The 55,568-nt window shown below is 63.5% G+C and carries 58 protein-coding genes (2 of these 58 only partly in view); 21 read left to right on the plus strand and 37 right to left on the minus strand.

All coding sequences use genetic code 11. The features are described from left to right. From gyrB to mutM, 7 genes are all read right to left on the minus strand, one after another. Window positions 1-202 carry the beginning of a DNA topoisomerase (ATP-hydrolyzing) subunit B gene (gene gyrB / locus KUH32_RS05975; RefSeq protein ID WP_217777130.1) on the minus strand. The gene continues 2,216 nt to the left of window position 1, outside the view, so 202 of the gene's 2,418 nt are visible here — the first part of the coding sequence; its start codon is at window positions 200-202; the stop codon falls past the left edge of the window. Between the two features lie 79 nt (window positions 203-281). Next, window positions 282-1,391, minus strand: coding sequence for a DNA replication/repair protein RecF (gene recF, locus KUH32_RS05980; protein ID WP_217777131.1), 1,110 nt, complete (start codon window positions 1,389-1,391; stop codon window positions 282-284). A gap of 99 nt (window positions 1,392-1,490) precedes the next feature. After that, window positions 1,491-2,609 (minus strand): DNA polymerase III subunit beta, encoded by a 1,119-nt coding sequence (gene dnaN / locus KUH32_RS05985; RefSeq protein ID WP_217777132.1) that lies wholly within the window; start codon window positions 2,607-2,609, stop codon window positions 1,491-1,493. Between the two features lie 165 nt (window positions 2,610-2,774). After that, entirely contained in the window at window positions 2,775-4,151 is a 1,377-nt protein-coding gene (dnaA, locus tag KUH32_RS05990; RefSeq protein WP_217777133.1) for a chromosomal replication initiator protein DnaA, read from the minus strand. Window positions 4,152-4,625: 474 nt separating this feature from the next. Next, window positions 4,626-4,889 (minus strand): 30S ribosomal protein S20, encoded by a 264-nt coding sequence (gene rpsT, locus KUH32_RS05995; RefSeq protein ID WP_217777134.1) that lies wholly within the window; start codon window positions 4,887-4,889, stop codon window positions 4,626-4,628. A gap of 155 nt (window positions 4,890-5,044) precedes the next feature. Further along, window positions 5,045-5,821 (minus strand): enoyl-CoA hydratase, encoded by a 777-nt coding sequence (locus tag KUH32_RS06000; RefSeq protein ID WP_217777135.1) that lies wholly within the window; start codon window positions 5,819-5,821, stop codon window positions 5,045-5,047. A gap of 65 nt (window positions 5,822-5,886) precedes the next feature. After that, on the minus strand, window positions 5,887-6,738 hold the full coding sequence (gene mutM, locus KUH32_RS06005; RefSeq protein WP_217777136.1) for a bifunctional DNA-formamidopyrimidine glycosylase/DNA-(apurinic or apyrimidinic site) lyase: 852 nt from the start codon (window positions 6,736-6,738) through the stop codon (window positions 5,887-5,889). Between the two features lie 81 nt (window positions 6,739-6,819). On the opposite strand from mutM, the gene ubiE reads away from it, so the two are divergent. Genes ubiE through KUH32_RS06020 form a run of 3 tightly spaced genes read left to right on the plus strand, consistent with a single transcriptional unit; the run spans window position 6,820 to window position 10,144 of the window. Further along, window positions 6,820-7,572 (plus strand): bifunctional demethylmenaquinone methyltransferase/2-methoxy-6-polyprenyl-1,4-benzoquinol methylase UbiE, encoded by a 753-nt coding sequence (ubiE, locus tag KUH32_RS06010; RefSeq protein WP_217777137.1) that lies wholly within the window; start codon window positions 6,820-6,822, stop codon window positions 7,570-7,572. Window position 7,573: 1 nt separating this feature from the next. Next, window positions 7,574-9,106, plus strand: coding sequence for a 2-polyprenylphenol 6-hydroxylase (ubiB, locus tag KUH32_RS06015; RefSeq protein WP_217777138.1), 1,533 nt, complete (start codon window positions 7,574-7,576; stop codon window positions 9,104-9,106). Window positions 9,107-9,112: 6 nt separating this feature from the next. Then, window positions 9,113-10,144 carry an NAD-dependent epimerase/dehydratase family protein gene (locus tag KUH32_RS06020; RefSeq protein WP_217777139.1) on the plus strand — a complete coding sequence of 344 codons (1,032 nt, stop codon included), beginning with the start codon at window positions 9,113-9,115 and terminating at the stop codon, window positions 10,142-10,144. A 48-nt stretch (window positions 10,145-10,192) separates the two neighbouring features. Here the strand turns inward: KUH32_RS06020 and KUH32_RS06025 are convergent, their stop codons facing one another. The 3 genes from KUH32_RS06025 to KUH32_RS06035 form a co-directional block, all read right to left on the minus strand. Beyond that, window positions 10,193-10,384 carry a hypothetical protein gene (locus tag KUH32_RS06025; RefSeq protein WP_217777140.1) on the minus strand — a complete coding sequence of 64 codons (192 nt, stop codon included), beginning with the start codon at window positions 10,382-10,384 and terminating at the stop codon, window positions 10,193-10,195. A gap of 214 nt (window positions 10,385-10,598) precedes the next feature. Continuing rightward, entirely contained in the window at window positions 10,599-11,303 is a 705-nt protein-coding gene (locus KUH32_RS06030; protein WP_217777141.1) for a flagellar hook capping FlgD N-terminal domain-containing protein, read from the minus strand. Window positions 11,304-11,311: 8 nt separating this feature from the next. Continuing rightward, window positions 11,312-13,339 carry a flagellar hook-length control protein FliK gene (locus KUH32_RS06035; protein WP_217777142.1) on the minus strand — a complete coding sequence of 676 codons (2,028 nt, stop codon included), beginning with the start codon at window positions 13,337-13,339 and terminating at the stop codon, window positions 11,312-11,314. 25 nt (window positions 13,340-13,364) lie between these two features. Here KUH32_RS06035 and KUH32_RS06040 point away from each other — a divergent pair, with 25 nt between their 5' ends. The 6 genes from KUH32_RS06040 to KUH32_RS06065 all read left to right on the plus strand — a co-directional run bounded on the left by KUH32_RS06040 (window position 13,365) and on the right by KUH32_RS06065 (window position 17,227). Next, window positions 13,365-13,718 carry a rod-binding protein gene (locus KUH32_RS06040; protein WP_348541088.1) on the plus strand — a complete coding sequence of 118 codons (354 nt, stop codon included), beginning with the start codon at window positions 13,365-13,367 and terminating at the stop codon, window positions 13,716-13,718. Then, window positions 13,711-14,064, plus strand: coding sequence for a flagellar protein FlgN (locus KUH32_RS06045; protein ID WP_217777143.1), 354 nt, complete (start codon window positions 13,711-13,713; stop codon window positions 14,062-14,064). The genes KUH32_RS06040 and KUH32_RS06045 overlap by 8 nt, the downstream gene beginning before the upstream one ends. A gap of 207 nt (window positions 14,065-14,271) precedes the next feature. Beyond that, on the plus strand, window positions 14,272-15,564 hold the full coding sequence (locus KUH32_RS06050; RefSeq protein WP_217777144.1) for a flagellin N-terminal helical domain-containing protein: 1,293 nt from the start codon (window positions 14,272-14,274) through the stop codon (window positions 15,562-15,564). A gap of 69 nt (window positions 15,565-15,633) precedes the next feature. Further along, a complete protein-coding gene (gene flaF, locus KUH32_RS06055; RefSeq protein ID WP_217777145.1) occupies window positions 15,634-16,011 on the plus strand; it encodes a flagellar biosynthesis regulator FlaF in 378 nt (125 codons plus the stop codon). Continuing rightward, window positions 16,008-16,412, plus strand: coding sequence for a flagellar biosynthesis repressor FlbT (gene flbT, locus KUH32_RS06060; RefSeq protein WP_217777146.1), 405 nt, complete (start codon window positions 16,008-16,010; stop codon window positions 16,410-16,412). The genes flaF and flbT overlap by 4 nt, the downstream gene beginning before the upstream one ends. Beyond that, window positions 16,346-17,227, plus strand: a complete 882-nt coding sequence (locus KUH32_RS06065) for a DUF1217 domain-containing protein (RefSeq protein WP_217777147.1) — start codon at window positions 16,346-16,348, stop codon at window positions 17,225-17,227. The genes flbT and KUH32_RS06065 overlap by 67 nt, the downstream gene beginning before the upstream one ends. A gap of 20 nt (window positions 17,228-17,247) precedes the next feature. Here the strand turns inward: KUH32_RS06065 and KUH32_RS06070 are convergent, their stop codons facing one another. After that, on the minus strand, window positions 17,248-18,657 hold the full coding sequence (locus KUH32_RS06070; protein WP_217777148.1) for a FliI/YscN family ATPase: 1,410 nt from the start codon (window positions 18,655-18,657) through the stop codon (window positions 17,248-17,250). Between the two features lie 85 nt (window positions 18,658-18,742). Between KUH32_RS06070 and KUH32_RS06075 the strand changes: the two genes are divergently transcribed. From KUH32_RS06075 to KUH32_RS06115, 9 genes are read left to right on the plus strand one after another with little or no spacing between them, the layout of a single operon-like run. After that, window positions 18,743-19,120 carry a FlgB family protein gene (locus KUH32_RS06075; RefSeq protein ID WP_217777149.1) on the plus strand — a complete coding sequence of 126 codons (378 nt, stop codon included), beginning with the start codon at window positions 18,743-18,745 and terminating at the stop codon, window positions 19,118-19,120. 12 nt (window positions 19,121-19,132) lie between these two features. Further along, entirely contained in the window at window positions 19,133-19,522 is a 390-nt protein-coding gene (gene flgC / locus KUH32_RS06080; protein ID WP_217777150.1) for a flagellar basal body rod protein FlgC, read from the plus strand. 18 nt (window positions 19,523-19,540) lie between these two features. Continuing rightward, the gene (gene fliE / locus KUH32_RS06085; RefSeq protein WP_217777151.1) at window positions 19,541-19,837 is read left to right on the plus strand and encodes a flagellar hook-basal body complex protein FliE; all 297 of its coding nucleotides are present in this window, start codon (window positions 19,541-19,543) and stop codon (window positions 19,835-19,837) included. Further along, entirely contained in the window at window positions 19,837-20,106 is a 270-nt protein-coding gene (locus KUH32_RS06090) for a flagellar biosynthetic protein FliQ (RefSeq protein ID WP_217777152.1), read from the plus strand. The genes fliE and KUH32_RS06090 overlap by 1 nt, the downstream gene beginning before the upstream one ends. 3 nt (window positions 20,107-20,109) lie before the next feature. Continuing rightward, window positions 20,110-20,823 carry a flagellar hook-basal body complex protein gene (locus tag KUH32_RS06095; protein ID WP_217777153.1) on the plus strand — a complete coding sequence of 238 codons (714 nt, stop codon included), beginning with the start codon at window positions 20,110-20,112 and terminating at the stop codon, window positions 20,821-20,823. Window positions 20,824-20,832: 9 nt separating this feature from the next. After that, window positions 20,833-21,618 carry a flagellar basal-body rod protein FlgG gene (gene flgG, locus KUH32_RS06100; protein ID WP_217777154.1) on the plus strand — a complete coding sequence of 262 codons (786 nt, stop codon included), beginning with the start codon at window positions 20,833-20,835 and terminating at the stop codon, window positions 21,616-21,618. Then, entirely contained in the window at window positions 21,618-22,037 is a 420-nt protein-coding gene (flgA, locus tag KUH32_RS06105; protein ID WP_217777155.1) for a flagellar basal body P-ring formation chaperone FlgA, read from the plus strand. Before flgG ends, flgA begins: the two co-directional genes overlap by 1 nt. A 7-nt stretch (window positions 22,038-22,044) precedes the next feature. Continuing rightward, the gene (gene flgH / locus KUH32_RS06110; protein WP_217777156.1) at window positions 22,045-22,773 is read left to right on the plus strand and encodes a flagellar basal body L-ring protein FlgH; all 729 of its coding nucleotides are present in this window, start codon (window positions 22,045-22,047) and stop codon (window positions 22,771-22,773) included. A gap of 11 nt (window positions 22,774-22,784) precedes the next feature. Then, the gene (locus KUH32_RS06115) at window positions 22,785-23,291 is read left to right on the plus strand and encodes a flagellar basal body-associated FliL family protein (protein ID WP_217777157.1); all 507 of its coding nucleotides are present in this window, start codon (window positions 22,785-22,787) and stop codon (window positions 23,289-23,291) included. Between the two features lie 24 nt (window positions 23,292-23,315). Here KUH32_RS06115 and KUH32_RS06120 read toward each other — a convergent pair whose 3' ends face one another. The 12 genes from KUH32_RS06120 to KUH32_RS06175 all read right to left on the minus strand — a co-directional run bounded on the left by KUH32_RS06120 (window position 23,316) and on the right by KUH32_RS06175 (window position 37,424). Continuing rightward, window positions 23,316-23,744, minus strand: a complete 429-nt coding sequence (locus KUH32_RS06120) for a hypothetical protein (protein WP_217777158.1) — start codon at window positions 23,742-23,744, stop codon at window positions 23,316-23,318. Further along, window positions 23,744-24,829 (minus strand): EscU/YscU/HrcU family type III secretion system export apparatus switch protein, encoded by a 1,086-nt coding sequence (locus KUH32_RS06125; RefSeq protein ID WP_217777159.1) that lies wholly within the window; start codon window positions 24,827-24,829, stop codon window positions 23,744-23,746. The genes KUH32_RS06120 and KUH32_RS06125 overlap by 1 nt, the downstream gene beginning before the upstream one ends. A 3-nt stretch (window positions 24,830-24,832) precedes the next feature. Further along, entirely contained in the window at window positions 24,833-25,603 is a 771-nt protein-coding gene (locus tag KUH32_RS06130) for a flagellar biosynthetic protein FliR (RefSeq protein ID WP_217777160.1), read from the minus strand. Continuing rightward, complete coding sequence (flhA, locus tag KUH32_RS06135; RefSeq protein WP_217777161.1) at window positions 25,600-27,684, minus strand: flagellar biosynthesis protein FlhA; 2,085 nt, start codon at window positions 27,682-27,684, stop codon at window positions 25,600-25,602. Before flhA ends, KUH32_RS06130 begins: the two co-directional genes overlap by 4 nt. Window positions 27,685-27,687: 3 nt before the next feature. Further along, window positions 27,688-28,395, minus strand: coding sequence for a transglycosylase SLT domain-containing protein (locus KUH32_RS06140; protein WP_217777162.1), 708 nt, complete (start codon window positions 28,393-28,395; stop codon window positions 27,688-27,690). A 79-nt stretch (window positions 28,396-28,474) separates the two neighbouring features. Beyond that, window positions 28,475-30,631 carry a hypothetical protein gene (locus KUH32_RS06145; RefSeq protein WP_217777163.1) on the minus strand — a complete coding sequence of 719 codons (2,157 nt, stop codon included), beginning with the start codon at window positions 30,629-30,631 and terminating at the stop codon, window positions 28,475-28,477. Then, window positions 30,628-31,497 carry a flagellar motor stator protein MotA gene (gene motA / locus KUH32_RS06150; protein ID WP_217777164.1) on the minus strand — a complete coding sequence of 290 codons (870 nt, stop codon included), beginning with the start codon at window positions 31,495-31,497 and terminating at the stop codon, window positions 30,628-30,630. Before motA ends, KUH32_RS06145 begins: the two co-directional genes overlap by 4 nt. Window positions 31,498-31,575: 78 nt before the next feature. Next, a complete protein-coding gene (locus KUH32_RS06155) occupies window positions 31,576-32,682 on the minus strand; it encodes a flagellar basal body P-ring protein FlgI (protein ID WP_217777165.1) in 1,107 nt (368 codons plus the stop codon). Further along, a complete protein-coding gene (locus tag KUH32_RS06160) occupies window positions 32,679-33,683 on the minus strand; it encodes a flagellin (protein ID WP_217777166.1) in 1,005 nt (334 codons plus the stop codon). The genes KUH32_RS06155 and KUH32_RS06160 overlap by 4 nt, the downstream gene beginning before the upstream one ends. A gap of 12 nt (window positions 33,684-33,695) precedes the next feature. Next, the gene (locus tag KUH32_RS06165; protein ID WP_217777167.1) at window positions 33,696-35,144 is read right to left on the minus strand and encodes a FlgK family flagellar hook-associated protein; all 1,449 of its coding nucleotides are present in this window, start codon (window positions 35,142-35,144) and stop codon (window positions 33,696-33,698) included. Between the two features lie 34 nt (window positions 35,145-35,178). Further along, window positions 35,179-36,480: a flagellar hook protein FlgE gene (locus tag KUH32_RS06170; protein ID WP_217777168.1), complete on the minus strand. Its 1,302-nt coding sequence runs from the start codon at window positions 36,478-36,480 to the stop codon at window positions 35,179-35,181. A gap of 95 nt (window positions 36,481-36,575) precedes the next feature. Continuing rightward, entirely contained in the window at window positions 36,576-37,424 is an 849-nt protein-coding gene (locus KUH32_RS06175) for a flagellar motor protein MotB (protein WP_217777169.1), read from the minus strand. A 202-nt stretch (window positions 37,425-37,626) separates the two neighbouring features. Between KUH32_RS06175 and KUH32_RS06180 the strand changes: the two genes are divergently transcribed. After that, complete coding sequence (locus KUH32_RS06180) at window positions 37,627-39,786, plus strand: YjbH domain-containing protein (protein WP_431358175.1); 2,160 nt, start codon at window positions 37,627-37,629, stop codon at window positions 39,784-39,786. Then, window positions 39,783-40,460: a YjbF family lipoprotein gene (locus tag KUH32_RS06185; RefSeq protein WP_217777170.1), complete on the plus strand. Its 678-nt coding sequence runs from the start codon at window positions 39,783-39,785 to the stop codon at window positions 40,458-40,460. Before KUH32_RS06180 ends, KUH32_RS06185 begins: the two co-directional genes overlap by 4 nt. A gap of 11 nt (window positions 40,461-40,471) precedes the next feature. Here KUH32_RS06185 and KUH32_RS06190 read toward each other — a convergent pair whose 3' ends face one another. Continuing rightward, window positions 40,472-41,080: a sugar transferase gene (locus KUH32_RS06190; protein WP_217777171.1), complete on the minus strand. Its 609-nt coding sequence runs from the start codon at window positions 41,078-41,080 to the stop codon at window positions 40,472-40,474. After that, window positions 41,077-41,913 carry an NAD-dependent epimerase/dehydratase family protein gene (locus KUH32_RS06195; RefSeq protein WP_217777172.1) on the minus strand — a complete coding sequence of 279 codons (837 nt, stop codon included), beginning with the start codon at window positions 41,911-41,913 and terminating at the stop codon, window positions 41,077-41,079. Before KUH32_RS06195 ends, KUH32_RS06190 begins: the two co-directional genes overlap by 4 nt. 182 nt (window positions 41,914-42,095) lie before the next feature. Between KUH32_RS06195 and KUH32_RS06200 the strand changes: the two genes are divergently transcribed. Beyond that, window positions 42,096-43,133: a polysaccharide biosynthesis/export family protein gene (locus KUH32_RS06200; RefSeq protein WP_348541089.1), complete on the plus strand. Its 1,038-nt coding sequence runs from the start codon at window positions 42,096-42,098 to the stop codon at window positions 43,131-43,133. A gap of 57 nt (window positions 43,134-43,190) precedes the next feature. Here KUH32_RS06200 and KUH32_RS06205 read toward each other — a convergent pair whose 3' ends face one another. The 12 genes from KUH32_RS06205 to KUH32_RS06260 all read right to left on the minus strand — a co-directional run. Beyond that, complete coding sequence (locus KUH32_RS06205; RefSeq protein ID WP_217777174.1) at window positions 43,191-43,631, minus strand: c-type cytochrome; 441 nt, start codon at window positions 43,629-43,631, stop codon at window positions 43,191-43,193. 97 nt (window positions 43,632-43,728) lie between these two features. After that, on the minus strand, window positions 43,729-44,943 hold the full coding sequence (hemA, locus tag KUH32_RS06210) for a 5-aminolevulinate synthase (RefSeq protein WP_217777175.1): 1,215 nt from the start codon (window positions 44,941-44,943) through the stop codon (window positions 43,729-43,731). Further along, a complete protein-coding gene (gene puhE, locus KUH32_RS06215; protein ID WP_217777176.1) occupies window positions 44,933-45,745 on the minus strand; it encodes a putative photosynthetic complex assembly protein PuhE in 813 nt (270 codons plus the stop codon). Before puhE ends, hemA begins: the two co-directional genes overlap by 11 nt. Window positions 45,746-45,817: 72 nt before the next feature. Then, window positions 45,818-46,960, minus strand: a complete 1,143-nt coding sequence (gene acsF / locus KUH32_RS06220) for a magnesium-protoporphyrin IX monomethyl ester (oxidative) cyclase (RefSeq protein ID WP_217777177.1) — start codon at window positions 46,958-46,960, stop codon at window positions 45,818-45,820. After that, window positions 46,957-47,253 carry a hypothetical protein gene (locus KUH32_RS06225; protein ID WP_217777178.1) on the minus strand — a complete coding sequence of 99 codons (297 nt, stop codon included), beginning with the start codon at window positions 47,251-47,253 and terminating at the stop codon, window positions 46,957-46,959. The genes acsF and KUH32_RS06225 overlap by 4 nt, the downstream gene beginning before the upstream one ends. 38 nt (window positions 47,254-47,291) lie before the next feature. Further along, window positions 47,292-47,753: a photosynthetic complex assembly protein PuhC gene (puhC, locus tag KUH32_RS06230; RefSeq protein ID WP_217777179.1), complete on the minus strand. Its 462-nt coding sequence runs from the start codon at window positions 47,751-47,753 to the stop codon at window positions 47,292-47,294. Between the two features lie 9 nt (window positions 47,754-47,762). After that, window positions 47,763-48,395 carry a photosynthetic complex putative assembly protein PuhB gene (gene puhB, locus KUH32_RS06235; RefSeq protein WP_217777180.1) on the minus strand — a complete coding sequence of 211 codons (633 nt, stop codon included), beginning with the start codon at window positions 48,393-48,395 and terminating at the stop codon, window positions 47,763-47,765. Window positions 48,396-48,419: 24 nt separating this feature from the next. Then, the gene (puhA, locus tag KUH32_RS06240) at window positions 48,420-49,199 is read right to left on the minus strand and encodes a photosynthetic reaction center subunit H (protein WP_217777181.1); all 780 of its coding nucleotides are present in this window, start codon (window positions 49,197-49,199) and stop codon (window positions 48,420-48,422) included. A gap of 24 nt (window positions 49,200-49,223) precedes the next feature. Continuing rightward, window positions 49,224-50,654, minus strand: coding sequence for a PucC family protein (locus KUH32_RS06245; protein ID WP_431358176.1), 1,431 nt, complete (start codon window positions 50,652-50,654; stop codon window positions 49,224-49,226). Continuing rightward, window positions 50,651-51,322 carry a magnesium protoporphyrin IX methyltransferase gene (gene bchM / locus KUH32_RS06250; protein ID WP_217777182.1) on the minus strand — a complete coding sequence of 224 codons (672 nt, stop codon included), beginning with the start codon at window positions 51,320-51,322 and terminating at the stop codon, window positions 50,651-50,653. Before bchM ends, KUH32_RS06245 begins: the two co-directional genes overlap by 4 nt. Continuing rightward, the gene (gene bchL / locus KUH32_RS06255) at window positions 51,322-52,242 is read right to left on the minus strand and encodes a ferredoxin:protochlorophyllide reductase (ATP-dependent) iron-sulfur ATP-binding protein (protein WP_217778326.1); all 921 of its coding nucleotides are present in this window, start codon (window positions 52,240-52,242) and stop codon (window positions 51,322-51,324) included. Before bchL ends, bchM begins: the two co-directional genes overlap by 1 nt. A gap of 151 nt (window positions 52,243-52,393) precedes the next feature. Continuing rightward, window positions 52,394-55,568, minus strand: partial view of a magnesium chelatase subunit H gene (locus tag KUH32_RS06260; protein ID WP_217777183.1) — the 3' portion only. Its footprint extends 392 nt past the window's final position; 3,175 of the gene's 3,567 nt are visible here — the last part of the coding sequence; its start codon lies beyond the right edge, outside the window; its stop codon occupies window positions 52,394-52,396.

The raw sequence follows: 55,568 nt of genomic DNA on the forward strand, positions 1-55,568 counted from the left end.
TCACGTGGACATAATCGGCATGACCGGCCAGCGCCTCGTCGATGCCGTTATCGACCACCTCGTAGACCATGTGATGCAAGCCGGAGCCGTCGTCGGTGTCTCCGATATACATGCCAGGACGCTTGCGAACCGCCTCCAAGCCCTTGAGAACCTTGATGGAATCCGCGCCGTATTCCTGCGGTGCGCCTGCATTGTCCGACATCGTGCCGCCTTTTGTCATTTTGCCCCGATTTATAGGGGTTTTGCGGGGGATTGTCACGCCGAAGGCACAAGATTTGGTGTCAGGCGGCGCGGTGGCTGACATGCGACTCGCCTTCGCGTTCCGTGACCTCGATCCGCTGCGCGCGGTCGCCCAGTTCGGCGAACAATTCGGGCCCGGTGCCGGTCATCCAAGCCTGCGCGCCCATGGCGCAGATCTCGTCGTAAAGCGCGGCCCGACGGCAGGCGTCCAGATGCGCCGAGACCTCGTCCAGCAGCAGGATGGGCGGCGCACCGATATCGGCGGCAAGCGCGCGACCGTTTGCAAGGATCAATGAGATAAGCAGCGCTTTCTGTTCTCCCGTCGAACAATCGCTGGCGGGTACACCCTTGGCCGCGAAGACCCCGTACAGGTCGGCACGGTGCGGACCCACCAGTGTGCGACCGGCGGCCAAATCGCGAAACCGGCTTTCCGACAGCGCTTCGGCCAGGTCCGTTTCGGTCTCGGGCAGACCACCCTCTGTCGAAACCAGCTCCAGCGTGGCCGAAGGGAACGCGGTTTCGGCGTCGCGCTGAGCCAGGTCGAGTCGCGCGATCGACGCCGCCCGGTTGGCGTGGATCAGCGCGCCGGCCCGGGCCATCTGCGCCTCGAGCGCGCCGTACCAACGACCATCGCGCACCTGGTCCTTGAGCAATCGGTTGCGTTCGCGCATCGCCTTCTCGTAGTCCAGCACGGCCTGAGCGTGGTCCGGGAAAAAGCTCAGCGTCATCCGGTCCAGAAACCGCCTGCGGCCTTCCGGCCCTTCGATCCACAACCGATCCATCGACGGGATCAGCCACAGGACCCGGGCAATCCGTGCAAGCGTGGTCTGCGGCGCCGCCTTGCCGTCGATCTGCACCTGGCGCGCGGCGCCCGCCTCGGACGCAAAGGCGACTTCGTGGGTCCCACTGGGTCCGTGCAACAGACCGCTGACCTTCCAGCCCAGGGCTTCGGGCCGCCGGACCATGTCTTGCGCCGATGCGCGCCGCAGCCCGCGACCCGGCGAAAACAGCGACACCGCTTCGATCAGGTTTGTCTTGCCCGCGCCGTTCGGCCCGAAGATCGCCACCGGTCGGGTATCGACCGACAGGCGCACCAGGCGATGCGACCGGAAATGCGACAGCGTCAAGTCCGAAAGAAACAGCTCAGCCATGAATGCCGCTTCTTCTCTTTGAAAAATACGCAAACCCGGCCCGCCACGGGGTACCGGCCGGGGTGGCGGTCAAGAGTTTTCGGAACAGTCCAGCGCCCGTCACACCCGCATCGGCATGACGACATAGACCGCACTTGTGTCGTTGCCTTCGCGCATCAGGGTGGGATCGCCCGCCGAGTTGAACAGGAAAACCGCGTTCTCCCGATCCACCTGGCTGGCGATTTCCAGCAGGTATTTCGCGTTGAACCCGATCTCGAGTCGGTCATCGCCATAGGCGACGGCAAGCTCTTCCTCTGCCGCGCCGCTGTCCGGGGCGTTGACCGACAGGATGAGGCGGTCTTCGTCCAACTGCAGCTTGACGGCCCGCGAGCGTTCCGAACTGACCGTCGCCACCCGGTCGACGGCCTTGGCGAAATCACTGGCGTCCACCTCGAGGCGGCGGGTGTTGCCGGTCGGGATGACGCGCGTGTAGTCCGGAAAGGTCCCGTCGATCACCTTGGAAGTCAGCGTGATGTCCTTGGTCGCAAAGCGCACCTTTGTTTCCGACACCGACACGGCGATCTCGGCATCGTCCTCGTCCAGAAGCTTGCGCAATTCGCCGACCGTCTTGCGCGGAACGATCACGCCGGGCATGTCCGCGGCGCCTTCCGGCAGAGCGGCGTCGATCCGCGCCAGACGGTGTCCATCCGTGGCCACACAGCGCAACACCTTGCCGTCTTCTCCGTCGGCGACATGCATGTATACGCCGTTGAGGTAATACCGCGTTTCTTCGGTCGAGATGGCGAATTTCGACTTGTCGAACAACCGCCGCAGCACGTCTGCCTTGGCCTTGAAATTCGCCGAATACTCCGACGAGGCCATGACCGGAAAATCCTCTTTGGGCAGTGTCGCCAGCGAGAAATTCGACCGCCCCGCGGATACGGTCAGGCGGCCCGAAGCGCCATCTTCGGCCAGCGTGACCTGGGCACCGTCGGGCAGTTTGCGGACGATTTCGTGCAGGGTCACGGCGCTGACCGTCGTGCCGCCGGCGCGTTCCACCATTGCCGGTGCCCGGTCAAGCACCTCGATATCCAGATCGGTCGCACGAAAGCTGACGGTGTCGCCCTCGGCGTCGATCGACACGTTGGCAAGGATCGGGATGGTGTTGCGCCGTTCGACCACCGATTGCGCCTGGCTGACCGCCTTGAGAAGCGCCGCGCGTTCGATACTGAATTTCATCGCACCATCCCCTTGCATAGCCGGACGGGCACCCTAGCGGGATGCCTGGACCAGTCCAAGCCCGTTTGTTGCGTTTGTGTTTTGGATTTCGGTACCCGTCAAGAGCGAGGGGCCGCCCGACAGCGACCCCATAAGCGACTGTGCCAAACGGGACTCAGGCCCAGCTCAGGCCTCGAGCGCGCGGCGCAGCATTTCGATGTCGTCGTCGATCTGGCTATCCTGCTGGCGCAGCTCGGTGATGCGCTTGACCCCGTGCATCACCGTGGTGTGGTCACGCCCGCCGAACCTGCGCCCGATTTCGGGCAGCGACCGCCGGGTCAGAAGCTTGCACAGATACATCGCGATCTGCCTGGGCCGGGCAAAGTTGCGCACCCGCTTAGGGCCGATCATGTCGCTCAGCCGGATGTTGTAGTGCTCGGCCACCTTGCGCTGGATCTCCTCGATCGAGATCTTGCGTTCGGATGCGCGCAACACGTCGGCCAGGCTGTCATGGACAAGATCCATGTTGATCGGCTTGCCCACCAGCGACGAAAAGGCGAAAAGCCGCGTCAGCGCCCCTTCCAGCACGCGCACGTTGGTGCTGATCCGGTGGGCGAGAAATTCCAGAACGCCGTCGTCCATCTCAAGATCGGGATTCTGCGCACGGAACGCCTCGGTCTTGGTTTGCAGGATACCCAGGCGCAATTCGTAGTCGGTGGGATGCAGATCGACCACCAGACCGGACTGCAGGCGCGACCGGATCCGGTTTTCGAGATCCTTGATTTCGTCCGGAGCACGATCGGCCGAGATGATGATCTGCTTGTTCTGGTCGACCAGCGCGTTGAACGTATGGAAGAATTCCTCCTGCGTGCTGTCCTTGCCCGCGATGAACTGGACATCGTCCACCATCAGAACGTCGACCGAACGGAAGAGCTGCTTGAAGTCCATCATGCGCTTTTCCCGCAGCGCCTGGACAAAGCGATACATGAACTGTTCCGCCGACAGATAGACCACGCGTAGCTCAGGATTTCGTTCGGACAGTTCCCAGGCGATCGCGTGCATCAAATGGGTCTTGCCGAGCCCCACGCCGCCATAAAGAAACAGCGGGTTGAAGGTGACCGGGCCGCCTTCGGCAACGCGTCGCGCGGCGGCGTGGGCCAATTCGTTGGGCTTGCCGACGACGAAGGTGGAAAAGGTAAACCGCTTGTCCAGGGGCGCATCGGGCAACAGATCGCTTGCCGGAAGGTCGCGCATCGCCTTGTCGACCCGTGTCTCGGGCGCGGCGCTGACGGCGGCATGCGACGAAACCGCCGCACTGCGGTTGGCGACATCGAATTGAATCCGCCGGATGGATCTGTCGATCGTCGAGATTTGCGCAAGCAAAACGTCGCCGAAGTTTTGCGAGACATAGGTCCCGAAGAACCCCGTGGGGGCGTGCAAAACGACGACACCCTCATTGGCGGGTCCGCCATATTCAAGCGGGGCAATCCACGTTTTATAGTTGTTTTCGCCCAAAGTCTTGCAAAGTGTGTCCTGCAAGGCGCCCCACTGTTCTTTCGTCATCGTGTCCCCGTCCCAAAACAAATACCTGTCCAGTGTCCGCCTCGATGCGGACAGCGTGCCACGAAACGCAACGGGTGGGTCAGGTCCGCGTGACAGCGGCCCGACTGGCATCGTTCGTTGAACCGCGAACACAGGCGATAGGGCTCCAGGCATCCCCAAAGGAAGCTGGTCCAACGCTGCTCGCGCTTTCATTTTTGAACATGGCTGGGTCCCCCCCGCCATTCTGCAGACCCGCCGAAGCGGCTAACAGAAGCCCAACCGCGACCGTTTGCCGGTCTTGAATCGGTCACCTGTCCCCCTGCGATGTGACTCGCTCGGTGAAATTACATCTTGCGTGCGAAGCCGGGCAACTGTTCTTACTGCTTGACTCTGCGGTTTCCGAAAAAGAATCTGCGGCGCTGGCAAAGCTGCCACGCAAAGCAAAAGGCGCCGCAGATGCGGCGCCTTTTTCATCTCAATACCTTAGCGGTTTTCTCAACCCAAAGACTTCACCCGGGCCGACAGTCGCGACATTTTGCGCGACGCGGTGTTCTTGTGAAACACGCCCTTCGTGACGCCGCGCATCAGCTCGGGCTGGGCCGCTTTCAGAGCGGCGTGTGCGGCATCTTTGTCACCACTTGCGATCGCTTCCTCGACCTTGCGCAGGAAGGTGCGAATCCGCGAACGGCGGGCTTTGTTGATCGCGAACCGCTTTTCGTTCTGGCGGGCGCGCTTTTTCGACTGGGGAGTGTTTGCCATGATGATCGGTCTTTCTGTACGTCTCGGTTACGGGCTGGTCGCGCAATGACCCAGGGACCCGACCGTGTCGGACCGATTCTTGCCAGGCGGGCATCACGCGCATGTATCGGCGGGCGCTATACCGCAGCCCGTCGTCTTTGTTAAGCCCCTTTCGCTCAGCGGTCGCGGAACTGTGCGGTGCGTTTTTCCATGAAGGCGGCCATCCCTTCGGCCTGATCTTCGGTGTTGAACAGCGAATGGAACAAACGCCGTTCGAACAGCAGGCCTTCGTTCAGCGGCACTTCGTAGGCGCGATTGACTGCTTCCTTGACCATCATTGCGGCCAGCTGGCTTTTCTCGGCGATCTTCTGGGCGGCGGCCTGGGCCTCTTCCATCAGTTGCTTGGCCGGAACCACGCGGCTGACCAATCCGGCGCGCTCGGCCTCTTCGGCTTCCATGAAGCGGCCGGTCAGGTGCATGTCCATGCTCTTGGATTTGCCGACGAAGCGGGTCAGCCGCTGCGTGCCGCCGATCCCCGCCAGCACGCCCAGGTTGATCTCGGGCTGACCGAACTTCGCGTTGTCCGCCGCGATGATGAAGTCGCACATCATCGCCAACTCGCAACCACCCCCCAGGGCATAGCCGGCAACGGCCGCGATGATCGGCTTGCGGGTCCGGCAGATGGCGGCGGTTTCCGAGCCGAAGAAATCCGAAAGGAACATCTCGACAAAGGTCTTTTCCGACATCTCCTTGATATCGGCGCCCGCTGCAAAGGCCTTGGCCGAGCCTGTCAGGATGATGCAGCGCACCTTGTCGTTGCCATCCGCATCCGCCAACGCATCGGCCAGTTCCCCCAACAACTGCGTGTTGAGTGCGTTCAAGGCGTCGGGGCGGTTCAGTTTGATTGTGGCGACGTGGTCTTCGATTTCTACGATGAGTGTCTCGTAGGCCATGAGGGATGGCTCCGGTCCGTTTCCGTCAGACGCCAAGGCTTAGCATCTCGGAGCGGCGTTTCAAGCTATCTTTGGCAGGACGGACAATAGAAAGTGGAGCGGCCCGACTGGACGAGCCTGCGGATCGTGTCGCCGCAATCCGGCGTCCGGCAGGGTTCTCCCTCGCGCCCATAGGCATCGAAACTGTGCTGGAAGTAACCCAGTTCACCATCGGCCTGGCGGAAGTCCCGCAGCGACGATCCGCCCGCCTCGATCGCCTCGGACAACACGGCGCGAACGATCGGAACCAGCGCCGCTATGCGGTTCGCCGCCACTCGGCCGGCCTTGCGGGCCGGGTGGATACCGGCGCGGAACAGCGCCTCGCAGACATAGATGTTGCCCAGCCCGGCGACGATCTTCTGATCCAGCAAAGCCGACTTCATCGGCATCCCCCGCCCGCGCAGCGCGGCCACCAGATGCGCCTCGTTGAACGCATTGCCCAGCGGTTCGGGTCCGAGACTGGCCAGCAGCGGATGCATCCCGGCCGAGTCGGTCGGCATCAGATCCATCGCGCCGAAGCGGCGCGGATCGTTGAAGGTGATGCGCGCGCCGTTTTCCATGTCCAGCACGACGTGGTCGTGTTTTTCCGGCGCGGGGTGGTCGTGCACGAATTGCCCCAGCGGGTCACCCGAAACCAGCATCCGCCCGGACATGCCCAGATGAATCAGCAGCGTCTCGCCCCCCGACAGATCGACGAGGATGTATTTCGACCGTCGCCGAAGCCTGTCGACCCGCTGCCCGGTCAGACGTTGAGCCATGCAGTCGGGAAAGGGCCAGCGCAAATCGGGCCTATTCACTTGTGCCCGGGCGATCGCCGCCCCTTCCATCACGGGGGCCAGACCGCGGCGTACGGTTTCGACCTCGGGCAGTTCGGGCATCGGGTCTCCTGTCCAAAGGGGCGCATTGTAACGGGTGCCCCGCGGACTATAAGGAGTGCAAAGCGCTGAACGGCAAGGGCCATGACGGACAACGAAACGAAAAGAACGCATTTCGGGTTCACCGACGTGCCGGAATCGGAAAAGGCCGGGCGCGTGCGGGGCGTGTTCACCTCGGTCGCGTCGAAATACGACGTGATGAACGACGCCATGTCCTTTGGCATCCACCGGATCTGGAAAGACGCCATGATGGATTGGCTGGCACCGCGCCCCGGCCAGCGTTTGCTGGACGTGGCGGGCGGGACCGGTGACATTTCCTTTCGCTTTCTGAAACGCGCGGGGCATGGCCATGCCACTGTTCTGGACCTGACCGAACCGATGCTGGTCGAGGGCCGCAAACGCGCCGAGGCCGAAGCGCTGTCGGACAGCCTGGACTGGGTGGTGGGCGATGCGATGGCGCTGCCTTTCGCCGACAACACCTTTGATGTCTACACAATTTCCTTCGGCATCCGGAACGTCACTCGCCCGCAGGAGGCACTGAACGAAGCCTACCGCGTGCTGAAGCCCGGCGGCCGGCTGATGGTGCTGGAATTCAGCCAGATCCCCAACGATCTGATGCAATGGGCCTATGACCTTTATTCGTTCAACATCATCCCGCGCATGGGCCAGGTGATCGCCGGCGACCGCGACAGCTATCAATACCTGGTGGAATCGATCCGCAAATTCCCGGATCAGGAAACCTTTCTTGGCATGGTGCGCCAGGCCGGGTTCGGCAATGCCAAGTACCGCAACCTGACGATGGGCGTCGCCTGCCTGCATTCCGGCTGGAAGATCTGAGATGCGCGGACCGCACAACATCTGGCGCCTGATCCGCACAGGCGCCACCCTCGAGCGCACGGGCGCGATGGGTGTGGTGCTGGATGCGTTCGACGCTCCGAAACCGCTGCGGATCGCCGCGCGCGTGCTGGCCTGGCCGTTTCGCTGGCTGGGCGAAAGGGGCGATCCGGACATGCCGCCTCCGACACGGGCGCTGACTGCGCTCGGCCCGGCCTACATCAAGTTCGGACAGGTTCTCAGCACGCGACCGGACGTCGTCGGCGAAGACATGGCAACGCAGTTGCGAGTGCTGCAGGACAAGCTGCCGCCATTTTCGGTGGCCGAGGCCAAGGCCGCCATCGAAGCCGAGATCGGCCGCCCCACGGACACGCTGTTTTCGGAATTCAGTGAACCGGTGGCTGCAGCGTCGATCGCCCAGGTCCACAAGGCACGGTTGGCGCACAATGGTGAAACGGTCGCGGTCAAGGTGCTGCGCCCGGGGATCGAAAAGGCGTTTCGCAAGGATGTCGACGCCTTCTATTTCGCCGCCGGCCTGATCGAGCTGCTGTCGCCGGCCTCGCGCCGTCTGCGGCCGCGCGACGTGATCGCGCATTTCGAAGGCGTCGTGAATGGCGAACTGGACCTGCGGCTGGAATCGGCCTCGGCGAGCGAGTTTGCTGCCAACACCACCGGAGATGCCGGGTTTCAGTTGCCCGAGGTCAAGTGGGGGTTTTCCGGCCGCCGCGTGATGACCATGAGCTGGGCCGAAGGTGTTCCGCTGGGCGACAACGCCGCAATCGACGCCGCGGGGCACGATCGTGTGGCGTTGTCGGAACGGGTTCTGCAGCTGTTTCTGAACCACGCACTGCGCGACGGCTTCTTCCATGCCGACATGCATCAGGGCAATCTGAAGGTCGCGGCGAATGGCGACATCATCGCCTATGATTTCGGGATCATGGGGCAGATCGACGAATACACGCGCCGGGTCTACGCCGAAATCCTCTACGGCTTCATCCGCCGCGATTACCGGCGCGTGGCCGAAGTGCATTTCGAGGCCGGATACGTGCCCGCGGACCGCGATGTCGACGCGTTCGCCAGGGCCTTGCGTGCGGTCGGTGAGCCGATCTTCGGGATGGATGCGACGCGGATCTCGATGGGAAAGCTGCTGGCCTATCTCTTCGAAGTCACCGAGCGGTTCGGCATGGAAACCCGCACCGAGCTTATTCTGTTGCAGCGCACAATGGTGGTTGTCGAAGGGGTGGCGCGGTCGCTGAATCCGCGCATGAACATCTGGAGTACCGCCAAACCGATCGTCGAGAACTATATCCGAACCTATATCGGCCCACGCGCCGCGGCGCGCGACCTGGGCAAGACGGTGCAGGTTCTGGCCCGTTTCGGTCCGCGCCTTCCGGCGCTGGTGGAATCGGCCTTGATCCGGCAGTCTCAGGGCGAGCCGCCGGCCTCGCCCCCGCGATGGCGGACCCGGGCAACCTGGGCGGGCCTCGGTGCTTTGGGTGGCGGCGTGTTCACCCTGCTCGCACAGGCTTTTGGCTGAGATGCGATGACGGACAACAGCACGCGCCCCCGAACTGCGCTGGTGACCGGCTCTGCCGGTTTCATCGGGTTCCACCTGTGCCGGCGGCTGTTGGCCGAACACTGGACGGTGATCGGCGTCGACGGATTGACCGAGTACTACGATGTGACGCTCAAAAAGCGGCGCCATGCCATACTCGACAGCCAGGCGGCATTCGAACCGATCGTGGCGCGGATCGAGACCGAGGGACTGCTGAGCGAACTGGTGCAGGCGCACGAACCTTCGGTGATCGTGCATCTCGCCGCGCAGGCCGGTGTGCGGTATTCGCTTGAAGCGCCGCGCAGCTATGTCCAGAGCAACCTGTGCGGAACGACGGAGGTTCTCGAGGCAGCCCGCCTGTGTCCGCCACAACACTTGCTGATGGCGTCGACATCGTCAGTCTACGGTGCGAATTCCGAAATGCCCTATCGCGAGACGGCGCAATCCGATCATCCGCTGTCTTTCTATGCCGCGACAAAGAAGGCCAACGAGGCGATGGCGCACGCCTATGCGCATCTTTACGGCGTACCGATCACCATGTTTCGCTTTTTCACGGTGTACGGACCGTGGGGGCGGCCGGACATGGCTTTGTTCAAGTTCGTCAAGGCGATACTCGAGAACCGGCCGATCGACATCTACAACCACGGGCGGATGCGTCGCGATTTCACCTATGTCGACGACCTGGTCGAAGGGTTGGTCAGACTGGTCGAACGGCCGCCGGTCATGGGAACGTCGATCGCGGGCGACAGTCTGTCACCGGTTGCGCCGTGGCGGATCCTGAATATCGGGCATGGTGCTCCCGAGGTGCTGGAAGACTTCGTCGACGCGGTCGAAGCAGCGCTCGGCATGAAGGCGCAGCGGAACTACATGGACATGCAGCCCGGCGACGTCCCGGCCACTTGGGCGGACACCAGCCTGCTGACCGAACTCGTCGGTCCGTTGCCGAAAACGTCACTGAACGACGGCGTGCGGCGCTTCGTGGATTGGTACAAGACCTATCATTCGCACGGACCGAAATGAAAACGGCGGCACAATGGCCGCCGCTTCCGAATTCCTTGGGTCGACCGATCAGTCGGTGCCGCTCGAAGAACCGGCAACGATAACCGCGATGAAGGCCGCGCCGCCAACGATGGCGAGGGCCGGGACCGCCGAAAGCTGCGTGCTGAGGAACGGGTCGTTGGATTTCTCTTCCGCGCTCACCGGCACGGCAGTCGCTGCTGCCAGAGCTGCGGCGGCTGCGAAGATCGAAAGCTTTTTCATTACTACTCTCCAGACATGTCTGATTTGGATGCGAACATCCTTGCGCGGTGCCACTATGCGAGAGCTTCGAGGAAAACAAAACCGGAAATTTCGCCGATCCGCTGCTAAGCAGCAATTTTGTTGCAGATTTCCCCGAGACCGGCGAAAGCTTGCCGTTTTTTCACTGTGTCGCTCAGGAAATGCGCCGGTAGATCCGCTGGTTGGACCGACGGTTTCAATCGCGGACGGCGCGCAGGCCTTCGACCATCGTTGTCGGCAATTCGGTCCCGTCGGCAAGCCGGATCACCGTGGAAGAGCCGTCGATACGGACCTCGTCGATTCGCGCATAGACGGATGCAAGACGGGTATCGATCGCGGTTCCGTTAGCCTGGCTTTCGATTTCGATCCGGTAGACGCCTTGAGGAACGGCGGTCCCGAACGCATCGGTTCCGTCCCATGTGGCGGACGAACTCAAATCGGGCAGGACTTCGCGGCGCACGATATCACCGGTCGCGTTCCGCACGACGTAAACCGCAGTGTCGGACCCTTCGACCGGATCGGGTTTGAACGTCACGGGTCGACCGTCGAACTGGACGGGCGCGCGGGCCAGCGTTTCCATGCCGATCCAGCCGCTGAATTCCGCCAGTGTTCCGCCACCCAGGGCGGCCGACAGCCCCCGCAGCAAGTCGTTGGTCAGAACCTGTTGTTCCACGGATGAAAACGTCGCCAGCTGGGTTGCGTAGTCGGTCGAATCCACGGGATTCAGTGGATCCTGGTTCTGGACCTGGGCGGTCAGCATGCGCAGAAAAGTTTGGAAATCCGAGCTCAACACGGCCTTGTCCTGGCTTTTCGCAGCGTCGGCAGGTGTCGGTTGACCCGAACCGATGCGGGTCGCCGCATTCGGGGCGTAGAGGGGTGGCAGGGTTGCGTTGCTTTGCATGTATTTCCTCACATCAGAATGTTCAGACCGTCCACTGCAGACGGCAATGGCCCCTTTCGGGCATGTGTTGCCGAGTCCGCGGGATCGGTTGCGATAGGGTCGGACTGTTCGCCGCGTCGCTCTTGCGGTTGGGGCCGTCCGTTGTGGGAAAACTCGAAGCTGGCCTCACCATATCCCGCGGCTGCCAGCGCGCGCGCCAGCTGGTCGATATGGCGGCGCAGAAGGTCGAGCGTTTCGGGCCGGTCAGCGGCGATGGCCATCTGCAGTCCGGTTTCGCCGGCCGTGATCTGCATCCGGACGTGCCCCAGTTCCTCGGGATCGAGACGCAATTCCACGACGCTGTCCCCGAGACGCACCATTTGTTCGATCACCTGGCGCACCGCAACCGGGACGGTTGCGGGTTTCGCAGGCGCCGCGGTCACGGCCGTCGGCGAAGTGGTGGCCTGGTTCGCGGCGGTGAACGTTGTGGTGGATTCGTCGGAAATACTGCCGGCGACAGCTTCTTCGTCCCCCATGCTGCTGGTTGCGAAGATCGCAGATCGCGCATTGGCCGGAAACGACGAGAAGTCGGCTTTCCCAAGGCGGGTCGTGTCCGGATACACAACGCCAGCAAAACCGCCGGCGGGATTGGCCGGGTTGTGTGACGGTATCTGCGCAACCGGGTCCGATAGGCGGTTGGACCATTGCGGCGGAAAGCGTTCGGGCGGGAAGGACGGCAAGTTCAAATCGCCCGTGCGGGAACCGGGCGGAACCTGTGCCATCCGGATTTCAGGCGCGGTCTTCTCGATCTGTGCGGTCGTGTCCGCTGTCGACCATTTGCTGTTCGACTCGGTCGCGGGGCGCATCATCGTTGCGGGCCGTATGTCTTTGGCGGAAATGTCGACATCCCGCCCGCGCATGAATTCATCTGTCTTGCCAGGTACCGAATGGGGCTGGAGCAGCACGCCCTCCTTCACCGGTGCGAAACCGGGTCGTGCCCGGGGCGGGTGTTCCGTGACGTTGGGCGTTGATCGGTCCAGCGTGCCACCCCCCGGCGTTGATTCCCCAACCCGCCCGGGCCCATCGGCGCCCGTGAATGCCGCGGATTGGACAATTGGCGAAGCTGCACGCGCGACAGGCGCCTGTTCGGTATGCCCGGAACTGTCCGCGTCGACGGCCGCCAGCGTTGCGGGATGTACCGTCATGAGGGTCTGAGCGGTTCTCGGCGTCGCTTCGGCCCGTGCACCGGCAGGCGGCGGTGATTGGTTCGGTGTTTTCCGAACAGGTTGCTGCCCTGTCAGCAGCGGCTGCGCCGGAGTTTCGGGTCTCGGACTGTCTAACGGGGCCTTCTGCAACGGGTCGAACCCGGCGGACGGGGTCGTGGCGGGCGCGGCCTGTTCCGTGCTTGAAACCGGCGTCGCTGTCGCCGACAGCACCGCATTACGCGGCCCGGTGACAGATTGCGTGGATACGCCGAAATGATCGCTCGAAAAGGGAACAACCCAAGGCGAAGATCCCCAGTCGTTCGGGTCCTGCGCCTTGGGGTGTTTCCTGACGGTATCCCGTGCTTCGCGGGAACCGGAAACATCGAACCGGTCCTCGCTTCCCGCAACAGGCAGGTTCGGCGAGAATTCGACGGCCTCGGCATTCCAGTCGAACCGCGCGCCCTCAGCCTGCGGGTCTGTGGCGGTGGCTGTATCGGAGGGAACCGCATGGGATACCTCCGGCGCGACCTTGGTGGCCAATGCACCAGTCTTGCGACTGCCCACGTTCGGGGCGTCGTTCCGATCCGCACGGGTGCTCGGGTTTTCAGACGTTTCCGGAATTTCGACCGCTTCGTTGTCCCGTTCGGACGGCGCCGGCATGTGACCAGTATCGCCGTCAACCGTCCGCTCAGTGTGATCGGACGGATGCGCACCCTCTGCCTTGCTCACCTCATCAGCCACAAACCGCGAGAAGTCGCGTTGACCTGCCGCAATCGTTGTGCCGCCAGACGGCGCGGGATTGATGAGCGCCGGGTCGGAGTGGCGCGACAGGCCACTGATGAACGTTTGCATGGCAACCTCAAGGCGTTGTTCCGGAGTGGAACATAAATCGAACATCCTTACCGGTTATTTACCGCATTACCGCCAGAACCGGAAAACCGAGTCGAATTGGAGACACCCGATGGAGATACCCGCTATCGCCCCGGATGCGCGAACCGCCAGGAACACGGCGCTGCAGAACGCGGCGCGGGAGCTTGAAACCACCTTTCTCGCCGAGATGCTCAAGGCCGCCAAGCTGGGTGAACCGCCCGAAGGTTGGGGTGGTGGTGCAGGGGAAGAGCATTTCGCGTCCTTCCTGCGTCAGGAACAGGCCAGGCAACTGGTCGCCGGTGGCGGCATCGGGCTTTCGGAGATCCTGTTCAATGCTTTGAAGGAGGTCGATAATGAGTGACGCGCAAGCCATACTTGCCAAGTTGCAGGCGCTGATCGAAGCCGAACGGGCCGCGCTGCTTTCCGGCGACCTGGATGCCCTCGCTACCTTGGTCGAAAACAAATCCGACTTGCTGATGCAGCTGTCGGACGAAACGTCGCTTTCGGTCGAAGACCTGCAACCGATCCGATCGACGTTGAAGCGAAATCAGGAATTGTTCGACCATGCTCTTGCAGGCGTCCGCAATGTCGTTGATCGGCTGGGGCAGGTACGCCGACTTCGGCAGGACTTGTCGACCTACGATCCGAATGGCCAGCGGCAGGCCTTTGGCAGCCAAGACCAAAAGCGCCTCGAAAAGCGGGCATGACCGGCATTTCGATCAAATCGTCGGAAATCGCTTTGTGGCGTTTAGGACTCCATTAGCACTGCTTGGCGATGTTCCCCCTGCATCCATGAGGGTGGCGCCGCGGGCCGAACGGCAGCGTGGCATTCGTCAGAAAGACGCCGAAACGGCCCAACCGGGCCTCTCGCAACCTGACGCAAAAGCGTCGTGCAACAATAAGGATAACGCCAGATGTCCAGCATTCTGACGAACAATGGCGCGATGGTCGCGCTGCAAACCCTGAAATCGATCAACTCGCGCCTTGCCGACACGCAAAGCGAAATCTCGACCGGCAAATCAGTCGCCAGCGCCCGTGACAACGCTGCCGTCTGGGCGATCTCCAAGGTGATGGAAGCCGACGTCAAAGGGTTCAAGGGCATTTCCGACAGCCTGAACCTCGGTGAATCCACCGTCGCCGTGGCACGCCAGGCAGCGGAAACCGTGACCGACCTGCTGACCGAAATGAAGGGCAAGATCGTCGCCGCCCAGGAAGAAAACGTCGATCGCGCGAAGATTCAGAACGACATCAACGCTCTTCGCGACCAGATCGGCTCGGTGACCGGGGCGGCCCAGTTCAATGGCCTGAACCTGATCTCGAACCTTTCGTCGACCGCCGGAACCGGATCGATCAACATCCTGTCGTCGCTCGACCGTTCGGGAACCGGCGTGAGCTCGAGCGATATCACGGTCGGCAAACAGGATCTGAGCACACAACAGGCCGCGCTGACGGGCACCTGGACGGCGACCGCGGGTGACAGCGGAACGCTGAACGGCACGCAAACCGATACCTTGACCATCGCAGCTCCGACCGCGGCCGGCGCTGTGTACGGTCTGTCGGTTTTCGGCACTGACGCCGACAACAGCACGTTCACGCAAGCCGACTATCGCAGCAGCGCCGCGCTGACCCCCGCAAACGCCGCGGAGTTGGGCCAGATCCTCTACGTCACAAAGGATGGCGACACCGCCGCAGATGTGGCGAAAGGCCTGGCACAAGCCTACGCGATCTATGCGGCCGAGAACAATCTCGACACCGACGTGCTCAACATCACGCAAAACGGTTCGGGTCTGAACATCTCCTCCACGGTGACCGATGCGACGGACAGCATCCAGGTTCAGGTCAACACGGGCGTTGCGGGTGCGGGTGCCTCGGCCACCATCGGTGGTGGCCTTGGTGCAGTTGCGGATATCGACGTGACCACCGATGCCGGTGCGGATTCGGCTCTCGTCGCCATCGAGTTCATGATCCAGAACTCGATCGATGCCGCGGCGGAATTCGGCTCGGTACAGGGCCGGATCGAAACGCAGACCAACTTCATCACCGGTATGACCGACGCCCTCAAGTCCGGCATCGGCACCTTGGTGGATGCGGATATGGAAGAAGCCTCGGCGCGCCTGCAGGCACTTCAGGTTCAGCAGCAGTTGGGCGTGCAGGCATTGTCGATCGCCAACCAGGCGCCGCAGTCGCTGCTGTCTCTCTTCCGGTAAACGGTTCCATTCGGGGGCCTTCGGGCCCCCGATCCCCCTCGTTGACCTGATCAACCGGAAGGCTCTCCAGTGAACGCTCAATTGTTGGCACAACAGGCCTATGCGCAGGCCACCACACCCGTCCGAACGCACCGCAGCGTGGAATACGATCTGCTCGCGCGCGCAACGCATCGTATCAAGGCGGCGGCACAAAAAGGTCCTGCTGCCTTTCCGCAGTTGGTCGAGGCCCTTTCGGACAATCGCAAACTGTGGACGGCACTCGCCGTCGACGTGGCAAACCAGGAAAACGGCCTGCCGCAAGATCTGCGCGCGCGAATCTTCTACCTCGCGGAGTTCGTCCAACATCATACGGGTCGTGTCCTGGCCCGAAAAGCGGGTGTACGACCGCTTCTCGAAATCAACGCCGCCGTCTTGCGGGGCCTGCGTGGCGGGAATGCAAAACAATGAGTGGATTGGTTCTGAAACTCGGCCCGCGCGAAAGGGTTCTTATCAACGGCGCGGTGATCGAAAACGGGGATCGGCGCAGCCGTCTGTCGATCGTCACCCCCAATGCCAATATCCTGCGACTGCGCGATGCTATCCACCCCGAAGACGCCCGCACACCAGTGCGTCGGATCTGCTACCAGGCCCAGTTGCTTTTGACCGGGGATGCCGAGATCGAGGACACCCGCCAACATCTGCTTCGCCGGATCGAAGAGATCAGTCACATCTTCAAGGATCCGGATAGCCGCCGTTTGCTTGCATCCGCGACCGATGCGTTGATCTCCAACCAGTTCTACCCGTGTCTCAAGGCACTTCGTGCATTGATCCCGCGCGAAGACCGCCTGCTTGCAGCCGTGCCGCAATGACGTTTCAGCCCGTCCTCGTCGGCAGCGGGCTGGTCGGTTGGCGATTTCTGCAAGCGACGCTGCAGAACCAGCGACAAGCTTTCGATAACGGCGCACTAGAGTTGCGCGATACGGCGTATTTCGAGAACAAGATCGCAACCATCGACAACGCGGAGAGCCTGGTGACGGATCGGCGCCTGTTGCGCGTGGCGCTGACCGCTTTCGGCCTTCAAGACGACATCAACAACAAGTTTTTCATCCGCAAGGTGCTCGAAGAAGGAGTGACCGACAGGGACGCTTTGGCCAACAAGCTGACCGATGACCGATACAAGGCGCTTGCAAGAACCTTTGCCTTTGATTCCGCCTCAGGGCCGAGCACGAAACGTGCCGGCTTCGCCGAGGAAATTATCGCCCGCTATCGCGCGCAGCAATTCGAACTCGCGGTTGGCGAACAGGACGAAACGCTGCGTCTTGCGATGAACTTCGAACGGGCCTTGCCCGAGGTCGCGGCAGGTGCCGGTTCGAACGACACGAAATGGTTTCGCGTCATGGGCACCCCGCCGTTGCGGACCGTTTTCGAAACGGCGCTTGGCCTGCCATCGGGGTTCGGGCAGCTCGATATCGATCGCCAAGTCGAAACCCTGCGCGAAAAAGCCGGGGCGCGGTTCGGCGCGTCAGAGATCATCGACCTCAGTTCCGAGGAAATCATGAGCAAAATCGTTCGGAGCTATTTGCTGCAGTCGCAGCTTCAACAAAGCAGCGCCAGCCAACCCGGACAGACGGCTTTGGCATTGATCAGTGCGATCCCGCGCCAGTCGCTGTTCAACAAGATCTGACGATCAGGCCTTTCGTGGCACTACGAAGCGGCGTTCTTGGCCGCGTCCGCCACGCCGGGCACCATGGCGCGGTGGCGCGATGGCGTCGCGGTACCGGAATTGTCGAGCTGGACTCCGGCGCGGCGCAAGATCAATCGCAGGCGCGCAAAGGCGTTTTCAGGTCCGGCGGAGGAACGTTCGGCCAGGAAAGCGTCAAGGTCGGGCCACGCGCGGATGGCTTGATCCAGGACCGCGTCCTCGCCATCGCGATAGAGGCCTGCCCGGATCATCGTTTCCGACCGCGCATAGGCGCCCAAGAGGGTGCGGGCTTGCTGAATGAGACGGTTTTCGGCCTCGGTTGCAGCTTCGGGCAAACTGCGCGAGACCGACCGCAGAAGATCGACCGCCGGGAACCGGGCACGTTCCGCAATCTGCCGGTCCAGGACGACATGGCCATCCAGAACCCCGCGCAGCACATCGGCCACCGGTTCGTCCATGTCCGATCCGGCGACCAGCACGCTGAAAATCGCCGTGATATCCCCCATTGCCTCGGTGCCCGGGCCGGCCCGTTCGGCCAAGCACATGATCTGATGCGCGACCGAAGGAGGATAGCCCCTTAGGGCAGGCAATTCGCCGGCAGCGATGGCCACCTCGCGATGCGCTTCGGCAAAACGGGTGATCGAATCAGCGAGATAGAGAACGTGACGTCCCCGGTCACGAAAATGTTCGGCGATCGTCATAGCGGCCAAGGGACAACGGCGGCGTTCCAGCGGCGATCTGTCAGAGGTCGCGGCCACGACGATGGTGCGCGCCATGCCTTCGGGTCCAAGCACCGTCCGGACGAAATCCTGAACCTCGCGTCCGCGTTCGCCGACAAGGGCCAGCACGACGATGTCCGCCTGCAGATCCCGCGTGAGCGAGCCAAGCAGCCGCGACTTGCCCACGCCGGACCCGGCGAACAAGCCGATCCTTTGGCCGCGGACGATGGGCAGCAGCGTGTCGAAAACGGCCAGCCCCGTTGCCAGCCTTGCACCCAAAGGCTTGCGAAAGGCCGCGGCCGGCGGTGCCGCGCGAAACGGGCGCGCCTCCTTGCCAATTGTCAGGGGACGGCCGTCCAGCGGGCGAGCGTAGGGATCGATCACACGACCGACCCAGCTGTCATCGGGCGCCAGCACCGGCGGCCCGACAACCGCGACACGATCACCCTGCGACACACCTTCGGCGCCCTCGTCGGGAAGCATTGCGACCAGGTCGTCGCGGATGCGCAAGACGTCCCCGCCGAGCACCTGCGCGCCGTGAAACAGCCTGAGCCGGTCGCCGATGGCCGCGCGGTGCGCCAGCCCTCGGATCCAGATCACCGTACCGTCGACCGATTGCACCCGCCCCACCGCCTGCACCGGCCGCAAACCGGCGATGCGGTTGGCCAGGTTATCCAGTTCGGTCCGTTCCATCGTACGCTCCATTCATGTGTCGCAAACCGTTTCTAAAGGAATCGCGGTTAAGCCTTGATTGAAGCCAATCGAGGGAGAAGCCCCGATGTTCCAGGATCTGACGGTGTTCCGCACGGCAATGGCCATGGCACGCCATGCCGGACACCAACAGGCGCTCAGCGCGCAGAATATCGCTAACGCCGACACGCCGGGTTACCGCGCGCTCGAAATGCCGGATTTCGCCTCGGTTTCGGCCCGCGATGCGGCCGCGCAGAAAGCCACCCGGACCAAACACCTCAACGGCAGTTCCACCGGTGCCTGGACGGCGACCGAACGGCGCGATGCGCAGGACCCCAACGGCAACACCGTTTCCCTGGAGCGCGAGATGCTTGAGGCGGTCGGCGCCAAGCGCCAGCACGACCGTGCCCTGGCGATCTACCGGTCTTCGCTCAGCGTCTTGCGGGCCAGTCTCGGCCGTCAATAAGGATATCGTCTGATGAGTGCCTTTTCCGATGCGCTGGCGGTTACGTCCAGCGGCCTGAAGGCGCAGGCCACACGCTTGCGTCTGGTTTCCGAAAACATCGCAAATGTCGACACGCCGGGCTACCGGCGCAAGCTGGCAGCGTTCGAACTGACTGGCGACGCCGACACCGTCCGCCATGTCGAAACCGGGCGGATCAGGCTCGATCAGAGCGAACGCCAGGTGATCCACGATCCCGCCCACCCGCTGGCGGGCGATGACGGCACATATGTCGGGTCGAACGTCGACCTGATCCTTGAAATCGCCGATGCGCGAGAAGCGCAGCGCAGCTACGAAGCCAACCTCAAGATGTTCGAGCAGACCCGCCAGATGTCCGGCGCTCTGCTCGACCTGCTGAGACGCTGATCCGGAAAGGAGGCCAGAATGGACGTCCGATCGCTGTTTGCCACCCAGAAATACGCCGCCTCGCGTCCGGCGATGCTGCCCGATCCCGGGTCGGCGCCGAAGCCCGAAACAACAGGCGCCGCAAGCGCCATCGCCGATTTCGCGGCCACCCTGCGCGAGGCCGAAACCACCGCAAAGGCGGCGATGACCGGAGGGGCGGATCCACACGCCCTGGTCGAGGCGCTGGCGCAGTCCGAGCTGGCGGTCGAGACCGTGGTCGCCCTGCGCAACAAGGTGGTCGAAGCCTACCAGGAAATCCTGCGGATGCCGGTGTGATGCTGGATGAAACGCTGTTCTTCGACACGTTGCGGCAGGGCCTTTGGATCGCCACGATCGTATCGGTCCCGATCCTCAGCGCCGCGCTGATCGCCGGCGTCAGCGTCGGCCTGTTCCAGGCGCTGACCTCGATCCAGGAAATGACGCTGACTTTCGTGCCCAAGCTGTTGGCCATCGTCGCCGTATTCTGGATCTCGATGAGCTTCATGACCGAAACCCTGGTTGCCTATTTCCAGGATCATCTGATCCCGATCATCGCCGGAGGCTGAACGATGGAATCCGCAGGATACGCAGCGCTGTCGCGCCAATCGGGCCTGATGCGCGAAATGCAGGTCATCGCCAACAACATCGCCAATGCCCAGACTTCGGGCTTTCGCCAGGAAGGTGTGGTTTTCTCGGAATACCTGCGCGACAGCGACGAAGGTGCGGGGCTGGCGATGGCCGCTGGGCGGGTGCGGAACACGTCATTCGAACAGGGCGCGCTGAAGCATACCGGTGCGGCCTTTGACCTTGCCATCGAAGGCGACGGATTCTTCGTTGTCGAGACGCCAAACGGGCCGCGCCTGACCCGGGCCGGGGCGTTTACGCCGGATTCCGCCGGCCAACTGGTGACACCCGACGGCTACGCGGTGCTCGATCAGGGCGGAGCCCCGGTCGTGCTTCCCGCCGCGACCGGCGATGTCGCCATCGCCGAGGACGGCACGATCAGCAGCGCCGGCACACCGGTCGGCAGGATCGGTGTCGTCTTGCCGGAGAACCCGCTGCGCCTGACCCGCGAAGGCGGTGTTCTCTTTGACGCCGAAGACGGCTTTGTCGAGGTCGACAATCCGCGCATGCGCCAGGGCTATGTCGAGGGATCGAATGTCGATCCCATACTTCAGATCGCACGCATGAGCGAGGTGCAGCGCGCCTACGAGATGGGACAGGCCTTCATGGACCGTGAAGACGAACGCATCCGGTCCGCTCTCAAGGCCTTTGTAAGCTAAGGAACCAGGATGAAAGCCCTCAAGATCGCCGCAAGCGGCATGTCGGCCCAACAGATGCGGGTCGAAGTGATTTCGAACAACCTGTCGAACATGAGCACCACCGGCTACAATGCGCGGCGTGCCGAATTCGCCGATCTGCACTACCAGCAGATCTCTCGCGCGGGGGCGGTCAGTGCTGCCGACGGCACCGTGCTGCCGACCGGCATCCAGCTGGGTCTTGGCGTGCGTCCGGCGGCGGTTTCCGTGCAACTCAGCCAGGGTACCTTGTCGGCCACCGGCGGCGATCTGGATATCGCGATCGAGGGCCAGGGGTATTTCGAAGTGACCTTGCCGTCGGGCAATCCGGCCTATACCCGCGACGGTGCTCTCAAACGCAGCGCCGACGGGCTGATCGTCACCGCAGAAGGCCACGCCGTGGCACCCGAGATCGTCATTCCCGCGGATGCGCGCAGCCTGACGGTCAACGCCGATGGCGAGGTCTACGCCTATTTCGACGTCGGCGCCGAAGCGCAGTTGCTTGGACAATTGACGCTGGCGGGGTTTACCAACCCGAAAGGTCTAGAAGCGCTCGGATCGAACCTGTTCGCGGAAACCGAGGCTTCGGGCCCGCCGTTGCAAAGTACTCCGGGACAGGACGGGCTGGGAACCGTGCGGCAAGGGTATCTCGAGGACAGCTCCGTCGATGCCGTTCGCGAGATCACCGACCTGATCGAGGCGCAACGCGGCTACGAACTGAATTCCAAGGTCATTTCCGCAGCCGACCAGATGCTTGCCGCAACGGCCCAGGTCCGGTGATGCGGTTGATCTTGCCGATCGGTCTTGCCCTTGCGGCCCAGGCAGCGCTTGCCGACACGGTCGTGGCCACACGTACCGTTCGTCCGAACACCGTCATATCGGCACAGGACGTTCGGGTCGATCCGGTCGACACACCGGGTGCGTATTCGGTCGTGCAGGACGTGATCGGTCAAGAGGCGCGGATCGCGCTGTATCCCGGACGGCCGATACAGATGGGCGCGGTCGGAGCGCCTGCCCTGGTCGACCGCAACCAATTGGTCGCCCTGTTCTTCGAACGCGGTGGCTTGCGGATCGTCACCGAAGGCCGTGCGCTTGGACGCGCCGCCGCGGGCGAGCGCATCCGCGTGATGAACCTGTCTTCCAAGGCGGTGCTGTTCGGTATCGTCCTTGCGGATGGCAGCGTCTCCGTGACCCCGTGAGTTGGACATGACCCGAGCAAGTTCTTTCGCCTTATTGATCCTGTTCACCGCTTCCTGCGGACGAATCGACCATATCGGCAGACCACCTTCCTTTTCGGAACCCGACACCAGCATGGAACGCGTGGCGATGCGTGCCGCCGGGCCCGGTGAGCCCGTCCTGCCGATGCGGGTCTCGGAAACTGCGTCGCTCTGGAGCGGCGAACAGGGATCGTTGCTGGGTGATCGCCGCGCGATGAAACAGGGTGATATCCTCACCGTGGTGATCGAGATCGACGAAAGCGCCAAGATATCGAACAGCAGCGAACGCGCCCGGAGCGGTTCGGAAAGTCTCGGCGTGCCACAGCTTTTCGGCGTTCCGCAGCGCATCGACCAGACCATCAGTGAAGGCGCCAGCATGGCCGACGCCGTTTCGATCGACAGCGCCAGCAAGGCCAAGGGGAACGGCTCGGTTCGCCGAAGCGAGCAATTGACGCTTCGGGTGGCGGCCACGGTCACGGGCGTGCTGCCGAACGGCGTTCTCCAGATCGAGGGCATGCAGGAAGTCCGGGTGAATTTCGAGCTTCGCGAATTGCTGGTCTCCGGCTACGTCCGGCCCGAGGACATCTCGCGGCAGAACGAGATCACTTATGACAAGATCGCCTCGGCACGGATCTCTTACGGCGGGCGCGGGCAGATCACCGACGTCCAGCAGCCCCGCATCGGCCAGCAAGTGCTGGACGCGGTCCTGCCCTTCTAGGAGTCCGGTCGATGCGCTTCATCCTGCCGATTGTTCTGGCACTGATCGGAACCGCCGCCGGCGTCGGCGCCGGCGTTTTCCTGACCGCGGACAAACCGGATGCACCGGACCGTTCCGAGACGGAGTCATCAGAATCCGATGACAAGGCGCTCGTCGACGACACGCAGGCATCGGACACGGTAAAACACGACGGGCCGACCGATTTCGTGAAGCTGAACAATCAATTCATCATTCCGGTCCTGCACGACGACCGCGTCGCGTCGCTGGTCATCCTGTCGCTCAGTCTCGAGGTGCCCGAAGGACGAACCGAAGCGGTCTATTCCAAGGAACCGCGTTTGCGCGACGCATTCCTGCGCGTGCTGTTCGATCATGCCAATATCGGCGGGTTCGACGGCGCCTTCACGCGATCGCCCCGGATGGAGGTCTTGCGCGGAGCGCTGACCGACACGGCGCGAAACGTCGTCGGCGACGACTTGCTGGCCGTTCTGGTTACCGAGATTTCCCGACAGGACAACTGACCCGGCCTCGACCTGGCGGCGCGGTCAGTCGAACGCGGCGTTCCAGGCCGACAATACCGTCAGGTCGGACAGGGCCTGGTCCAATCTTGCCGAGCGATCCTGCTTCTGACGACGCCGGGTGTCGTCCTCGATATCCTGGGTCGCTTGTGCTTTTCCGAAGGCGAGCCGAGCCTCGATCAGACTCTGTTCCTGCCTGACGCGATACTGCGCCTGTTCGCGCAACAGTGTCGCGCGGCGCGTCAACAACCATCCGTGCCATAACAAGTCTGCTCCCAGGCGTTCTCTAAGACCGAAATCGCCTTCACGCGACAGCGCCTCGCGCCGAAGCGCGTCGATCCCTTCCACTTCGATGCGCGATTGGCGTTCCTGGGCAAGGTTCCGACGATGGCGGGCAAGGGCCTGATCCAGAAGCAGATTGGAGAGATGGGTCAGAGTTTCGTTTTCGTGCGACATCACCAACCTCTCTTGCGCGCCTTGACCCGCATGGCTTCGGCAAACCGGATCGCCGCAGCCACCGGTTTGTAGTGGTCAAAGGCGATCTGGGCACCGATTTCCGTGGTTGCATAAACCGCGCGCGCCGTCGGTGGGTCGGCATGGATGGGAACGCCGTTTTCCAAAGCGATCTGGCGGATCCTCAGGGCGATTTCATCGACACCCTTGGCGACGCATACCGGAGCCTCGCCGGGCAGGCGGCTCCATTTCAGCGCAACGGCGTAATGCGTCGGGTTGACGATGACGACATCGGCGGTCGGCACGTCCTGCATCATCTGGTTCATCGCGATTTCCTGGGCACGGTTGCGACGCTGTTGCTTGACCATCGGATCGCCTTCGGAATCCTTCATCTCGTCACGCATCTCTTTCAGCGTCATCCGGTTGCGTCGGAGGTGGTCGGCGCGTTGCCAGAAGAAATCGATCGCGCCGATCGTGATGGCGACCAAGGTCACAAGAACCAGCAATCGTATCATCAACGTCGTCATCGCCAGGACTGCCTGGCCCGGTTCGGCACGGGGAAGACCGGTCAGCAGATCGATCTCGCGCGCCAGAAACAGGCCTAGGCACACGCCGAAGATCACCAGCTTGGCGAAGCTCTTGGAGAATTCGAAGAGTCCCCGGCGCCCAAACTTGTTCTTGGCATTGCCGATCGGCGAGATCCTCTGAAGCTTCGGCACGAGCTTGGAAGGCGTCACGGTGATTCCGCGCGTCGCCAGAAGTACGGCGAGGACGCACAGCGCGGGTACGGTCAGCAGAACGGCCACCGGCTGAAGGACCCGCATGATGAGGGTTGCGGCGAACGGACCGGTTTCGGCGAAGACCGCGTCGGCCAGCTGGTCCGGATGCGCCAGAAGCGGCAGGAGCGCTTCGCCGAACTGGTCGGACAAAAGGCCGCCCACTGCCGCAAGGGTCAGCAAAAGGCCAAGATAGGCGGCGCTTGTCAGCAGGTCCGGCGCACGCGCGATTTCACCCTTGCGGCGGGACTCCTCGAGCTTGCGCTGACTGGGTTCGAAGCTCTTTTCCGCGCTGTCATCTGTGTCGGACATCACTCAATTTCCGAACGGATTGGCGAGAAAGGCGTTGAAGGCGGTATGCCACGCCTGGAGGATCACGGGTGCTGCAAGAAACAGCAAGGCGATCGAGCCGAACGTGATCAGAGGCGCTCCGACGAAAGCGACCATCAACTGGGGCATCGCCTTGTTTATCGCCCCAAGCGTCAGGTTGTAGAGAACCGAAAGCAGCACGAAAGGTGCGGCGAGACTGAAGGCCAGCGCAAAGGATCGCGCAACCCGGTCCGCACCAGCCGCCGAGAGCGCCGCAGCGTCGGGAAAGCGCAGTGGCGGCAGGATCTCGTAGGTCAGGATCAGGAAACCGGCGGCCTTGACGTGGAACCCGACGCTCAGCAGAAGGGCCAGCGCGGACACCGTCAGGATATGGCCGATGGCGGGCAATGGATCGGCGCCGGCCGTGCCCATGATCTGCGACAGCGACGTTGATTGCGCCGCGATCGCGCCGGCAGTCTGAATGGCCAAGATGAACAGTCGAAGAGACAGACCGAGAAACAGGCCTGCCACGGTTTCCGTCGCCAGTGCCAGAACCAGGACTGCCGGTGAGAGTCCGGGCCAATCGAAACGGCCGGCCACAGCCGGAAACACGATGGCCGTCAAGGCAAGCGCGGCAACCAACCGGATTCGGACCGACAGGCTTTGTTCGCCCAAGGCCGGCAGCACCGCCATTGCCGCGCCGACGCGCAAAAAAACGAGAACCGCAACGCCGAAACCTGCGAATACCTCTTGCGCAAGGGCATCGGTGCTGGTCATGCAGCGACCGTGCCGACAAGCGCCGGGCGGGCCTCGAGTCCGATTTCCTCGAAAGACAGGACGGGGTTGGTCAGGCCCTTGGCCGACATGATCGTCTGCAAAAGACGGCGGCGGCGCGCCGTCGTGACGATCGCCGGCTGAATTCCGCGGTTCCCGACATCCGCCACCTCGCGCGCCAGACCTGACGTTAGGCGTTCGAACCGATCGGGCGGCAGCGCGACATCGAGACCCCCTCGGGCACCGTCGATTTGATAGGCGGCGAACGTGTCCTCCCATTCCGGCGCCAGTTGGATCAGAGGCACGGTGCCGTCGGGTCGGCGTAGTCCGGCGACGATCTGGAAGCCCAGTTTCTGGCGCACATGTTCGCACAGCACCTCGGGTCCGGCGTTCTGGCCACGCGTCTCTGCGATCGCTTCCAGGATCAGCGGCAGGTTGCGGATCGAAACCTGTTCCTGCAGCAGCAGCCTGAGAACGGCCAGCAGGGTATCGACCTGCACCTTTTCCGGGATCAGTTCGTCAAGCAGGCGCTTGTTGGCTTCGGCCCGCTGCGGATTGCTGAGCGTCACCATCTCGTCCATCACGCGGCGCAGAGCCTTGAGCGTCAGCAAGCGGCCGAAATTGCGCTTGATGATTTCGAGAAGATGCGTCGCCAGCACTTCGGTCGGGGTCACGATCGTCACGCCGGTCAACGCCGCCTTGTCCTGGTCTTCAGGCTGGATCCAGCGTGCCGGCGCACCATAGACTGGTTCGCTGACGTCGCGGCCACGAGGCAGGGCCGACATATCCTGCGGCATCAGGGCCAAAACCAGGTCGGGATGCAGGATGCCGCGCGCCTGTTCGACGCCATGAATGCGGATGAGGTATTCGCCGGTGTCCAGCACGGCGGAATCGGTCAGACGGATTTCCGGCAGGATCAGACCGAAATGCGCTGCGATATGCGTCCGCATGTTGGCGATCCGCACATCCAGTCCGGTTCCAGGGTCAAGCGCCATGTTGACCAGATCCGGTGCGAATTCGACGTGGATATCGTCGAGATCTAGCACGTCGCCGATGGCGCGTTCGCGCGCAGGTTCGGGGTTTTCGCCGGCATCGTCGGTTTCGTCCCCCGGTGACACGTTGCGTCGCGCCAGGTGCCAAGCCGTTCCGCACAAGACGGCGCCCCCCAACATGAACGGCAGGAAAGGCAGGCCCGGGACAAGTGCGAAGAGGGCCATCAGGACACCGACCGTCCCCATCGCGGCCGGGTAGCGGCCGAGTTGCGCAGCAACCGCAAGATCCGTCGCGCCGGTTGTTCCACCGCGCGCGAGCAACAAGCCGGAGGCGATGGAAATGATGACCGCGGGGATCTGAGATACGAGCCCGTCGCCAACAGTCAGGATCGCATAGGTTTCGAACGCGTTTCCGATCGCCATGCCATGCACGGCGACACCCATGATCATGCCCATCACCAGGTTCAGGAGCGTGATCAGCAAGCCCGCGACGGCGTCGCCCTTGACGAATTTGGACGCGCCGTCGAGCGAGCCGAAAAAAGTGGTTTCCTGTTGCTCGCGTTCGCGCCGCGCCTTGGCTTCGGCATGGTCGATCGCACCGGCGGACATGTCGCTGTCTATCGCCAGCTGCTTGCCCGGCATGCCATCAAGGGCGAACCGCGCGCCAACCTCGGCCATGCGGGCGGCGCCTTTCGTGATGACCGCGAAATTGACGATCATCAGGACACCGAAAACCACGAGGCCAAGAAAGACGCTGCCTCCCATGACGAAATTCGCGAAGCCCTGGATCACATCGCCAGCGGCCTGCGTGCCGGTATGGCCCTGGCCGATGATCAGTTTGGTCGAACTCACGTTCAGCGACAGGCGCAGCATCAGTGACGCCAACAGGATCGTCGGAAACGCGGAAAAGTCCAACGGGCGTTCGATGAAAAGAGTGACCGTGAAGATCAGGATCGCCAATCCGAAGGAGGCCGCCAGACCAACGTCCAGAACCCAGGCCGGCACCGGAAGGATCATCATCACGATGACCGCCATCAGGGCCACCGCCAGCAGCACCGTGGGCTTGAAAAAGACAGCGCGTAGTTCTGTCATCGCTCAACCTCCCCACATGATCGATGCGGACGTCCTTCGGTCGGACAACCTGACCAGCGAGCCCCGGGCGGCCGTGCCTTCCGTCGATATCAGGGCTTGTCGCGGTGCGTCGCCTGCTCGATCCGGTGTTGGTGGATCGTCGGCTGCGATCGAAGCGAGGACGGTGTCGTACCGTTGCAGATACCTGTCGGCCAGCGCCGGCGTTGCGCTGTGATACGCGCCGACCGCAGTCCGCCAATCGCCCGTCCGGGCATAGAGGTCGGCCAGAAACGATGCTGCATAGACCGCATTCTTCACGGGGTCGAACATGTCGCGCAGTTCCGGAAAGGCTCTGCCATGCCAGCGGTAGTTGATCTGGAAACACCCGATATCGAGGTTGCGGACACCGATCTCTATCATTTGCGAGGCGTGGTCCAACGCGGATCGTCGATCTGCGAACCAGGTGCCCCGCCCCATGGTGTTGACGGCCCATGGCCAGGGTTCCAGGTCGCCACCCCGAGCGCGGCCCGTTTCGGTTCGCGTCACCGCCAAGAGCACGGCAAGGGGCACGGTACTTTCTTGCGCAGCGACCGCCGCTGCCCTGTCACAGGTTGCTGCGTCTTGCGCTGTTTCGGCCGCGGCGATACCGGCCGATGCGAGGGACATCAGGACGGTCGAACGAAACCATCTCATCGTCGCGGCGATGTAGGATTGCTGAATGACCCGGCGCATGATTCCGGTTTGACCCTGCCACATTCTGTTGCACCACCGGTCGTAGCTGGAAGAAGTTGACAAACCTTTTCGGCAAGACCTAGCCGCCGTCGTCCAGTCGGCTTTCGGAAAGAAGATCGGCGAGCGCGCTGCGCGCGGTTTGGCTTTGCTCGATCAACGTGCCGACGTCCTGCAAGCTGGGTTCCGTGGTTTGCGGGGGCGCAATCGGTTCGGCCGATAGCCGGCTTGCGGCCTCGTACAGGCCGCCGACATCGACCGGCAGATCCTGCAAATCGCCTGCCATCCACGCGGCCCGTGCCGCGGCCTCGTTGTCGCCAAGGCTTTCGTGGGCCGTTTTCGCGAAATCGTAGTCACCCATCATGGCGCGCGCTTCAGCACGCAGGCGCAGCACATCCGGGCCTCGCAAGCCGATCAGGGCGATTTCGGCGTCTTCGGGTTGGCGCAATCTGAGATACGCCGCTGCCCTGAGCAACTGAACCGCTCTCCGGCTTTCAGAACCCGAAACCGTCTGCGTCATCGCCAAAGCGGTTTCCGCCATACCGAGGGACAAAAGCCGCTCGGCCAGCTCTGGCCGAAGGTCGTCGGGTATCTTTGACGACCAGTCGTTTTGCGACGCCAGTATCAGCGACAGGAATGTCGCATCATCCGCATCCTTCGCCAGGCGCGTGAACAATCGAGGCCACAGAACCGCGGCAGACCCACTGTCGGTTTCCTCTTCGGCGTCGATCAGTGCATAGGCCTCTGCGAATGCGCCGGCGTCCATCAACGCGTACACTTGGCTTTGCAGAACCCCCGAGGCCAGATCGGTATCGCGCAACTCGGAGGCAAGCGCCTGCGTAAGCAACGAATCCGTGGGGATCGCTACTTCGGCCCCGTCGGCGATCAGGTCAGCGGCGACAGTCAACGCCTTCGGAGCGATTGCAGGCGATCGGTCGACAGCGTCCTGCAGCCTTGCATTGGCATCGTCAATGGCGCCGGCTTCGGCATCGATCCGCGCTTGCACCAGCAAAGCATCCACCGGTGGCACGGCGCCATCGCGCTTTTGCCGGTTCAGCACATCCTTCGCCAGGTCGGTCCTGCCGCCGATCGTCAGACGCTCGGCAAGTCGGGGCGCCAGATACGACTTGAGATGTGCCGGCAATTCTTCGAATGCCTCAAGAACCGATCGGTCTTCCGGCGCGATCCGACCTGTCGCGGAGGTCTGCGCCAGCGAACCCCATAGCGCCGCACGCCCGGGACATGCCGACTGGCCTTCGAACCCGCTTTCAGACCCGGGCCGGCCATCCAACAAATCGGCCAGACCAAGCAGTGCGGCGGGTGCCTCGCCCTGAATCAGCGACAGGGCTGCACGTGCTTCGGCACCGAACCCGGCGAACAGATAGAGCCTTGCCAGATCGGTCAGCGCCGCGCTGTCCAGCACGTCCAGGTCGCGGGCCAAGGCCAGCCGCGCCGCCGCGAGGTCATCGAAAAGCCGTTCGGCATTGCCCCAGCTCGGCAAATCGAGTTCTGCGTCCGGCGTGCAGCGGCTGCCGATGCGGATCCGGTCATCTGGTTCAAGCCGGACGGCCAGCGGCGCCGACGCAAGCGCCGGAGTGTCGTCGCCGGGCTGTCCGTTTTCAGCTTCGGCTACGGGTGACAAGTCCGGCCCGGCGCTGTCGTCGGCCGTCAGAATCCCCTGTGCGGCAGCTTCGGTCAACCGAACCGCAAGGTTGCGCAAGCCGACAGGCAGGTCTTCATCTGGCGCCTCGAGGGCGGCGTCGCGCATCGGAGGATCGAAGGCCGGTGCCGCACGGACCATTTGCGCGGCCGTGTCCAAGCCGGTGTCATCTGCGTCGAAGAACAGCGGAAGTGGCTCTGCGGATTGCCTGGGTCGATCCACCGGGGGGTCCGCGAAATCGACGACCAGCATTGTTCCCTGCAAGAGTTGCGCCGACACATCGCAGGCACAATTCAATGCGAATTCCACCGAATCCGGAGCGATCTGCACAAGATCCGCGATGCGATCTCGACGGATGCGCAGAAAAGCGTTCGACAAGTCGAAGCCGGAACGGCGATCCAGAGTTATTCGCGCAGTCGACAAATCGGCGTTCCGGGTCAGAGACCATCCGGTACCGGCCGGAACGTCAAGAACCACGCGGGTAAAGCCGGGGTGTTCTCCCGTGCGAATAACCACCGGGTCTGCCGAAAGCGCGGTTGCGCCAAGCGCGAGAAAACCGGCCAGTAGAAGCCGCATCATGCTGCGTCCTGCTTCACATTCTTGAGGGCTTCCTCGAGTTCGACGAAACTGGGCCTGCAATGCGACGGCGTGTTCTGCCGTCCGACCTCTATGCAGATATTGGTGGCATGGTTGTGCAGGTTCGCGACAAGAACCTCGCGGATGAGTTGGTAGAAATGCATGTCCTCCTCGACCACGGCGCGAACTTTGGACGCGAAGGGCGAGGCGAGGCCGTAAGCCAGAAACACGCCGAGAAACGTGCCCACCAGCGCGCCGCCGATCAACTTGCCCAGAACCTCGGGCGGTTGGTCGATCGACGCCATTGTCTTGATGACACCCAGAACCGCGGCAACGATGCCCAGGGCCGGCAGCGCGTCGGCCATGGATTGCAAGGCATGGCTGGAATGCAGGGCGTGGTGCTGCATTCCCTCGATCCGTTTGTCCAGCACGTCCTCGACCTGGTGAGGATCGTCGTAGTTCATCGAAACGGATCGCATCGTGTCGCAAATCAGTTCGACGGCATATTTGTCGGCCAGGATTTTCGGGTATTTGGTGAAAATCGTGGATTCCTTGGGAGACTCGACGTGCTCTTCGATGGCGACCGGGCTTTGCCGGGCAAGGCGGATCAGTTCGAAAAGCAGGCACAACAACTCGCGATAGTCGGACGGGCGCCATTTCGGACCCTTGAAGACCTTGGCCATGTCCTTGGCGGTCTGTTTGACCACACTCGAGTCGTTGCCGATCAGGAACGCGCCGGTTGCGGCGCCACCGATCATCATCAACTCGAAAGGCAAAGCCTTGAGGATGATGCCCATCTTGCCGCCGGCAAGAATGTAGCCACCAAAGACCATCACGAAGATCACGGCGATGCCGATCAATCCGAACATGACGTTGCTCCCGATTCAAGGTCGCGACACTGTTGCGCGCGCCGGGTTAACAAAGCTTCAGCGGTCGCGTGACCGGCTCTACATCACCAGAAACTCGGCATGCAGCGCGCCGGCGGCCTTGATGCTCTTGAGAATGTCGATCATGTCTCGCGGCGAGACGCCCAAGGCATTGAGGCCTCCGATGACTTCCGAAAGCGTTGTGCCGCCCGGAACTTCGGCCAGACCGATCCCCGGCTCTTCGTCGATCGCAGCGCCGGAACGGGGCAGAACGATCGTTTCGCCTTCGGAAAAAGGATTTGGCTGAACGGCGATCGGCGATTCCTCGATCCGCAAAGTCAGGTTTCCTTGCGACACCGCCACACGCGAAATCCGCACGTCGTCGCCCATCACGATTGTTCCCGATCGCTGATCGACGACAACGCGCGCCCGGCGTTCCGGTTCGACCCCGAGGTTTTCGATTTCCACCACGGCGCGTGCCGGCGAAGCCGCGCCGGTGCGGGACAGATCCACGACAACCGTTCCGGCATCCTGCATGAGCGCGGCAGAGCGCCCCATGGTCCGGTTGATCGCGGTCTCGATCCGCGCGGCTGTGGTGAAGTCGGGTTCGCGCAGCGCAAGGCGCAGCGTCGACATCTGGGTGAAATCGAAATCCACCTCGCGCTCCACCCGGGCGCCGGCCGGGATGACGCCCGCCGTGGGTACGCCCTGCACGACACGCGCCGCGTCGCCTTCGGCTTCGACCCCGCCGGCGATCACCGTGCCCTGGGCGACGGCATAGATCTGACCGTCCGCGGCATTGAGCGGGGTCATGACCAGCGTGCCGCCCAACAGGCTTTTTGCATCGCCAATGGCCGACACCGTCACGTCGATCTGGCTACCGGCGCGTGCAAAGGGCGGCAGCCGACCGGTGACGAAAACCGCCGCCACGTTGCGCGGCCGGAATTGTTCGCCAGTGACGTTGACGCCAAGCCGCTCGAGAATGTTGGTCATGATCTCTTCGGTGAACGGGGCGTTGCGCAAACCGTCGCCTGTGCCGTTCAGACCAACGACAAGCCCATAGCCGACAAGGTCGTTGGCCCGCACGCCTTCGACCTCCACAAGGTCCTTGATGCGCACGGTCTGGGCCAGCGAGACCCCTGGCATCGCGGCAACAAAGCAAATCAGGGCAAGGCAGAGACGGATCATCGCAGGAACTCCGCAAGTGACAGGCGCGAAGACCGCGCGGTGATGGCGTACAGGCTTTCGAGTTGGCTGCGCACCTCCTCGTAGCGGGTGGCCGTCTCATAGGGGTCGGTCGAGATCAGCTCATTCCGCGCGATGCTGGCTGCGGTGCGCTCGGCTGCGTTTCGCGTTGCGGTCTCCTCGATCCGGGCTTCCAGAGAACCGAGCCCTGCACGCAGTTCGACCACTGCCTCCTGCGCAAACAGCACGTCGCGGCCGGCTTTCGACAACAGCGACGATTGAAGTTCGACTGACAGGCCCAGCGTGGGATCGGCGGCCAGGGCCGCCGCCGCAAGTGGTTTCAGAAGCGCGCGAAACGCCGCATCGTCGGCGCGGATATCGATTTGGGCGCTTTCGGTCTCACCGAGCCGCATCGGTCCGGACCCGGCCGTCGAACCGACATAGGTACTGGTCTGAAAGCCGCCTGTGGGACCATCGAACCATGCATCGAGTGCAGTTTCGATATCGGGTAGTGTCGTAAGGCCGGTCAACGCGGTGCGCAGATCGGCCAACATCGTATCGGTGTCCTGAAGCGCCGGACCATCCGTTGCCGCCCCCGAAAACAGGAACCGGCCGGCGACGGAGCGGTTCAGTTCCCCCATCGCCTGTTCCAATGCGTCTGCGGCGTCCCCGGACAGGGTCTGCAACAGCGCGGGCGACGGTGTCAGATCGGCACCCAACAGCGATTGCGCAACCTGTTCGCTGCGCGACTGGATCTGCTCCATCGCGATTTGCATCGCGCCGGAAACCAGCTTGGCTTCGGCGGTATTGATGCGGAAGGTTTCAAGCCGGGCTAGGGACCGGTCCAGTGCCAGCAACGGAGTCGTGTCGCCAGCCAGGCGCGCGGGTTTGTCGGTTGCCTCGCCGGTTGCGACCTCGGTCGCGAGACGGTCCATATCCTGCCGCAGCCGGACCTGGTTGGTGCGCAGGACAAGCGCGCGGGCCATGTCACCGATGGAGTTCATCAAAAAAGCTCCTCAGAAAGCGTTGAGCAGGCGTTGCATCAGGTCGTCGACGACCGACATCACCTGAGCGTTGGCCGCATATTGCTGTTCGATCCGCATCAGGGTCTGCAATTCGGCATCGGTGTCGACGCCGTCGGAAAGCTCGATCTCGCGCAGGGCGGTGTTCTGCGCGGCGTCATATCCGCGCGTCTGTTCGATCCGCAGCCGCGCCCCCGAAACGGTGGCCGACAGGTCTGCCGCGCGATCGGCGAAACCGCGCGACACTGCTGCCAGCGCCGTCGAGCCGGGCGGCAGCGGTTCCGTCAATCTCTGACCGAGCGCGTCGAGAAGTTGCGATTGCCCGGCATCCCCAGGCGTGGCAGCGCCAAGCCCGTCGCGCAGTTTCCAGCTTTGTCCGGTGCCGGGTGCAACCAGCGTGTTCAACGCGATTCGCCCGGCCAATCCGGGTTCGTTTGCCGCGTTGAACGCCGTTCCAGCATCGGTGAACAAGCCCGGATCGGTGGCCGTCATGGTCGGATCGGGGCCGCCGGGACCGAACCGTTCGGCCAGATCCCGCGAGAGGCCGTCCAGTTCCGCCTGCCGCGCGATCCCGTCGATATCGCGCAGATGCAGCTGAGCACCGAGCGCACCACCCCCGAAGGGTCCGTCAGGACCGCTGTTCACCGCCATCCCGTTGATCGTCAGCCCCGATAGACCTGCGCCGAGAATTGTGCTGGCATCGATGGCCGACGCCGGCTGAAAGCCGATCCGCGCCGGCGAGCCGTCGAGCAATTGTGCGCCGCCTGTGGAAAACACGGCAATGGCACCGTGATCCCGGGCGACAACGCGCAACGGTACGATTTCAGACAACGTGTCCAATGCGCGCTGTCGGTCGTCCATCAACGCCGCCGTGTCGTCGCTGCGGCTGGAGGCCGCGACGATCTTGGCGTTCAGCTTGTCGATCCGCGCCAGGGTCTCGTTGAGCGTTCCGACCTGGGCGGCGATCGCCTTGTCGGCATCGGCGCGGGCTTGCTGGACATGGTTGGACAACCGGTTCAGCGTCGCGGCAAGATCGGTCGCCGCCGCGGCCACGGCGTCAAGGCGATGTTGCGATGCGGGGTTCGACGCCGCCAGAGTCAGCGAGTTTTCGAACGCTGTGACACGCCCGGGAAGCGATCCTGCATCGCCCGGTTGGCCGATGGCGGTCTCCATTCCCCGAGCGAAGGCCAGGCGCGTTTCGGAATTGCCAAGGGCCGCGTCCGACAACCAGCGGTCGCCCAGCACCAACGGATTGCTGTGCCGGGTGACGCCAGTGATGCGGACGCCCCCCGTCGTGCCGACGGCAGAAGGCGCCAGACCAAGCGTCCTTCGGCCATACCCCTCGGTGGTGGCGTTGGCGATATTCGATGATACCAACCCCGCGGCGCGGGCGTTCGCGGTCAGCCCGCTGAGGGCGTTGTTGAGGGCTCCGGACAGCGACATGGCGCTTCCTTTCGTTGGGCGTCACCGGGCGGGTTCAGCGCTTGATGTTGGTGGTTTCCTGCAGCATCTCGTCGACCGTCTGGATCACCTTGGCGTTCGACGAATAGGCCCGCTGCGTCTGGATCATCTCCGTCAGTTCGGTCGCCACATCGGTCGCGGACTCCTCGCGCGCATAGGCCACGACGTCGCCGGTCGGACCGTCACCGGCATCCCACAGGAAATAGCTGCCGCTTTCGGGCGATGGCATGTAGACCTGCTTGTCCAGCGCCACCATGCCGTTGGGATTCGGCAGGTCGACAAGCGGAACCTGATAGATGGTCCGGGTAATGCCTGTGTCGAAAAAGGCCCGAACAAAGCCGTTTTCATCGACTTCGACCGACGTCATGTTGCCCACGGGCGAACCATCCTTGGAGATGTTCAGCGGTGCGAAGCTGTCGGAGAGTTGCGTGAGACCGGCATTGGTACCCGGCTGGCCGATGCCGACCTCGATCGGACCGCCGGCCACGTCGATGATGAAGGTGCCGTTGACGGGGTCGTAGGCACCGCCCGAAATCGTCGTGACCGATGCGATGGTACCGCCCGAGGCGCGCGACGAATCGAACGTGACTTCGTATTCGCCGATCACCGCGCCGGCCGAGGCGGTATCCGCGATCGTCATGGTCCAGGTGTTCGACGTCCCGGTTGCCGGAACCGTGGGCGTAAAGCTGATCTGCAGGTTCTCGGACCTGCCGAGATTGTCGAAATATTCGACCGACAGGTTCAGCGGATCGCCAGCCGAACCGGCATAGGTTTCGGTAGCCGGCAGGTTCACGCCCAGCGACATCCGTGTCGTCGGTTCGCCGGAGAATTGGTTGACGTTGATCCGCACCGGTTCGAGGCCATCGGATGCATCGCGCGGATAGACCGGGATCGTGCCATCGGGATTGGCGGGCCAGCCCAGCAGCATCAGCCCGGACTCGGTTCGGAAATAGCCATCGGCATCCGTGCGGAAAGACCCTGTCGTGGTCAGATACATCTGCGGGTCGCCGTTGCCGGCCGTTACCTCGGTCGCGCGGGCGACGGGCAGAAAGCCCCGTCCGCGCACCGCCAGATCGGTCGCGTTGGTGGTGGCCACCAGAGCGCCGCTTTCGTCGATCAGGCGGTTGGTCGTCGTGCGGACCCCGCCCGCGGCATAGGTGCCGCCCGAAGACGAGATCACCATCGAGGAAAAATCGGTTTCGACCCTCTTGTAGCCGTAGGTCGCCGAATTGGCGATGTTGTCCGAGATGGTGGCAAGCCGCGTTGCGTTCGCAGACAATCCTGCGACGCCGGCATTGAGGGAAGAGGAAATCGTCATGACACGCCTTTCTGCTGTCTCCGGAGACCGTTCGGAGGCAACAGTTACGCGCGCCGGCTTAATGGCCCGCTAACAGATAAAATTGGTTCTATCCGTCAGGGGCTCCGCAGGAAGATCACCTCGATCCGGTTGTTGCGCCGATCCATGCGGTTCCTGTCATCGGCTTCGCGATCGCCATGTGCAGTCATGCGCTGCACCCGTTCGTCGGCCAGGCCGCTGTCGACCAGCATCGTCCGAAAGGACGCGGCCCGTTCGGACGTGACCTGCCAGGACGGATCGGTCAGACGAACGACGGGATATGTCGCGACATGCGCTTCGATGGCGACCGGGTTGGTTACGACCTCGGCCGCGGCGGCGATCACCTGGGCCAATCTGCCGGTCAGGCCGGTCGGCGCCCCGTCGTCGTTGAACAACGGCGCTTCATCCGTGTCGAAAAGCTCGACGACCAGCCCTTCGTCGGTCAGACGGGTTTCGATGTGATGACGAATATCGTCGGACACAAGGCTTTCGCCGCCCAATCCGACCAGCAAGTCTTCGATCCGACCAAAAGCCGAGTTGTCCCCTTCGTCAGAGGTGCTGTCGCGCTCCGCTTCGGACGAGGTTTCGATGCCTCTGGCCTGGTGCGAGGCGGTGGGGCGAAAGCTGGTCGCGCCCGTGCCGACCTGGGACAACGTGTTTTCGGCGAAGATCGTGTCGCCGCCAAAGCTGCCTTCGCCACCTCCGGACACCCGCGCCACCGCGACGGTCGGGTTGAAGTAATCCGCAAGCCCCTTGCGTTGCTTTTCCGTCGTCGCGTTCAACAGCCACATCAGCATGAAGAAGGCCATCATCGCCGTCACGAAATCCGCATAGGCGACTTTCCAGGCGCCACCATGGTGGCCGCCGGCAACGACGATCTTCTTCTTCCTGATGATGACCGGCGCGACATTGCTGTCGGCACCCATTCTCACCACCTCAATTCTCACCCGACAAAAGGGCTAGCCGACCGTGCGTTACCAAGCTGCTAAACTCGGCATTTTATCGAACGCGAAGATCGGCCAAACCGTGCCGAGAATCCCACAGACGGACAGCTTGGCGCGCGGCTTTGTGGACAGGATCGGCCAAAGCGTCTAGGCGTTGAGAAAACCAACATCCAAGAGGTGGCGCATGCGAGGGCGGGCAGGCATGAACGACGGTCAGGCACGCAATCTGCCGCGGCGGTTCGTTGGCGCCGTGGCCGTTTTCGCTGTGGTCGCAGCCGCTCCGGGCGGCGCGGAACAGTCCGTCGGCTTCAATCTTTACGGCGGGCCAGGCCTGATCGACATGCCGACGGCCGAGATGCCGGAAGACGCGATGCTGTCCAGCACTGTCTCTCGGTTCGGCGACAACACCCGCACAACGCTGACTTTCCAGATCGCGCCGCGGCTTTCCGGAAGCTTTCGTTATTCCGCGATCGACAACTTCATCACGCCGTCCAGCGTCGACGGAGTTTACTACGATCGAAGCTTCGACCTGCGTTACCAGGTACTGACGGAAGGCCAGTACCTTCCTTCCGTTGTGATCGGTTTGCAGGATTTCATCGGCACAGGGCTTTACGGCGGCGAATACGTCGTCGCGACAAAGACGCTGGCACCGGGGCTGAAGATCACCGGCGGCCTGGGTTGGGGTCGCTTGGGCAGCCACGGATCGATCGGAACGCTTGGCACCCGGCCCGAAGAGCTTTTGGGCGAAGGCGGTCTGCCGACCTATGACCGCTGGTTCCGTGGCGACGTCGCGCCGTTCGGCGGCATCAGCTATGCACCCAGCGACAGGCTGCGGTTCAAGCTCGAGTATTCATCGGACGACTACGTTCAGGAAAGCACCACAGGCGCCTTCGACAAGGGATCGCCGTGGAGCTACGGCGTGGACTATACCTTCCGAAACGGCACGCAACTGTCGCTGTACCACGCATATGGAACCGAGATCGGGGCACAGCTGACCTTCAACCTGAACCCCAGGACCATCGGCATCGGCGGTGGCATCGATCAGGCCCCGCTGCCGATCGATCCAAGGGCGCCCGGCGATTCCGCGGATTTGGGCTGGACGGGCGACAGCGTGCGGATCGCCAGCGCCCGGCAGAGCCTTGCGGAACTCATGGACAAGGACGGGCTCAAGCTCGAGGCGTTGCAGCTGGAATCGAACCGGGCGGTCGTTCGGCTGCGCAACCCGACCTACAACGCCACGTCGCAAGCCGTCGGCCGTACTGCCCGCGCAATGAGCCGCGCTTTGCCGGCCTCCGTCGAACAGTTCGAGATCGTGTCGGTGGTCAATGGCGTCGGTGCGTCTTCGGTGATCGTGAACCGCAGCGATCTGGAACGGCTTGAGCATGACGACGCCGACCAGATGCTTGCCCGCACGACGTTTGCCGATGCCTACGGGCGCACACCCGCGGCAGATTCCGGGCTCTACCCACGTCTGACATGGTCTTTGGCACCCTACCTGGCCGTGTCGGTCTTCGATCCCGACAGCCCGGTCCGGGCCGATTTCGGGTTGCGGGCGAAAGCCGATTGGCGCCTGACGCCGAACCTCGTGGCGTCCGGATCGGTGACCAAACGGCTGACGGGCGATCTCGACTCGCTCCGGCTGGACGAATCCAACCTGCCGCGCGTGCGAACCGACTACGCCCGATACAGCGCCGAAGGCGATCCGGCCATCGAATACCTGACGCTGGCCCATTACGGCAGACCGGGCCGCAACCTCTACAGCCGCGTCACGCTTGGATATCTCGAACCGATGTATGCCGGCGCTTCGGCCGAATTGCTGTGGAAACCGGTGAACAGCCGCCTCGCCCTGGGAGCCGAACTGAACTATGTCCGGCGCCGCGATTTCGACCAGCGCTTCGGGCTTCAAAGCAACGAAACGGTCGACCCGGTAAGCGGACGGGTGCGGGCGATTCCCGAGGTCAACGGACATGTCTCGGCCTACTACGATTTCGGAAACGGCTTTCACGGCCAGCTGGATGTCGGCCGCTACCTTGCGGGCGACTATGGCGCGACGGTGTCGCTGGACCGCGAATTCGCCAATGGGTGGCGCATCGGCGCCTATGCCACGGTGACCGACACCCCGTTCGAGGATTTCGGCGAAGGGTCGTTCGACAAGGGGCTGCGGGTCACCATCCCGCTGGCAGCCCTGCTGGGTCAGTCGACCCGCCAATCGAACACGGTCGCCATCAGCTCGCTGACGCGCGATGGCGGTGCGCGCCTGAACGTGAACGGGCGGCTTTACGACGAAGTGCGCGGTGCCCACCAGCCGGATGCGGCAAAGTCCTGGGGGAGGTTCTGGCGATGAAGAAAACCTGGATCGTTCGCCTGACAGCCGGCATTGCCGGGCTTGCCATGCTTGCCGCCTGCGGCAATTCGCCGTCGGCGGAAACCACGGGCCGCATCATCAAGCAGGTGCCGCAGATCCTGGCCGCTCGCCGGGCCGAACCCCGGCCGCTGACGGCAGAGCAGGTCGGGCGGGCCCTGGCGGCGACCGACGCACCCATCATCATGTTGCAGATCGAAAGCCGCAAATCGCAGACGCTTCTGATCGAGATAGAGCGCAACGGACCGTACCGCACCTTCGCAACGTCCGCCCGGCAATCCGTTGTGATCCGGAACGGGTTGGTCACGGCGACGCGCGGTCTGGGCGGCGACCTGATGTCGTCCGAGGAAGACGCGCTGCTGGAAATGGTTCGCGGTCGCAAACACGGCGTTGTCCGGTACACACAACGCTACCTGACGCCCGAGGATGTCACTGAGGCGATCGACTATGACTGCCTGGTCAAGTCCGAAGGCACCACTTCGGTTCCGACGACGGCCGGACCCCGCACAGCGACCGAGATGCAGGCGATTTGCGAAAGCGACGGGCGCGTCCGCACGATGACCTTTCTTGTCGACGGCAATGGAAACATCCTGTCGGCGCGGCAATGGCTGGGCGAGACGACCGGGTTCGTGGGTGTGCAGGTCGTGCGCGGCTGAAGCCTTCTGCGCTAGTGCAGGCCGACGCGACGCACCACCGTTGCCAGCATCAGTCGCAGATCTGAACACAGCGTGCGCTGCGCGGCATAGATCCTGTCAAGCCGGGCCTTTCGAGGCACACAGCGGCGGCTGTATACCGCGTCAGTTTCCTCGGGAGAACGGCATACCGACAGCAGGCGTTCCTCGGTCCGGTGATAGGCCAGGGTCGCCAGGCCCGTGACGCCGGGACGATCCCTCAGAACCTCGGCATAGAGATCGGGAAACCTCTCGACATAGCGGCGCAATGGCGGGCGGGGTCCGACAAAGCCGATGTCGCCGCGCAGGATGTTCCAAAGCTGCGGCAGCTCATCCAGACGGTAGCGGCGCAGAACTCGCCCGGTGGCGGTGATCCGCGCCGCCTTGTCGCCGCCCGACACGCCGCTGTCTTGTTCGACGGTTGCCATCGTGCGGAACTTCCACAACTGGAACGCCCGTTCCGGGCTTTGCATCCGTTCCGAAAGGTACAGCACCGGTTGGCCGTCACGCAGCAGGATCAACAAGGCGATTCCAAGGATCAGCGGCCAAAGAAGCGCGACCAGAAGCAATGCCAAAACGATATCCATAAGCCGTCGCGCCGTCATGACCAGACCGGGTCCTCGGCAAAGCCTGCAAGGTAGGCCGGGTCTGCCGCCTGGGGCGGCAACGGGCAGAATTCCGACAGACGTGCCGTATCCATCGCAACAAGCGGCGCGGCGCCGTCAGGTGCATCGACAAAGCGGATGCGCCGCCCGGCGGCTTGTGCGATTTCGGCCATTGCCGTGGCCCGCGGGGCCGATGCGTTGAACACACCACTGACCGGTTCACGGATCGCGGCTTCGCAGATTTGGGCCAGGTGCGGCGGCGACACATAGCTGCGTGACGGCCCCGATCCGTCGGAAAACCTGTCCATGGCGATCTCGCCGCCGCTGGCGATACTCCGGAACAGGCTGTCGGCACCCGCCACGTTGCCGACCCTCAGGATAACCTGGCGCGCGGCCGCGTCCCGGTGCAGAACGGCGTGTTCCATCGCCCGTTTCGCGCGTCCGTAGTCGGTCTGCGGGTCCGCCGCGTCCTCGGTCAAGGGATTCGGTCCCGGCCGGTAGACCGCCGCGCTCGACAGGTGCACCACGCACTCCGCGCCCAGGGTTTCGCCCAGGGCCACGGCATGCCGCGCAAGATCGACATTGAGCGACAGGTCTTCGCCGCCGACAGGCGTGACACCCCAAAGAGCGACGATTGCCGTGGGCCCCGCAACCTTGGGCGCCGGTGATCCCGAGACCCAAACCAACCCGCGTTCAGCGCGATCTGTTCGATAAACCGGAACAAGTTCGACCCCTTGCGGCGGGGCCTGGTCCCAGTGGCGCAGTATCAGACGCCCGACCTTGCCCGACGCTCCCAAAACCAGAACCCTGGTAATCTGCGATCCGGGCGCCACGGTTTTTGCCTCATTCGTCTTTTCCGGCCTTGAAGGTCTGTCTATCAGCCGCAATCCTGTCTAGAAAGCGAACAATGGCAGCTTGTCTGGGGGGACTGGTTTTGCACAAACGCATCCGCGGGATCGCTCTTGTTTTCGTCTGCCTCGCTGTGGCTGCCTGCAGCCTGCCTCGAGGTGCCGCCGTGCAATCGGAAGTGCTGAAGGAAGCCGACAGCAAGCAACCGACCTTTCAGGTGGTTCAGGTCACCCGGGAAAACACACCCGTTCTGGCAAATTGGCCGGCTACCGGCTGGCATGGTCATTTCCACTGGCCCAAAGCCGGATCGATATCCGACGGCACCGTCATCCGCACCGGCGACAAGGTCACCGTGACGATTTGGGACAGCCAGGAAAACTCGCTGCTGACGAGCCCGGGCGAAAAGTTCACCCGGTTGGCGGACATGGAAGTCAGCGCCGACGGCACGATCTTTCTGCCATATGTCAACGAAGTGAACGTTCGCGGGCTGACACCGGCCAGCGCGCGGTCGCGTATCCAAGCCAATCTCGAGCCCATCGTGCCATCCGCGCAGGTGCAACTGAGCGTGGTGTCGGGTGAAGGCAGCGCCGTGGATGCCGCAGGCGGGCTGGCGCAACCGGGGTCGTATCCGATGCCGTCCCGGAACTACAAGATTCTCGCCCTCATCTCGGATGCCGGCGGCATACCACCAACCCTGCGCAATCCCCGCGTGCGCTTGCTGCGCGGGACCACGACTTATCAGATCTCGGCCGACCAGCTGTTCGAATCCGGCTCGCGGAACATTCTGCTGCAGCCGCGCGACACGGTGGTCGTCGAAGAGGACGACCGGTCGTTCGTGGCCCTGGGTGCGACCGGGAACGAAGACCTGATCTATTTCCCGAAGGACGAGTTGAACGCCCTGCAGGCATTGTCGCTCATGGGTGGCTTGTCGGACTTGCGCGCCGATCCCAAGGGGGTCCTGGTTTTGCGGGAATACCGAAGCAAGGACCTCCGCGCAGACGCGTTCGGACCGAACATGCAGCAAGTCGTGTTCAGCTTTGACCTGACCAGTGCAGACGGCCTGTTCGCTGCACGAAACTTCATGATCAATCCCGATGACATCGTGCTGGCGACCGAATCCCCGGTCACGTCCGCACAGACGATCTTCGGCCTGATCGGCAGCGTACTCGGGCTTTCCGGCCAGGTGGCGGCGACCGCCGGGTAATAAAAGAAAACGGGCGCGCCGGAATGGCACGCCCGTCGATGCATTGGTCCGTCGTGATCAGTTCGTCGGGGCGGGCCCGACCGACACCAGGTAGGCATAGACGTCTTCTGCGCCCTTGCGCAGCTTGAACGACATCTTGGACTTGGCGCCGCTGTCGTCGAGATAGGTCTGCAGAAATCCGCGCGGATCCTGCACATATGCCACGAAGTTGGCTTCGTCCCAGACAAGGCCCGCTTCGCCCGCCGCGACCAGCGAGTCGCCATAGTTGAAGCCTTCGACGACGCCGGCCTGTTGACCCATAACGCCCCAAAGGTTCGGACCGGTCTTCCCGCCCTTGACGATTTCGGTGCCGTCATCGGCCACGATCATGTGGCACGACTTGCACTTGTTGAATTCCTTCTCACCGGCCGCCGCGTCGCCGCTTCCGGCATGGGACTCGGCAAATGCCGACGTGGCCAGAGTGGCGGCGGCAAGCGCCGTGACGATCTTGAGCTTCATAACGCGTTCTCCGTTAGACTCGTTTCCGCCGACAACCTAGCGCAGTGCCCAAAGTGTCAACAACAACAATCCTGTGAAACGATGCGCGACAAATGGTTCAGGCAACCGCATGCGCGATCGCACAACGCTTCCACAGCGTGGTCAGCGCCATGACCAGATGCTCGATATCGGCATCAGAATGCAACGGCCCCGGGGTGAACCGTAGCCGTTCGGTACCCTTGGGCACGGTCGGGTAATTGATCGGCTGCACGTAGATCCCGAAGTCCTGCATCAGGATATCGGCCAATTGCCGGCACTTGACCGGGTCCTTCACCATCACGGGAATGATATGGGACGGGTTGTCCAGATGCGGGATGCCGATCTGGCTCAGCCGGTCGCGCAGCTTGTCAACTTGCGCGCGCTGGCGCTTGCGCTCGACATCGCTGGATTTCAGATGCGCGATCGAGGTGCGCGCCGCGGCGGCCACGGCAGGCGGCAGTGCGGTGGTAAAGATGAACCCGCTGGCAAAGGAGCGGATGAAGTCGCACAGAGCCTCGGATCCGGTGATATAGCCACCCATCACGCCATAGGCCTTGCCCAGCGTGCCTTCGATCAGCGTGATCCGGTCCGCCAGCCCGCGTTCCTCGGACACGCCGCCGCCGCGCGGGCCGTACATGCCGACCGCGTGGACTTCGTCCAGGTAGGTCATCGCGCCGTGTTTCTCGGCCACCTCGACGATTTCTTCCATCGGGCAGATATCGCCATCCATCGAATAGACGCTCTCGAACGCCACGATCTTGGTGGCGTTCGATGGCAGTGCCGCCAGCTTGCGGTCCAGATCCTCCGGGTCGTTGTGCTTCCAGATCACCTTGTTGCAGCGGGCGTGGCGGATGCCTTCGATCATGCTGGCATGGTTCAACGCATCCGACAGGATCACCGCATCCGGCAGCCGTGCGCCCAGTGTCGACAGCGCGGCCCAGTTCGACACGTAGCCGCTGGTGAACAGCAGCGCCGCCTCCTTGCCGTGCAGATCGGCCAGCTCGGCCTCCAGCAGCTTGTGCTGGTGGTTGGTGCCCGAAATGTTGCGCGTGCCCCCTGCCCCGCACCCGCAAGCTGCGACGGCCTCCTGCATGGCGGCGATCACCTCGGGGTGCTGACCCATGCCGAGGTAGTCGTTCGAACACCACACCGTCACTTCGTCCGGGCAATCCTCATCATGGCTGCGCGCCTTGGGAAAGGCCCCTGCCTTGCGCTCGAGCTCGGCGAATATCCGGTAATTGCCTTCTTCTTTCAAAGTATCCAGCTGGGCGTTGAACAGGCTGTCAAAGTCCATGGGCGTCCTCCGTCGTCGTCTTGTCCAGTTTGGTTTTGGGCGCGGGCAGCATCCAGCGCCAGAGTTTCTCGTCAGGCAGCGGCAGCACCATGAACCAGTGCTCCAGCAGCGCCAGCGCCGTCAGCGCGGTCAGCAAGGCGAAACCCACGATTTCCGCCGGATCGGTGACGAAAACCAGCCGTTCGAGCCAGCAGGCGACAGCAAAGCTGAGGCCCGTGATCGACAAGGGGAACAGCCCGTTCATCGGCGCGATGCGGAAATGGCTTGGCAGATGCGCCAGTGCCCGGGGCAGGAATTCCGTATTGATCTTGGGTACACCCAGGAACAGGTTCAGCTTCGCCGACACCCGGGCGAAAAACAGCACGGCGAAGGCCCAGAAGCCAAAGGGATTGGCGGCGTCCGCGAACAGCAGGCCCAGTCCGATCAGGGCCGCCACAAGCGCCACCTCGTGATAGGCGATGGTTCCCCAGGCCCGGATGAACCGTTCCCATTCCGGCACATCGACGCGGCAGACATGGCGGTTCGGCCCGGCGACCGCACCGGTCAGAAAGGCCAGTTCGATCCAACCCCAGACCGCCAGGGCCGAAACAAAGCCGTGATAGACCGCGCCCACTCCGGCAATGCCAGACGACACCCACATCCCCCAGAGCCCGAGCGCGAGCGCCGGCAGGCCCGCCAGCGTCACCCAAAGCCCCGTGCGTCCGCCGCGGCGGTCGGCAAGCTTGACCACGACCAGGATCGCCCCGGTGGAAAACCACCAGAGGAAAAGCGCGACGAACGCGGCGATCCAGGGGTCATTCATCAAGACGGGTCCGTCCTTCTCTGGTTCAAAAATATCCCGGGGGGTGTGGGGGGCTGGCCCCCCACTCCGGTGTCAGTAGACCGGCTCGAGCCGTGTCGAATCAGGCACAAGATGCCGGTTTGCGGGGATCGTGTAGAGCGACACGAAGGCCAGCGCGGCCCGTATCGATCCACCCATCTGCTTGAGCTTGCCAGACAGACCGCCGGCCGCCTTCCCCTCGGCAATCGCCACATTGGCGCGATGCAGCCGTTCCAGGCTGCGCTGCCAGCGCGGATGGTCGATATCCAGCGTGATCGGGAAAATTTGTTCCGACAGCTTCGACGTCTTGGTGAAGACCTCGTGCGCATACCAATCCGGATCCACCCCCAAAGCGGCATGAAAGGCCGGGCGCTGGTGATCGCGGACATACATCGTGGCATAGACCGCGGTCAGGAAGAACTTGATCCACCAGACATTGCCGCCGCTGGTCAGCTTGGGGTCGGTCTTCATCAGCAGGGCGAAGGCCTCGCCATGGCTGAACTCGTCGTTGCACCATTCCTCGAACCACTTGAAGATCGGGTGGAAGCGATGCTCGGGGTTGGCCTCGAGATGACGGAAGATCGTGATGTAGCGCGCATAGCCGATCTTCTCGCTCAGATAGGTGGCGTAGTAGATGAACTTCGGGCGGAAATAGGTGTATTTCTTCGACTGCGTCAGGAAACCCAGGTTCACCCGCAGCCCCGCCTCGCGCAGCGCGTCGTTGATGAACCCGGCATGCCGCGCCTCGTCCCGCGCCATCAGCTGGAACAGCTGGGTGATGTCCTTGTTGGCACCGCGCCGCTTCATTTCCTTGTACAGCACGCAGCCCGAGAACTCGGCGGTGCAGCTGGAGATCAGGAAGTCGATGAACTCCTTCTTCAGCTGCGGCTCCATCCCGTCCCAATCGACATGGTCCCAGTCCTCGTTCTTCTTGAAATGGCCCTTGTTGGGGTCGCTCACCATCTGCGCGATCAGCTTGTCCCAGTCGTCGCGCACGGAACTCACGTCGATGGCGTCCAGCTCGTCGAAATCGGTGGTGTAGAACCGCGGTGTCAGAAGGGTGTTCTGCATCGCGGTCTCGGTGGCGAAATCGTCGTCGAATTTCGCCTGTTTTTCCTGGATGGCAAGGCCTTCCTCGACGGTGGTCGCGTCGGCGGTGTGCTTGCCTGTGTAGCCTTGCGGGTTCTGGGCGTTCATAGCTTCACCTCCTCCGAAAAGGAAAACTCGCACAGCTCCATGACCTCGAAATCACCGGTCATGCGGGTCCAGAGCCGTTCCAGCCGGCTGGCGCGCACGATGACCGCCTCGCGGTCTTCGGTGACGATCTCGCCGAACGGCGCCATGATCTCGGGGCCCTGCACCCGCACCTCGTCGCCCGGATAGACGACTGAGCCGTCGTTGAACCGCACATGCGCGTGCAGGCTTTCGAATTTGTGGCTGATCTCGACGGTGCAGGGCACCTTTTCGATCTCGCGTGTCAGAAGTCCCATTTCCGGTTCCCTTTCGGTTGCGCGCGGGTGTCCCCGCGCTAGTCCAGCAGCAGCTTGGCGAAGGCTGCTGCGTTGTCGTGGCCGAACCCCATCAGGTCGGCGCTCCATCCGGTGCTCGGATCGGCGATGGCCATGCGGCCGTTGTCGTAGGCCGTCACGCGCACCGGCCCGTCCAGCGCCACCCGCGCCTTGGTGCGTTCGCGCTGCAACACGCGCCACACACCCGAAACGAAGCCGCCCTCGTCCGGGGCAAGATCGGCGATCAGCGAACCGTTGGCGTCCAGAACGCGGGCCGATCCGGCCATGTCGCCCTGCAGGAATACGATGCGCTCCCTGTCGACTGCGGCCTGTGGCGCGGTGTATTTCACCGGCTGCCCGGTCCAGACATGGGCACTGACCAGGATCAGGCACAGCAGCACCAACGCGACCATGGCGCGGACCATGACGCGCGGGACCAGTTCCTTGTCGTCGCTGCGAAATCGGGGATGGGTGCGGTCCATGTTCGCCTCCTATTCCGCCGCGACGGCCGCGCGGGACGGCCGGCGTTCCACTTGCGGTGTCGCGACGTGTGTGTCGGCCGCCTCGGCGATCAGTCGTGCCACGCGTTCGGCATCGGGGATGCAGCGCAACGCGGGTTGCGTGCGTCGCATGACCCAGGGCCGGACATGCGGCCAGCAGACCAGATAGCTCAACCGCGTGTCGCCCATGGTTTCCAACGCGATGGTGCCGGTGCCGTTGCCGCGCATCGACAGGGTCGCGTTGGCGACCTGCCGGTAGGGGATGTTCAGCGTCACGGTCAGCGCCGCACCGATACGCATCGCCACCCGCTTGTTGGTCACGGTGTAGAGCGTGCAGACAGATTGCACCCATCCCACCAGCATCAACGCCGCCACCACGACCGCGCCCAGGATCAGGAATGGCACCGACGCGCCGATGGCCTGACCCAGCGGCAACAGGTCATAGACCGCGCCGAACCGCCACAGCGCCAGCAGGACGAAATAACCGATCACCCAGGGCAGGCTCATCGCCTCCCAGCTCAGCTGAACCCAGTTCGGTCGGCCCTGCCAGAGGATATGTTCGCCCTCGGGCGGTTTCTCCGGCAGGCCCGGAACGGGCTCGGTTGCGAAATCGTCATGGCTCATGGCGGCACCCCCTTTTGCGCGCGGTTACAGCTGCGACTCGAGACGGCGCTCTTCGGCATAGAGCTTGCCGCCGCCGTAGTAGGCGCAGATCTTCTCTTCCTCGAGCTTGGTCACCTGCCGCGACGCCTTGACTGTCGGCACCCCGGCGAAATGCTTGCCGAACAGCGAATGGATCGCGACCTGGTTGGACTTGATCCGCGCCAGCGTCATCGGCACCAGGCGGCTGCCCTGGCCATATTCGGCGTCCAGCTCGATCTCGAGATAACGGACGAGCTGTTCCGGCTCATCGATCCACATGTCGCTGATCTTGCCCACGATCGCACCATCGGCGGCCACCACCGGCAGACCGCGCGGATCGCGGCCCGCGGCCACGTGGAAATGCTCGGTGGCAGACATCGGGACGATCTTGGGATGCCCCTTGCCGTCCAGCTCCGGCTCGTCGCGCCGCGGCGCCCACGACGCCGGGCCGACACCATCGGCGAACGGGTCACCTGCAGGTTCATAGGGAAAACCGCCCGACTGTCCGGTCGGCACCAGCTTGGCGTCGATATCGCCGCGTTCGGGCGTCTGGCCCGACGGCACGGTATAGCTGCCGCGTCCATGCGGCAGCAAAAAGGTCTTGTCCTCCGGTAGCGGGAACACCCCCCCGGCATCGGCGGGCGAGCCGTCCTCGTCGACCAGCGGATAACCCTCGCGCTGGTTCTCGCGCTGGATCCAGACCACCAGGCCCACGAAGAAAAAGAAAAACAGCCACAGCGCGATGCTGGCGACGTCGAGATTGCCCAGGATATAGTCTTCGGTCATGTCGTCCTCCTTGATGGGCCTTGGTCAGGTCGGGAAATCCGCAAGGCCCAGCCCTGTCGATTTCTCTTGTGGAATACGGTTGCGGGACAGAAGCGGCCCCAACGCCACCATCGTGACGAAAAGCAGGCCGATTTCGGTGTGGTAGACCACGGAATACCCGGTGGCCGGATCGTTCAGCGCCGCACCCCAGGCGCCGCTTGTGGCGATCTGGTTGACGCCATCGCGCAGCGCCCCGCCGATCAGCGTGCTGAGTCCTGCGGCAGTTGCCTGCGCGGCACCCCAGGCGCCCAGGGCCAGGCCCTTTCCGGCCATGTCGGTCTCGGGCAGGGTCATTGCGGCAGTCAGGGTCGACACGGCGAACAGCCCGCCACCAAATCCGATCAGCGTGGCCCCGGCAAAGAACAAAGCGGGCGATCCCATCGGGCTGGCAAAGATCACCGCGGAAAACGCCACCAGCCCGGCCAACAGACCGCGCCCGGCCATGCGGAACGGGTGCAGACCGCGCCGCAGCCAGCGTGCGGCCATCGCAAAACCCGCCAGGGCACCCGCCGCCCAACCGGCGGTCAGCAGCGTGGTCGACGACACCGACAGGCCCAGGATTTCGCCGCCATAGGGTTCCAGCAGCACGTCCTGCATGTTGAAGGCCATGGTGCCCAGGAAAACCACCGCCAACAACCGCCCGGCGGTGCCGCCGCGCGTCAGGTCGGCCCAGGCGGCGCCAAAGCTGGGCTGCGGCGCCTCGCGCTCGGCCTTGGTCATCGGGCGCACCCGTTCCTGCCGCCACAGCGCCACCAGGTTCAGCAGGATCGTCACGACGGCGCAGCCCTGCACCACCTGGATCAGCCGCACGCCGTTGAAATCGCGCAGCAGCCAGCCGATCACGATGGCCGACAGACCCATGCCGATCAGGAACATCACATACAGCAGCGCCACGACACGGGGGCGGGTCTCGTCCGTCGCCCGGTCGGCGGCCAGCGCCAGACCGGCGGTCTGGGTCATGTGCATACCCAGACCGGTCATGACAAAGGCCAGCCCGGCCAGCGCCTCTCCGGCAAAGGGGATGTCGTGCACCACGTCGCCACCCAGCACCAGCAGGCAGGACGGCATGATCGCCAATCCGCCCATCTGCCACAGCGTGCCGAACCACAGATAGGGGATCCGCTTCCAGCCGATGGCGCTGCGATAATTGTCCGACTTGAAGCCCAGCAGCGCCCGGAACGGTGCGATCAGCACCGGCAGCGCCACCATGATCGCCACCAGCGTCGCCGGCACGGACAGCTCGACGATCATCACCCGGTTCAACGTGCCCAGCAGCATCACCCCGGCCATCCCGACCGAGATCTGGAACAGCGACAGGCGCAGCAACTGGCCCAGCGGCAGGTCGTCCGACGCCGCGTCCGAAAAGGGCAACAGCCGGGCCGACAGACCCGCGATATGGGCGCGGCTCAGGATCACGGCGTGAACTCCAGCGCCTGGCTGATATAGAACCCGCTGGCGACCCGGCCCAGATCGCGCAGCTGTCCGATATCAGACACTGTTTCTGCCAGATCGGCCGATTTGTGGGGGATCATCACAGGCGACCGGTCCGAGCGTGGAAAGACCTTGCCGGCATACCACATCGCCATCAGCAACCGGGTTCGCGGCGCCACGGTGAAGACGACGCTGCCACGCGTGCGGTCGCGCAGCGCGGCCAGCGCGTCGCGGATATCGGACGCGCGGTAATAGATCAGGCTGTCCATCGCAAAGACGTGGTCGAACCGGCCCAGATGCGCCGACAGCATGTCGCCGCTGGCAAAGGTGACCCTGTCGCGCAGGCTGTCCGGCAGGCGCCGTTCGGCGATCTCGACCAGGGAAGGCGAGATGTCGACCGCCACCACCTCGGCGCCGCGCCGCGCCAGCTCCACCGTCGCCGGCCCGGCACCGCAGCCGGCATCCAGCACCCGCATCCCGGTCATGTCGACCGGCAAGGCCGACAGCATGCGCCCGCGCATCGCATCGCGCCCCTTGCGCACGGTTTCGCGGATACGCGACACCGGCGCGTCCGAGGTCAGCCGTTCCCAGACCTGGGTGGCGGTGCGGTCGAAATACGTTTCGACCCGCGCGCGGGTGACCTCGTAGCTCATCAGTCGAATCCCAGCAGTTCAAAGATATCACGATCGGGCAGCGGCTCGGGCGCCAGCGGTTCGGTTCCGGCCCAGAGGGTTTCGGCCAGCCGGATGTATTCTGCGCGCGCCAGCACGATGTCGTCCTCGTCCGGCATTTCGAACAGGGTCTTCTTCTTCAGCCGCGACCGCCGGATCGCGTCGAAATCCGGCATATGCGCGATGCGCTTGAAACCCACCGTGTCGCAGAACCGGTCGACCTCGTCGGTGGCCTTGGACCGGTTGGCAACGCAACCGGCCAACCGCACCTTGTAGTTCGCGCTTTTGGCCTGCACCGCGGCGATGATCCGGTTCATCGCATAGATGCTGTCGAAATCGTTGGCTGTGACGATCACCGCCCGGTCGGCATGCTGCAGCGGCGCTGCGAACCCGCCGCAGACCACGTCGCCCAGCACGTCGAAGATCACCACATCGGTGTCGTCCAGCAGGTGGTGCTGTTTCAACAGCTTCACCGTCTGTCCCACCACGTAACCACCGCACCCCGTACCCGCGGGCGGACCGCCGGCCTCGATGCATTGCACGCCGCCCCAGCCTTCGGTGACGAAATCCTCGGGCCGTAATTCCTCGGCGTGGAAATCGACCTCCTTGAGGATGTCGATCACCGTCGGTTGCAGCTTGCCGGTCAGCGTGAACGTGCTGTCATGCTTGGGGTCGCAGCCGATCTGCAGCACCCGTTTGCCCAGCTTGGCAAAGGCTGCCGACAGGTTGGAACTGGTCGTCGACTTGCCGATCCCGCCCTTGCCGTAGACCGAGAACACCTGCGCCCCCTCGATCTTCATCGTCGCGTCCTGGTGCACCTGCACCGAACCTTCGCCGTCCTGTCCGCGCAACACCGGCGGCGTCTTGACGCCCCGCGCTTCCAGGCCCGCGGCTTCGCGCATCGCGGCTTTCGCCGCTGGCGGGTTCTTTGCATCCAAGGGGCTCATGCCGCCCTCCCATTCCGGGACCAGGGCCCCTTGTTCTCTGGTTCAAAAATATCCCGGGGTCCGGGGCAGCGCCCCGGTCCGACGACGCCATATGTGCATGCGTCCATCATTCCGCCGCGATCCCCTCCAGCCGGTCTTCCAGCGCATCGGCCGCATCCTGCAACGCCGCCAGAGTGTCGGCGTCGGGCTGCCAGTAGTCGCGGTCATGCGCCTCGAGCAGGCGGTTCGCCATCCGGCTCGACGCGGTCGGGTTCAGATCGGCCAGGCGGGCGCGCATTTCGGCATCCAGCACGAAGGTTTCGCTGATCCGCTGATAGACCCAGGGTTCGACCTTGCCGGTGGTGGCCGACCAGCCCATCGTGTTGGTCACCTGGGCCTCGATCTGCCGCACGCCCTCGGCGCCGTGCTTGAGCATGCCCTCGAACCATTTCGGGTTCAGGCTGCGGCTGCGGGTCTCCAGCGCCACCTGTTCGGCCAGGGTGCGCATCCGGCCCTGCCCGCGCGTGGTGTCGCTGATATAGATCGCTGCCTCGTCGCCACCGCGGGCGCGTCTCACCGCGCGGGAAATGCCGCCCAGCGTGTCGAAATAGTGGTCGACCGTGGTCACCCCCAATTCGATCGATTCCAGGTTCTGATAGGCCACTTCCACCCGCTTCAGGGTCGATTGCAGCAACGCCGAGTTGGCGCTGGCCTTGCCGGTCACGCCATAGGCGAAACTCTTGCGCGCCTCGTAGGCATCGGCCAGCTCGTCCTCGTCACCGAACGCGCTGCTGTCGACCAGCGCGTTGACATTCGAGCCGTATGCGCCTTCGGCATTGCTGAAGACGCGCAGCGCGGCGGTTTCGATGTCGCAGCCATGTTCGTCCATATAGGCCAGCGCATGGGCGCGGATGAAATTCTGTTCCGGCGGTTCGTCGGCCTGTGCGGCTTTCAGCGCGGCCTCGGCCAACATCCGGGTCTGCAAGGGCAGCAGATCGCGGAAGATGCCCGACAGGGTCATCACCACGTCGATCCTTGGCCGGCCCAGTTCGGCCAGCGGAACCAGGTCGGCACCCGAGATCCGGCCGAAACTGTCAAAGCGCGGTTTTGCCCCGATCAGCGCCAGGGCCTGCGCCAGCGGCGCTCCGTCCGACTTGATGTTGTCCGATCCCCAAAGCACCAGCGCCACGCTACGCGGCAGACTGTGATGCGTTTCCAGCAGCAGCCGGGCCTGTCTTTCGCCATCGCGGCAGGCGAATTCCGTCGGCATGCGGAACGGATCGAACGCGTGGATGTTGCGTCCCGTGGGCAGGATGTCGGTCGAGCGGATCAGGTCGCCCCCCGGCACCGGCGCGACAAAGCGCGCCGACAAGGCCCGCAGCAGGGCGGGAATCTCGTGGTCCTCCTGCAACAGCGCATCGACACGGGCGCGGATGTCGTCGTCGGCGCCGTCGATCAGCGCAAGATAATCGGCACGGGCAGTGTCCGAGAAACCCTTGCCCAGAACATGCAGACCGTCGGGGATCAATGCGTCTTCGGTTTCCAGCAGCCTCAGCCACAGGGCATCGGGCTGTGTTTCACCCAGATCGACCGCCCGGGCCTGCTCGGCGATCAGCGCCTGAAGTTCGGTGCGCTGACCATCTCCGGGCGCCATCTCGCGCCAACGGGTCAGGCTGTCCTTCAGTTCGGCCAGTCCCTTGTACAGCCCCGACTGCGCCAGTGGCGGGGTCAGGTGCGTCACCGTCACCGCGCCCGACCGGCGCTTGGCCAGCGATGCCTCGGACGGGTTGTTGCATGCATAAAGGTAGATATTCGGCATCTCGCCGATCAACCGGTCGGGCCAGTCGCGCGCTCCAAGACCCGCCTGCTTGCCGGGCATGAATTCCAGCGCACCATGCATGCCGAAATGCAGCACCGCATCGGCCTTCAGCGTGTTGCGCAGCCACAGGTAGAACTGCACGAAGGCATGGGTGGGCGCGAAGCCCCGCTCGAACAGCAGGCGCATCGGGTCGCCTTCGTAGCCGAAAGCGGGTTGCACGCCGACGAACACCTTGCCGAACTGCGCACCTAGCACGAAAACACCGCGGCCGTCCGATTGCACCTTGCCGGGTGCCGGGCCCCAGACCGCCTCGATGGCATCCAGAGGCGGCGTGTTGCGCACGATTTCGTCGGCGCTCACATGGGCCGCCACGTTGGCTTCCTGCCCGTATTGCGCGGCATTTCCGGTCAGAACGGCGGCGCGCAAGGCCTCGACGCTGGCGGGTACATCCAGATCATAGCCATCAGCCTTCATCGCCCGCAGCGTGTTCCACAGGCTTTCGAAAACGCTCAGATAGGCGGCGGTGCCCACGGCGCCGGCATTGGGCGGAAAGCCGAACAGCACCACCGCGACAGTCTTTTCGGCATTGGCCTTGCGCCGCAACGTCGCCAATCTCAGCGTCTTTTCCGCCAGGCTTTCGATACGCTCAAAGCAGGGCGCCATGGCCTTGTCGCTCGCGGCGTTCGGGCAGCGATGCGCGCAGCCGTTGCATCCGTCTTCGCCATGCCGACCACCGAACACGGTGGGGTTGGTGGCCCCGTCCAGTTCCGGCAAGGCCACAAGCATCGTGGTTTCGATCGGCCCCAGGCCCTGCGGGCTTTCGGCCCATTGACCCAGCGTCTGGAATTCAAGCGGATGCGCGGCCAGATACGGCACGTCGAGATCATTCAGCACGCCGATCGCCGCCGCGTTGTCGTTGTAGGCGGGCCCACCGACCAGCGAAAAACCGGTCAGCGAAACCAGAGCGTCGATCCGAACGGCGCCCTGGTCACGGAAATAACCGTCGATCGCGGGTCGCGCATCCAGCCCTCCGGCAAACGCCGGGATGACGCGCAGGCCGCGCGCCTCGAACTTGCGGATCACCGCGTCGTAATGCGCGCAGTCGCCAGACAGCACGTATGACCGCATCATCAGCAACCCGACCGTTCCGACCGGATCTTTCGGTTTCGGCAGATCGGCGATCCGGGTCGTGATGCGTTTGGACAAATCGGGGTGATACAGACCCACATCCGGGTAATCGATGGGCGCCGCACCTTCGGCACCCAGCCAGTCTGGGCGGCTGGTTGCGTAATGGCCCAGCAGGTAGCGCACCATCGCTTCGATATTGTCGTCCGACCCGCCCAGCCAGTATTGCATGACCAGAAACCACGACCGCAGATCCTGTGCCTTGCCGGGGATCAGCCGCAGGATTTTCGGAAGTCGGCGCAGCATGCGCATTTTCTTGGCGCCGTCCTCCGAAGACGGCTTGGACGACCCGCGCAGC

It is taken from the genome of Thalassococcus arenae (genome assembly GCF_019104745.1).
Lineage (GTDB): Bacteria > Pseudomonadota > Alphaproteobacteria > Rhodobacterales > Rhodobacteraceae > Thalassococcus_B > Thalassococcus_B arenae.

Coding starts and splice junctions, on each gene's coding strand:
- recF (WP_217777131.1), bottom strand. CDS start 1,391: ATGGCTGAGCTGTTTCTTTCGGACTTGACGCTGTCGCATTTCCGGTCG.
- dnaN (WP_217777132.1), bottom strand. CDS start 2,609: ATGAAATTCAGTATCGAACGCGCGGCGCTTCTCAAGGCGGTCAGCCAG.
- dnaA (WP_217777133.1), bottom strand. CDS start 4,151: ATGACGAAAGAACAGTGGGGCGCCTTGCAGGACACACTTTGCAAGACT.
- rpsT (WP_217777134.1), bottom strand. CDS start 4,889: ATGGCAAACACTCCCCAGTCGAAAAAGCGCGCCCGCCAGAACGAAAAG.
- KUH32_RS06000 (WP_217777135.1), bottom strand. CDS start 5,821: ATGGCCTACGAGACACTCATCGTAGAAATCGAAGACCACGTCGCCACA.
- mutM (WP_217777136.1), bottom strand. CDS start 6,738: ATGCCCGAACTGCCCGAGGTCGAAACCGTACGCCGCGGTCTGGCCCCC.
- ubiE (WP_217777137.1), top strand. CDS start 6,820: ATGACGGACAACGAAACGAAAAGAACGCATTTCGGGTTCACCGACGTG.
- ubiB (WP_217777138.1), top strand. CDS start 7,574: ATGCGCGGACCGCACAACATCTGGCGCCTGATCCGCACAGGCGCCACC.
- KUH32_RS06020 (WP_217777139.1), top strand. CDS start 9,113: ATGACGGACAACAGCACGCGCCCCCGAACTGCGCTGGTGACCGGCTCT.
- KUH32_RS06025 (WP_217777140.1), bottom strand. CDS start 10,384: ATGAAAAAGCTTTCGATCTTCGCAGCCGCCGCAGCTCTGGCAGCAGCG.
- KUH32_RS06030 (WP_217777141.1), bottom strand. CDS start 11,303: ATGCAAAGCAACGCAACCCTGCCACCCCTCTACGCCCCGAATGCGGCG.
- KUH32_RS06035 (WP_217777142.1), bottom strand. CDS start 13,339: ATGCAAACGTTCATCAGTGGCCTGTCGCGCCACTCCGACCCGGCGCTC.
- KUH32_RS06045 (WP_217777143.1), top strand. CDS start 13,711: ATGAGTGACGCGCAAGCCATACTTGCCAAGTTGCAGGCGCTGATCGAA.
- KUH32_RS06050 (WP_217777144.1), top strand. CDS start 14,272: ATGTCCAGCATTCTGACGAACAATGGCGCGATGGTCGCGCTGCAAACC.
- flbT (WP_217777146.1), top strand. CDS start 16,008: ATGAGTGGATTGGTTCTGAAACTCGGCCCGCGCGAAAGGGTTCTTATC.
- KUH32_RS06070 (WP_217777148.1), bottom strand. CDS start 18,657: ATGGAACGGACCGAACTGGATAACCTGGCCAACCGCATCGCCGGTTTG.
- KUH32_RS06075 (WP_217777149.1), top strand. CDS start 18,743: ATGTTCCAGGATCTGACGGTGTTCCGCACGGCAATGGCCATGGCACGC.
- flgC (WP_217777150.1), top strand. CDS start 19,133: ATGAGTGCCTTTTCCGATGCGCTGGCGGTTACGTCCAGCGGCCTGAAG.
- fliE (WP_217777151.1), top strand. CDS start 19,541: ATGGACGTCCGATCGCTGTTTGCCACCCAGAAATACGCCGCCTCGCGT.
- KUH32_RS06090 (WP_217777152.1), top strand. CDS start 19,837: ATGCTGGATGAAACGCTGTTCTTCGACACGTTGCGGCAGGGCCTTTGG.
- KUH32_RS06095 (WP_217777153.1), top strand. CDS start 20,110: ATGGAATCCGCAGGATACGCAGCGCTGTCGCGCCAATCGGGCCTGATG.
- flgG (WP_217777154.1), top strand. CDS start 20,833: ATGAAAGCCCTCAAGATCGCCGCAAGCGGCATGTCGGCCCAACAGATG.
- flgA (WP_217777155.1), top strand. CDS start 21,618: ATGCGGTTGATCTTGCCGATCGGTCTTGCCCTTGCGGCCCAGGCAGCG.
- flgH (WP_217777156.1), top strand. CDS start 22,045: ATGACCCGAGCAAGTTCTTTCGCCTTATTGATCCTGTTCACCGCTTCC.
- KUH32_RS06115 (WP_217777157.1), top strand. CDS start 22,785: ATGCGCTTCATCCTGCCGATTGTTCTGGCACTGATCGGAACCGCCGCC.
- KUH32_RS06120 (WP_217777158.1), bottom strand. CDS start 23,744: ATGTCGCACGAAAACGAAACTCTGACCCATCTCTCCAATCTGCTTCTG.
- KUH32_RS06125 (WP_217777159.1), bottom strand. CDS start 24,829: ATGTCCGACACAGATGACAGCGCGGAAAAGAGCTTCGAACCCAGTCAG.
- KUH32_RS06130 (WP_217777160.1), bottom strand. CDS start 25,603: ATGACCAGCACCGATGCCCTTGCGCAAGAGGTATTCGCAGGTTTCGGC.
- flhA (WP_217777161.1), bottom strand. CDS start 27,684: ATGACAGAACTACGCGCTGTCTTTTTCAAGCCCACGGTGCTGCTGGCG.
- KUH32_RS06140 (WP_217777162.1), bottom strand. CDS start 28,395: ATGCGCCGGGTCATTCAGCAATCCTACATCGCCGCGACGATGAGATGG.
- KUH32_RS06145 (WP_217777163.1), bottom strand. CDS start 30,631: ATGATGCGGCTTCTACTGGCCGGTTTTCTCGCGCTTGGCGCAACCGCG.
- motA (WP_217777164.1), bottom strand. CDS start 31,497: ATGTTCGGATTGATCGGCATCGCCGTGATCTTCGTGATGGTCTTTGGT.
- KUH32_RS06155 (WP_217777165.1), bottom strand. CDS start 32,682: ATGATCCGTCTCTGCCTTGCCCTGATTTGCTTTGTTGCCGCGATGCCA.
- KUH32_RS06160 (WP_217777166.1), bottom strand. CDS start 33,683: ATGAACTCCATCGGTGACATGGCCCGCGCGCTTGTCCTGCGCACCAAC.
- KUH32_RS06165 (WP_217777167.1), bottom strand. CDS start 35,144: ATGTCGCTGTCCGGAGCCCTCAACAACGCCCTCAGCGGGCTGACCGCG.
- KUH32_RS06170 (WP_217777168.1), bottom strand. CDS start 36,480: ATGACGATTTCCTCTTCCCTCAATGCCGGCGTCGCAGGATTGTCTGCG.
- KUH32_RS06175 (WP_217777169.1), bottom strand. CDS start 37,424: ATGGGTGCCGACAGCAATGTCGCGCCGGTCATCATCAGGAAGAAGAAG.
- KUH32_RS06180 (WP_431358175.1), top strand. CDS start 37,627: ATGCGAGGGCGGGCAGGCATGAACGACGGTCAGGCACGCAATCTGCCG.
- KUH32_RS06185 (WP_217777170.1), top strand. CDS start 39,783: ATGAAGAAAACCTGGATCGTTCGCCTGACAGCCGGCATTGCCGGGCTT.
- KUH32_RS06190 (WP_217777171.1), bottom strand. CDS start 41,080: ATGACGGCGCGACGGCTTATGGATATCGTTTTGGCATTGCTTCTGGTC.
- KUH32_RS06205 (WP_217777174.1), bottom strand. CDS start 43,631: ATGAAGCTCAAGATCGTCACGGCGCTTGCCGCCGCCACTCTGGCCACG.
- hemA (WP_217777175.1), bottom strand. CDS start 44,943: ATGGACTTTGACAGCCTGTTCAACGCCCAGCTGGATACTTTGAAAGAA.
- puhE (WP_217777176.1), bottom strand. CDS start 45,745: ATGAATGACCCCTGGATCGCCGCGTTCGTCGCGCTTTTCCTCTGGTGG.
- acsF (WP_217777177.1), bottom strand. CDS start 46,960: ATGAACGCCCAGAACCCGCAAGGCTACACAGGCAAGCACACCGCCGAC.
- KUH32_RS06225 (WP_217777178.1), bottom strand. CDS start 47,253: ATGGGACTTCTGACACGCGAGATCGAAAAGGTGCCCTGCACCGTCGAG.
- puhC (WP_217777179.1), bottom strand. CDS start 47,753: ATGGACCGCACCCATCCCCGATTTCGCAGCGACGACAAGGAACTGGTC.
- puhB (WP_217777180.1), bottom strand. CDS start 48,395: ATGAGCCATGACGATTTCGCAACCGAGCCCGTTCCGGGCCTGCCGGAG.
- puhA (WP_217777181.1), bottom strand. CDS start 49,199: ATGACCGAAGACTATATCCTGGGCAATCTCGACGTCGCCAGCATCGCG.
- bchM (WP_217777182.1), bottom strand. CDS start 51,322: ATGAGCTACGAGGTCACCCGCGCGCGGGTCGAAACGTATTTCGACCGC.
- bchL (WP_217778326.1), bottom strand. CDS start 52,242: ATGCGCGAAGCCGCGGGCCTGGAAGCGCGGGGCGTCAAGACGCCGCCG.